Annotated in this window: 51 protein-coding genes and 1 other RNA gene (2 of these 52 running past the window's edge); 35 read left to right on the plus strand and 17 right to left on the minus strand. The window is 38.6% G+C overall.

Features of this window, described 5'->3' with window-relative positions:
• Positions 1-408, minus strand: the start of a protein-coding gene (locus V5N67_RS00435) for a microcin C ABC transporter permease YejB (protein WP_332059760.1). Its footprint begins 711 nt before the window's first position; 408 of the gene's 1,119 nt are visible here — the first part of the coding sequence; the start codon lies at positions 406-408; its stop codon lies beyond the left edge, outside the window.
• Between the two features lie 144 nt (positions 409-552).
• The gene (locus V5N67_RS00440) at positions 553-1,113 is read right to left on the minus strand and encodes a c-type cytochrome (protein WP_332059761.1); all 561 of its coding nucleotides are present in this window, start codon (positions 1,111-1,113) and stop codon (positions 553-555) included.
• A 115-nt stretch (positions 1,114-1,228) separates the two neighbouring features.
• On the opposite strand from V5N67_RS00440, the gene V5N67_RS00445 reads away from it, so the two are divergent.
• The 23 genes from V5N67_RS00445 to truB all read left to right on the plus strand — a co-directional run bounded on the left by V5N67_RS00445 (position 1,229) and on the right by truB (position 25,220).
• Positions 1,229-1,960, plus strand: a complete 732-nt coding sequence (locus tag V5N67_RS00445; protein WP_332059762.1) for a 3-deoxy-manno-octulosonate cytidylyltransferase — start codon at positions 1,229-1,231, stop codon at positions 1,958-1,960.
• On the plus strand, positions 1,957-2,835 hold the full coding sequence (locus tag V5N67_RS00450) for a prephenate dehydratase (protein ID WP_332059763.1): 879 nt from the start codon (positions 1,957-1,959) through the stop codon (positions 2,833-2,835). Before V5N67_RS00445 ends, V5N67_RS00450 begins: the two co-directional genes overlap by 4 nt.
• A 156-nt stretch (positions 2,836-2,991) precedes the next feature.
• Positions 2,992-3,089, plus strand: an RNA gene (gene ffs / locus V5N67_RS00455) — signal recognition particle sRNA small type.
• A 234-nt stretch (positions 3,090-3,323) separates the two neighbouring features.
• The gene (locus tag V5N67_RS00460) at positions 3,324-5,216 is read left to right on the plus strand and encodes a DNA polymerase III subunit gamma/tau (protein ID WP_442879215.1); all 1,893 of its coding nucleotides are present in this window, start codon (positions 3,324-3,326) and stop codon (positions 5,214-5,216) included.
• Positions 5,217-5,237: 21 nt separating this feature from the next.
• Positions 5,238-5,561, plus strand: a complete 324-nt coding sequence (locus V5N67_RS00465; protein ID WP_332059766.1) for a YbaB/EbfC family nucleoid-associated protein — start codon at positions 5,238-5,240, stop codon at positions 5,559-5,561.
• Positions 5,562-5,601: 40 nt separating this feature from the next.
• A complete protein-coding gene (gene recR / locus V5N67_RS00470; protein WP_332059767.1) occupies positions 5,602-6,207 on the plus strand; it encodes a recombination mediator RecR in 606 nt (201 codons plus the stop codon).
• Positions 6,208-6,277: 70 nt separating this feature from the next.
• On the plus strand, positions 6,278-7,303 hold the full coding sequence (locus V5N67_RS00475; protein ID WP_332060283.1) for a YeiH family protein: 1,026 nt from the start codon (positions 6,278-6,280) through the stop codon (positions 7,301-7,303).
• A 1,129-nt stretch (positions 7,304-8,432) separates the two neighbouring features.
• Positions 8,433-9,116 carry a tRNA (adenosine(37)-N6)-threonylcarbamoyltransferase complex dimerization subunit type 1 TsaB gene (gene tsaB / locus V5N67_RS00480; RefSeq protein WP_332059769.1) on the plus strand — a complete coding sequence of 228 codons (684 nt, stop codon included), beginning with the start codon at positions 8,433-8,435 and terminating at the stop codon, positions 9,114-9,116.
• Positions 9,116-9,607 (plus strand): ribosomal protein S18-alanine N-acetyltransferase, encoded by a 492-nt coding sequence (gene rimI / locus V5N67_RS00485; RefSeq protein ID WP_332059771.1) that lies wholly within the window; start codon positions 9,116-9,118, stop codon positions 9,605-9,607. The genes tsaB and rimI overlap by 1 nt, the downstream gene beginning before the upstream one ends.
• Before the next feature lie 30 nt (positions 9,608-9,637).
• On the plus strand, positions 9,638-11,014 hold the full coding sequence (miaB, locus tag V5N67_RS00490) for a tRNA (N6-isopentenyl adenosine(37)-C2)-methylthiotransferase MiaB (protein ID WP_332059772.1): 1,377 nt from the start codon (positions 9,638-9,640) through the stop codon (positions 11,012-11,014).
• A 134-nt stretch (positions 11,015-11,148) separates the two neighbouring features.
• Complete coding sequence (locus V5N67_RS00495) at positions 11,149-12,273, plus strand: PhoH family protein (RefSeq protein WP_332059773.1); 1,125 nt, start codon at positions 11,149-11,151, stop codon at positions 12,271-12,273.
• The gene (gene ybeY / locus V5N67_RS00500) at positions 12,270-12,746 is read left to right on the plus strand and encodes an rRNA maturation RNase YbeY (protein WP_332059774.1); all 477 of its coding nucleotides are present in this window, start codon (positions 12,270-12,272) and stop codon (positions 12,744-12,746) included. The genes V5N67_RS00495 and ybeY overlap by 4 nt, the downstream gene beginning before the upstream one ends.
• 98 nt (positions 12,747-12,844) lie before the next feature.
• On the plus strand, positions 12,845-13,864 hold the full coding sequence (locus V5N67_RS00505) for a hemolysin family protein (protein WP_332059776.1): 1,020 nt from the start codon (positions 12,845-12,847) through the stop codon (positions 13,862-13,864).
• Entirely contained in the window at positions 13,827-15,464 is a 1,638-nt protein-coding gene (gene lnt / locus V5N67_RS00510) for an apolipoprotein N-acyltransferase (RefSeq protein ID WP_332059777.1), read from the plus strand. Before V5N67_RS00505 ends, lnt begins: the two co-directional genes overlap by 38 nt.
• Before the next feature lie 148 nt (positions 15,465-15,612).
• Positions 15,613-16,026, plus strand: a complete 414-nt coding sequence (locus tag V5N67_RS00515) for a helix-turn-helix domain-containing protein (protein ID WP_332059779.1) — start codon at positions 15,613-15,615, stop codon at positions 16,024-16,026.
• Positions 16,027-16,155: 129 nt separating this feature from the next.
• The gene (gene metK, locus V5N67_RS00520) at positions 16,156-17,424 is read left to right on the plus strand and encodes a methionine adenosyltransferase (protein WP_332059781.1); all 1,269 of its coding nucleotides are present in this window, start codon (positions 16,156-16,158) and stop codon (positions 17,422-17,424) included.
• On the plus strand, positions 17,421-18,122 hold the full coding sequence (locus V5N67_RS00525; protein WP_332059782.1) for a tRNA (guanine(46)-N(7))-methyltransferase TrmB: 702 nt from the start codon (positions 17,421-17,423) through the stop codon (positions 18,120-18,122). Before metK ends, V5N67_RS00525 begins: the two co-directional genes overlap by 4 nt.
• 152 nt (positions 18,123-18,274) lie before the next feature.
• The gene (gene rimP, locus V5N67_RS00530) at positions 18,275-18,880 is read left to right on the plus strand and encodes a ribosome maturation factor RimP (protein WP_332059783.1); all 606 of its coding nucleotides are present in this window, start codon (positions 18,275-18,277) and stop codon (positions 18,878-18,880) included.
• 70 nt (positions 18,881-18,950) lie between these two features.
• Positions 18,951-20,564, plus strand: coding sequence for a transcription termination factor NusA (gene nusA, locus V5N67_RS00535; protein ID WP_332059784.1), 1,614 nt, complete (start codon positions 18,951-18,953; stop codon positions 20,562-20,564).
• The gene (locus tag V5N67_RS00540; protein ID WP_332059785.1) at positions 20,565-21,200 is read left to right on the plus strand and encodes an RNA-binding protein; all 636 of its coding nucleotides are present in this window, start codon (positions 20,565-20,567) and stop codon (positions 21,198-21,200) included.
• Complete coding sequence (infB, locus tag V5N67_RS00545) at positions 21,197-23,719, plus strand: translation initiation factor IF-2 (RefSeq protein ID WP_332059787.1); 2,523 nt, start codon at positions 21,197-21,199, stop codon at positions 23,717-23,719. Before V5N67_RS00540 ends, infB begins: the two co-directional genes overlap by 4 nt.
• Before the next feature lie 125 nt (positions 23,720-23,844).
• Complete coding sequence (gene rbfA, locus V5N67_RS00550) at positions 23,845-24,252, plus strand: 30S ribosome-binding factor RbfA (protein ID WP_332059788.1); 408 nt, start codon at positions 23,845-23,847, stop codon at positions 24,250-24,252.
• A gap of 5 nt (positions 24,253-24,257) precedes the next feature.
• Positions 24,258-25,220, plus strand: a complete 963-nt coding sequence (gene truB / locus V5N67_RS00555) for a tRNA pseudouridine(55) synthase TruB (protein ID WP_332059790.1) — start codon at positions 24,258-24,260, stop codon at positions 25,218-25,220.
• A 97-nt stretch (positions 25,221-25,317) separates the two neighbouring features.
• Here truB and V5N67_RS00560 read toward each other — a convergent pair whose 3' ends face one another.
• The gene (locus tag V5N67_RS00560; RefSeq protein WP_332059792.1) at positions 25,318-26,946 is read right to left on the minus strand and encodes an MFS transporter; all 1,629 of its coding nucleotides are present in this window, start codon (positions 26,944-26,946) and stop codon (positions 25,318-25,320) included.
• Positions 26,947-27,266: 320 nt separating this feature from the next.
• Between V5N67_RS00560 and rpsO the strand changes: the two genes are divergently transcribed.
• The 3 genes from rpsO to V5N67_RS00575 all read left to right on the plus strand — a co-directional run bounded on the left by rpsO (position 27,267) and on the right by V5N67_RS00575 (position 31,071).
• Positions 27,267-27,536, plus strand: coding sequence for a 30S ribosomal protein S15 (gene rpsO / locus V5N67_RS00565; RefSeq protein ID WP_332059793.1), 270 nt, complete (start codon positions 27,267-27,269; stop codon positions 27,534-27,536).
• A gap of 263 nt (positions 27,537-27,799) precedes the next feature.
• Complete coding sequence (gene pnp, locus V5N67_RS00570) at positions 27,800-30,001, plus strand: polyribonucleotide nucleotidyltransferase (protein ID WP_332059794.1); 2,202 nt, start codon at positions 27,800-27,802, stop codon at positions 29,999-30,001.
• Positions 30,002-30,072: 71 nt separating this feature from the next.
• A complete protein-coding gene (locus tag V5N67_RS00575; protein ID WP_332059796.1) occupies positions 30,073-31,071 on the plus strand; it encodes a class I SAM-dependent methyltransferase in 999 nt (332 codons plus the stop codon).
• 20 nt (positions 31,072-31,091) lie between these two features.
• Here the strand turns inward: V5N67_RS00575 and hslU are convergent, their stop codons facing one another.
• Together hslU and hslV are read right to left on the minus strand one after the other, a co-directional pair.
• The gene (gene hslU, locus V5N67_RS00580; RefSeq protein ID WP_332059798.1) at positions 31,092-32,399 is read right to left on the minus strand and encodes an ATP-dependent protease ATPase subunit HslU; all 1,308 of its coding nucleotides are present in this window, start codon (positions 32,397-32,399) and stop codon (positions 31,092-31,094) included.
• The gene (hslV, locus tag V5N67_RS00585; protein ID WP_332059799.1) at positions 32,400-32,981 is read right to left on the minus strand and encodes an ATP-dependent protease subunit HslV; all 582 of its coding nucleotides are present in this window, start codon (positions 32,979-32,981) and stop codon (positions 32,400-32,402) included.
• A 186-nt stretch (positions 32,982-33,167) separates the two neighbouring features.
• Between hslV and V5N67_RS00590 the strand changes: the two genes are divergently transcribed.
• The 5 genes from V5N67_RS00590 to V5N67_RS00610 all read left to right on the plus strand — a co-directional run bounded on the left by V5N67_RS00590 (position 33,168) and on the right by V5N67_RS00610 (position 38,926).
• Positions 33,168-34,157: an asparaginase gene (locus V5N67_RS00590; RefSeq protein ID WP_332059801.1), complete on the plus strand. Its 990-nt coding sequence runs from the start codon at positions 33,168-33,170 to the stop codon at positions 34,155-34,157.
• Positions 34,158-34,327: 170 nt separating this feature from the next.
• Positions 34,328-35,272: a type I pantothenate kinase gene (gene coaA, locus V5N67_RS00595; RefSeq protein WP_332060284.1), complete on the plus strand. Its 945-nt coding sequence runs from the start codon at positions 34,328-34,330 to the stop codon at positions 35,270-35,272.
• Between the two features lie 13 nt (positions 35,273-35,285).
• Positions 35,286-36,659, plus strand: a complete 1,374-nt coding sequence (locus V5N67_RS00600; protein ID WP_332059803.1) for a leucyl aminopeptidase family protein — start codon at positions 35,286-35,288, stop codon at positions 36,657-36,659.
• 172 nt (positions 36,660-36,831) lie between these two features.
• The gene (locus V5N67_RS00605) at positions 36,832-37,686 is read left to right on the plus strand and encodes a C40 family peptidase (protein ID WP_332059804.1); all 855 of its coding nucleotides are present in this window, start codon (positions 36,832-36,834) and stop codon (positions 37,684-37,686) included.
• 679 nt (positions 37,687-38,365) lie between these two features.
• A complete protein-coding gene (locus tag V5N67_RS00610) occupies positions 38,366-38,926 on the plus strand; it encodes an SH3 domain-containing protein (protein WP_332059806.1) in 561 nt (186 codons plus the stop codon).
• Between the two features lie 63 nt (positions 38,927-38,989).
• Here V5N67_RS00610 and irrA read toward each other — a convergent pair whose 3' ends face one another.
• Positions 38,990-39,490, minus strand: coding sequence for an iron response transcriptional regulator IrrA (irrA, locus tag V5N67_RS00615; protein ID WP_332059807.1), 501 nt, complete (start codon positions 39,488-39,490; stop codon positions 38,990-38,992).
• A gap of 237 nt (positions 39,491-39,727) precedes the next feature.
• Here irrA and fabA point away from each other — a divergent pair, with 237 nt between their 5' ends.
• Genes fabA through fabI form a run of 3 tightly spaced genes read left to right on the plus strand, consistent with a single transcriptional unit; the run spans position 39,728 to position 42,382 of the window.
• Entirely contained in the window at positions 39,728-40,237 is a 510-nt protein-coding gene (fabA, locus tag V5N67_RS00620; protein WP_332059808.1) for a 3-hydroxyacyl-[acyl-carrier-protein] dehydratase FabA, read from the plus strand.
• A 57-nt stretch (positions 40,238-40,294) separates the two neighbouring features.
• Entirely contained in the window at positions 40,295-41,515 is a 1,221-nt protein-coding gene (fabB, locus tag V5N67_RS00625) for a beta-ketoacyl-ACP synthase I (RefSeq protein WP_332059809.1), read from the plus strand.
• A 48-nt stretch (positions 41,516-41,563) separates the two neighbouring features.
• Positions 41,564-42,382, plus strand: coding sequence for an enoyl-ACP reductase FabI (gene fabI / locus V5N67_RS00630; protein ID WP_332059811.1), 819 nt, complete (start codon positions 41,564-41,566; stop codon positions 42,380-42,382).
• A gap of 266 nt (positions 42,383-42,648) precedes the next feature.
• On the opposite strand, the gene gpsA is transcribed toward fabI, so the two are convergent.
• From gpsA to acnA, 11 genes are all read right to left on the minus strand, one after another.
• Positions 42,649-43,671 carry an NAD(P)H-dependent glycerol-3-phosphate dehydrogenase gene (gene gpsA, locus V5N67_RS00635; RefSeq protein WP_332059812.1) on the minus strand — a complete coding sequence of 341 codons (1,023 nt, stop codon included), beginning with the start codon at positions 43,669-43,671 and terminating at the stop codon, positions 42,649-42,651.
• A 934-nt stretch (positions 43,672-44,605) separates the two neighbouring features.
• A complete protein-coding gene (gene cyoD / locus V5N67_RS00640) occupies positions 44,606-45,007 on the minus strand; it encodes a cytochrome o ubiquinol oxidase subunit IV (protein WP_332059814.1) in 402 nt (133 codons plus the stop codon).
• Complete coding sequence (locus tag V5N67_RS00645; protein ID WP_332060285.1) at positions 45,007-45,672, minus strand: cytochrome (ubi)quinol oxidase subunit III; 666 nt, start codon at positions 45,670-45,672, stop codon at positions 45,007-45,009. The genes cyoD and V5N67_RS00645 overlap by 1 nt, the downstream gene beginning before the upstream one ends.
• Positions 45,673-45,674: 2 nt before the next feature.
• On the minus strand, positions 45,675-47,693 hold the full coding sequence (gene cyoB, locus V5N67_RS00650; protein WP_332059816.1) for a cytochrome o ubiquinol oxidase subunit I: 2,019 nt from the start codon (positions 47,691-47,693) through the stop codon (positions 45,675-45,677).
• A gap of 75 nt (positions 47,694-47,768) precedes the next feature.
• A complete protein-coding gene (gene cyoA / locus V5N67_RS00655; RefSeq protein ID WP_332059818.1) occupies positions 47,769-48,740 on the minus strand; it encodes a ubiquinol oxidase subunit II in 972 nt (323 codons plus the stop codon).
• Positions 48,741-48,857: 117 nt separating this feature from the next.
• Positions 48,858-49,322: a type II 3-dehydroquinate dehydratase gene (gene aroQ / locus V5N67_RS00660; RefSeq protein ID WP_332059819.1), complete on the minus strand. Its 465-nt coding sequence runs from the start codon at positions 49,320-49,322 to the stop codon at positions 48,858-48,860.
• 51 nt (positions 49,323-49,373) lie between these two features.
• A complete protein-coding gene (gene recF / locus V5N67_RS00665) occupies positions 49,374-50,507 on the minus strand; it encodes a DNA replication/repair protein RecF (RefSeq protein ID WP_332059821.1) in 1,134 nt (377 codons plus the stop codon).
• 19 nt (positions 50,508-50,526) lie between these two features.
• Positions 50,527-51,648, minus strand: a complete 1,122-nt coding sequence (gene dnaN, locus V5N67_RS00670; RefSeq protein WP_332059822.1) for a DNA polymerase III subunit beta — start codon at positions 51,646-51,648, stop codon at positions 50,527-50,529.
• A gap of 194 nt (positions 51,649-51,842) precedes the next feature.
• The gene (gene dnaA / locus V5N67_RS00675; protein WP_332059823.1) at positions 51,843-53,417 is read right to left on the minus strand and encodes a chromosomal replication initiator protein DnaA; all 1,575 of its coding nucleotides are present in this window, start codon (positions 53,415-53,417) and stop codon (positions 51,843-51,845) included.
• Between the two features lie 693 nt (positions 53,418-54,110).
• Positions 54,111-54,377, minus strand: coding sequence for a 30S ribosomal protein S20 (gene rpsT / locus V5N67_RS00680; RefSeq protein WP_332059824.1), 267 nt, complete (start codon positions 54,375-54,377; stop codon positions 54,111-54,113).
• 230 nt (positions 54,378-54,607) lie between these two features.
• Positions 54,608-57,295, minus strand: coding sequence for an aconitate hydratase AcnA (gene acnA, locus V5N67_RS00685; protein ID WP_332059825.1), 2,688 nt, complete (start codon positions 57,293-57,295; stop codon positions 54,608-54,610).
• Positions 57,296-57,594: 299 nt separating this feature from the next.
• On the opposite strand from acnA, the gene ccmA reads away from it, so the two are divergent.
• Positions 57,595-57,671 carry the 5' end (the start) of a heme ABC exporter ATP-binding protein CcmA gene (gene ccmA / locus V5N67_RS00690; RefSeq protein ID WP_332059827.1) on the plus strand. It continues 544 nt past the right edge of the window, so the window shows 77 of its 621 coding nt (coding positions 1-77); its start codon is at positions 57,595-57,597; the stop codon falls past the right edge of the window.

Genomic DNA, 57,671 nt, shown 5'->3' on the forward strand with positions numbered 1-57,671 from the left:
TTTAATAAGCTCAATAACCGAACGCCCTTGTATATAAGAATCTCCAAAATCAAAACGCAAATAACGACCAAGCATTATCAAATAACGCTCCAAAGGCGGCTTATCAAACCCAAATTGCTTTTCCAGTTTGGCAATAAATTCTGGATCTAACCCTTGTGCACCACGATATTTAAAAGCCCCAGGAGAAGACTCAACTTGAGCACCATCCAAAACAACGTCAGAAGAAAGACCAAGATCACTTCCACCACCTAATCGTCCTACAGCGTCACCACCTATTCCTTGTAATTGAGCAATAATATTTTCAATAGGCCCACCTGGCGTAAACTGAATAATGATAAAGGTTACCGTTAAGATACCGATCAGCGTCGGTATAATGAGTAAAAGACGCCGAAGAATATAGGCTGTCATTTTTTATTTTCACCTTCTGACATAGTCGTCCGAATCAACTTTAAATAACGTATCAATAACAATTTTTTTGATAAATTCATGACAACAAGATTAAAAATAAAAACCAATCACATCCCTTCTCCAAAAGAGCATTTTTGATACAACTCAGTTTGGTTCACCTTCTTTGTTATCTACTGGCAAGGGAACAGGATGATCGGATAAACTCCGTAAATAAAGCAAAAGATCAGCACGCTCTTGGTCATTTTTGATTCCACGAAAAGACATTATTGTCCCTGGAAATGCTTCACGCGGCGATTGCAGATAACGATCCAAGGTCACAAAATCCCATCTTTGATCAGAGTTTTCACGCAAAACCCGTGAATAAGCAAAATTTGTTGTTGCTGCTAAAGGGCGATTGACAACTTCCCAAAGTGCTGGACCAACACGACCAGATTCATTACGCCCAGAGGTATGACATATAGCGCATCGACGAAAAATTTTACGTCCATTTTCAAGATCGCCTTGTTGAAGACGATCATTCAATGACAAAGAGAGAACCGACATTTTTTGCTCGTCCTTGAGCACATCCTTTTCTGTAATTTCATAAGAATTTTGAACCGGTGCAGAAGTATCACGGAACCAATCACTCATCATAAAGATTCCTGCAAAAATAATCAGCAACAATAGACAAGCACAAAAAAAATAAGCAGCTTTCAAACGACTCATAAAAATTCACACACCCACGTTTTTTCATTACCGTTTTCAGTTTAAGCTTTTTCTTTATAATACACAATATTACAAACGCATCACACACATAATATTTGATATTTGGAAATTTACGATGACTATTGAACCAATTATTCTCATCCCCGCCCGTATAGGCTCAACCCGTCTTCCTCAAAAAGCTCTCGCTGAAATCGCTGGAAAGCCCATGATTGTTCATGTCATTGAACAGTCAAAAAAAGCTGCATTAGGGCGTACTATCGTTGCAACAGATCATAATGATATTGCAAAAGCTGTTACATCTTACGGACATGAATGTATCATAACATGTGGTAATCACAAATCTGGATCTGATCGTATTTATGAAGCTTTAACCAATATTGACCCTGAAAGACGCTATAATGCCATTTTGAATGTACAAGGTGATCTCCCAACAATAACACCCAATGAAATCATAAGTGCTTTACGACCCTTAGAAAATAGCCTCACTGATATTGCAACCTTGGGTGCAAAAATTGTTGAGGAAAATGAAAAAACAGATCCGAATATAGTAAAAATTATTGGCACACCGCTTTCTCAAAATCGTCTTCGTGCGCTTTATTTTACCCGCGCAACAGCGCCTTATGGAAATGGTACTCTCTACCATCATATCGGAATATATGCCTACCGACGTAAAGCGCTTGAACAATTTGTAGCGCTCAAACCTTCTACACTCGAGCAACGTGAAAAACTTGAACAATTACGTGCATTAGAGCATAATATGCGTATCGATGTAGAAATAATTGATACAATTCCCTTAGGAGTAGACACGCAACGTGATCTTGATAAAGTACGTAAGATTTTAGCATGAAGATAACTGAAAAAACTAATAAAATCTCTTTTCAAGGAGAATACGGCGCCAATTCTCATATTGCTTGTTCCGACATGTTTCCCGATATGAATGCCGTACCCTCTACCACTTTTGAGGATGCACTCAATTTAGTAGAAAGTGGACAAGCTGATCTTGCTATGATTCCTATTGAAAATACTCTTGCTGGACGTGTTGCAGATATTCATCATCTTTTACCGCACTCATCCCTCTATATTGTTGGTGAATATTTTCTGCCCATCCATTTTCAATTATTAGTTTTACCTAGTGTTACACATGAAGAAATTGAAACGATTCACAGCCATACTCATGCCCTTGCACAATGCCGTAAAATCATACGTAATAATGGTTGGAAACCTGTCATTTCAGCCGATACCGCTGGAGCCGCAAAGTTTATAAAAAAAACCGCTAAACGTTCACAAGCAGCCTTAGCACCTCTTATGGCAGCAGAGCTTTATGGACTTGATATTCTTGAAAAAAATGTTGAAGATAGTCCCCATAATATTACCCGTTTTGTTATCCTTTCACGTTCTCAATGGAATGTACCCAAACCTCAAAACGGCGAAAAAATCATAACAAGCCTTCTTTTTCGAGTTCGTAATGTTCCAGCTGCCCTCTATAAAGCTATGGGAGGATTTGCTACAAACGGTATTAATGTGACAAAATTAGAAAGTTATCAAATTGGCGGAAATTTTAATGCAACACAGTTCTTTATTGATATTGAAGGACATCCTGAAGATCCTATGATGCAACTCGCTTTAGAAGAATTAGCTTTCTTTTCTGCAGAATTTCGCATCATCGGCATTTATCCAGCTAAAAATGATCGAGCACCGCACACACATATGAAGGACAATTAAATTGCACAATTCTTCTTCATTGAATACTAAAAAGGAGTTCGTATCCCTATACTTCATGGCATAAAATTAAGCTTAAAGGAAAAATTTTCGATCGTTCTTTCCATCTTTTTCATTTATTAACTTGATTTTTCATTTTAAATTGACAATATGCACTCGGGAGGTTGGTGGTGGACGAACTGCTCGCCAACTGGGTCAGGTCTGGAAAGAAGCAGCCCCAACGAGTTTTAGTGCGGGTCATTGTACCAACCTCCTATTTCATTGAATAAATCGTGTTTTTGTCGTTTTTCAGTAAAGCTTTTCAAGCTGCATAGAAGCATTCTATATTTGGCAAATAAAGAGGTTCTGATCATTTTTAGACAAATGATCCCGCTTCTTCAAAAAAATAAATTGATTGAGGAACAGTCCTTTTATATCTAAAGTACAATAATTAGTTTGTACTCTTGTGTTATGAAAATGCACTCAAAAGAACTTCAAAATTGGAATCATTGATGGAAAACGTGCCGGTAGAAACAGCCTATCGCGTTCTTGCTCGCAAATATAGACCTCAGAATTTCTCTGACCTCATTGGTCAAGAAGCAATGGTGCGCACCCTTACTAATGCCTTTGCAACAGGACGCATTGCACAAGCATGGATGCTTACTGGAATTCGCGGAGTAGGTAAAACTACAACAGCACGTATTTTAGCACGCGCGCTTAACTACAAAACACAAGATATCGACCAACCAACTACTGCATTGGATACACTAGGTGAACATTGTACACAAATCATCGAGGGACGCCATCTCGATGTTATAGAAATGGACGCAGCTTCACATACGGGAATTGATGATATTCGTGAAATTATTGAACAGATACGTTACTGTCCTGTTTCTGCACGCTATAAAGTTTATATTATTGATGAAGTGCATATGCTCTCAACACAAGCATTTAACGGCTTATTGAAAACACTTGAAGAACCACCAGCACATGTAAAATTTATTTTTGCTACGACAGAAATTCGCAAAGTTCCTATTACCATCCTTTCACGTTGCCAGCGCTTTGATTTACGGCGCATTGAATCGGCAGTTTTGGTCACTCATTTGCGCCAAATTGCTAAACATGAAAACGTGAAAGTGGAAGATCAAGCACTCTCCATGATTGCACGTGCCGCAGAAGGATCTGCACGTGATGCGCTATCCATTTTGGATCAAGCGATTGCGCATAGCAATGGCAATGTCAGTGCAATTACGGTACGCACAATGTTAGGGCTGGCGGATCAAGCACGTATTATTGATCTTTTTGAATTCATCATGAAAGGTGATATTGTAAGCGCATTGAATGAATTTCGCAGTCAATACGATTCAGGTGCTAATCCTCTCACTATATTAACGGAATTGGCTGATTTCAATCATCTAGTTACACGTTTGCGTTTTACACCAGAAATAGCGGAAGATTTTTCACTTACTGAAGGTGAGCGTTTAAAAAGCTTAAATTTTTCACAAAAACTTTCCATCCCCATTTTGTCTCGGAACTGGCAAATGCTACTCAAAGGCTTACAGGAAGTTAGTCAAACTGCTCGTCCACTTCAAGCTGCCGAAATGTTATTGATTCGTCTTGCTCACACTGCTGACCTGCCGACTCTTGATGAAGCTTTAAAAAAGATTTCGCAAGACAAAACACCCCTCACAATCGTTCCACAATCTTTTCACCAAGAATCCACGAGCGCAAATAATACGACAAAAGAAGCAGTTGCATCTGTTCATTCTTCATCACGCACTTTAAACACATCACCAAACCAACCCGATTTAAACACACCTTTGAGCAATCAATTAGATCACTCTTCACCAATGGAAAACTCATTGAAGATGCAAATTCCTGAAGATACAAATTCTTTTAAAATAAAAGAAATTTCTGAAACTTCTCAGTTTGCTAATCTTTCTGAAAATATTGCAGATTTACCGCATCCTACTCTGAAAACAGAAAAAGAAGTTGTTGGACAAAAGAACGTCATTATCGATTCTTTGCATGATATTGTTAAGTTAGCTGAACAATATCATGAAATTCCTTTTAAAGCGCTTATTACAGATTTTGTTCATCCTGTTTCTTTTGAGCCAGAACATATTACTTTAAGACTTTCTGAAAATGCTCCCAGTGCACTTGCAGATGACATAAAAAAAATGCTGTCTCAATGGATTGGAAAACATTACACTATATCCTTCATCAATGAAGGAGGAGGACCAACTTTAAAAGAGGAAAGTATGACTTTTGTACAGAAAGATCCTGATATCGCAACAATCCTCAATCATTTTCCAGGAGCAGAAATTGTCGATAATCGTCCGAATACACAAGCAAATGATCTTGATTTATCTCCCGATACCTTTAAAAATAAAAGTAATCAATAATAAATAAGGACACCTATTCTTATGCGCGATATGATGAGTATGATGAAAAAAGCTAAAGAAATGCAAGAAAAAATGCAGCAAATTCAGAAAGAAATGGTTAACTTGCAAGAAATTGGCACTGCTGGCGGTGGGCTTGTCAGTATTACTTTAAATGGCCAAAATACTATAACGGCGATCACAATTGATCCTTCACTAATAAAACCCGAAGAAACTGAAATTCTTGAAGATCTTATTATGGCAGCCTATAATGAAGCTAAAGCAAAAATTGAAACAGCTATAGCAGAAAAAACCCAAAGCATAACAGCAGGATTACCATTCCCATCAGGTTTCAAACTTCCGTTCTAATGAACAACATTTTATCTACCCCTCTTGGACAATAAATAGTATGGCTAAACACATTGCAGGATCTGAAATTGAGCATCTCATTCAGCTTTTAGCACGGATACCAGGTCTTGGTCCACGTTCAGCGCGCCGTGCTGCCCTCCACCTTATAAAAAAAAAGGAAATATTATTAGAGCCCTTAGGAGCAGCAATACAAGCTGCTGCAGATAAAGTCTGCATTTGTTCTGTTTGTGGCAATGTAGATACAGCTGACCCCTGTTCAATTTGTACAGATCCCCGCCGTGATGATACTACAATTATTGTTGTTGAAGATATTGCTGATCTCTGGGCTCTTGAACGCGCTAAAACTCTAGCTGCACGTTATCACGTATTGGGCGGACGACTTTCTCCATTAGATGGAATAGGTCCAGATGAACTCAATATCGCTCCCTTAGTACAACGTGTTGTAAACAGTCCAATTACTGAAGTTATTTTAGCCGTTAATGCTACCGTTGAAGGACAAACAACAGCGCACTATATCACTGATCAACTCTCAAATTTTTCTGTTAAAATTACTCGGCTTGCTCATGGAGTGCCAGTAGGAGGTGAGCTGGATTACCTTGATGATGGAACCTTAGCCGCAGCTCTACAAGCAAGAACCAATCTTTAAAATTATCTTCGCTTAAATTATAACCCTTTTTATTTGTCATTGTCTCTTAATGTATAGAAAAATATTCAAAATACTTAAGAAAAGGCTTTCCCTTCTGCGCGATTTTTGTCCTGGAATTTTAGTATGCTTGTTCATCTCCGTCTTAGCTTATGGTTTAGAAATAATTGAAAAACAGCTATTCGCAGAAAAATGGCTCGAAAGCCTTGTTTTGGCAATCTTATTAGGATCTATTACCCGTAGTTGTTTTACTTTGCCAATATATTTTCAAAAAGGTATAACTTTTTGTGCAAAAACACTTCTCGAAATTGTTATTGTTCTTTTAGGAGCCAGCATTAGCATCTACACAATTTTTTTAGTCAATTGGAGTTTACTTGTTAGTATTATATTTTTTACATTTATAACCCTTCTCATCAGTTTTGCCATCAGCCGATTTTTTGGGCTTTCTATGAATTTAGCAATACTAATTGCTTGTGGTAATGCTATTTGTGGCAATTCAGCTATTGTAGCAACTGCACCTGTCATCAACGCGAAACGGGAAGATGTAGCTGCATCAATTGCCTTTAGTGCTATTTTAGGGGTTTTTATTATCTTACTTCTACCCTTTTTACATCCACTGCTGAATTTGTCATTTAGTCAATACGGTGTACTTGTAGGCATGACTGTTTACGCTGTACCACAAGTTATAGCAGCAACAGCATCTGTATCTTTTATAAGCGTCCAAATTGCAACAATTGTCAAATTGGTGCGAGTGCTCATGCTAGCCCCTGTGATTTTTATTTTATCAATTATTTATCGTCGATCAACACAAACACATTTGCGTCTACACAATCTTGTTCCATGGTTTATTATTGGTTTTATTATCATGATGCTTATCCGTTCAAGCGGGTTTATTCCTGCAACTGTCATCAATCCCATCAGATTTATTGCACAGTTTTTTACTATCATCTCAATGGCAGCACTAGGATTAGAAGTTGATATCCGCTCATTAAAAAAGTCAGGATTGCGCGTTATTTTTGCTTCAATCTGCTCCATACTCATCCTCAGTATTTGTAGCCTTATTATGATAAAATCGATTAATCTACACCATATAGCTTGAGTACTCTGAAATATTTTTTCAATGTAAGCTCACAAACACTCTACAGATTTGCTCATATTACAACCTTTTCAGCAAACGAGATCCACCATAAAAACTTCTTTATCATTCCATACAAAAAAACCGAATGCGTCTTACTTTAATTAGCAGCAACTCCTAACTAAGTTGCATGTTGAATCGGTTTCTCAATACAATAATTATTCACAGCTAAATAGCACATGATATTGAGTCTATAACTCATTAAAAAACATGCTATTTTTTCATTTTCCATAATCAAAATCAATTTTCACAAAAAACTAATAGATATGCTATTGCTGGAAAAAACGAGGTTGCTTTTGGCTCTCAAACTTTTTTAAAGTGTTATAAATATATCAACGAAGTAAAATTACAGCTGGTTATATGCTTTACTTTTCCATTATTGTGGCAATTTCAATATTAGTAATTATATCTTTTTCTCTCTTTCCCCCACATCTGCAAGTGTCATACTAAATTTATTCTGAAAAAATCAAATATCTAAATGAACTTACAAAAAATGTTGCTACCAAAGCCATACTAAAATGAGTCTGGACAATGTGGCATAATTTTTACCATAAATTTGCTGCAGAAGAACATTTAAATGGATCAAGCTAAACGATAATTTTACCAAAATCGCTAATATGCAATTAAAAACAATCAATAGATTTGTTGTTAACTCCATACTAAATCGTGTTAAACTACAACATATTTTTTCTGATGCTACTTAACTATCCTGAACGAAAGCAGATCTTGATCATAAAGATTTTGGTCTTCAAAGAAGGAATATCAGCATACATATGTGCCTTACCTATATATAATTTGTGCTAACACTTAGCTGTCTGATTAAAAACAGAATAAAAGGTCATTTACGCGATACTATGATAAATATCAGAACATATGCACTAATAGAAAATAAAATAATACGCGAAAATATTTAAAAGTTGCGAAATAATCACAATATATCAGAAAAATAACAATTCCCCCCTCCTTTTTTCTCACCATATGATCATAATACAGTTTCGCGCAACAATTCTATGAAGGATATTATTTTAAATAAAAAAGACTAAAAAACACAGTAGGTCTTTTGTTTATCGTATTATTCAACTAAAATATTTTTATGCTTATTCTTGCCATAGACACTGCTTCAATTTATTGTACCGTTGCGCTTATTCGCCATCAATCCGTCATTGCCCATATCAGCGAACGCATGAACAGGGGGCATGCCGAAAGACTCATAGGACACATTGCACAAATAACCGACCAAGCCAATGTCACTCTCAATCAAGTTGACCGTATTGCTGTTAATATTGGACCTGGATCGTTCACTGGTGTGCGTGTGGGTGTTTCAACAGCAAGAGCTTTGGCATTAGCATTAGAAATACCAGCCGTTGGGGTAAGTGCACTTGAAGCATCAGCAGCACAGATAACCAATAAAAATAACGAATCAATAATTACTGTTGTCATTCAAGCTGGTAAAGACATGTTCTACTATCAAAATTTTAATGAAGATCTCACACCTTTAGGATTACCTAGCTTAAAAACAATCGGAGATATCATAAAAGATTTGCCTCCGCAAACGAGGATAACGGGGTCAGCAGCTGATATCATTGCGCTACACATTAAAAACCATAAAATAGATAAAAAAATCATATTAGATCAAACTTTATGCGAAGCAGCCGATATTGTAAACTATGCCCACCTTGCTGCTCAAAAACAGCCCCAAGGCTCACCTCGTCCACTTTATCTACGTAATGCTGATGCAAAACAACAAACTGATTTTGCCTTACCACGAAAAAAATAATGGCTAAATTTTCATTTACAAACAGGCATTTTTGGGTTGCCCCTCTACAAACTGATGACAGCGCTCTCCTTCATCAAATTCATCAGCGTTGTTTTGTCCCAGCTTGGGGAAAACAAACATTTGATAATTTTTTAAAAGATTGCTCTATCTTCGGATACAAAGTCTCTATTATTGGCCAACCCAATAAAATTTTAGGCTTTTGCCTATGCCGTCTTATTCTTGATGAAGCAGAAATCATCACAATTGCGGTTCACCCTCATTGCCGTCGACAAGGGATTGGCTATTTGCTTATCGATAGCACACTTCGGCACCTTCATCACGAACGCGCTATAAAACTATTCTTAGAGGTAGAAGAAAATAATCTTTCTGCTTTAAGCCTTTATCAGCGTTTCGAATTCCAAAAAATTGCTAAACGTCTTGCTTACTATCCATCAAAGGATAACCGCACAGATGCAATTATTATGCAAAAAACTTTTACGCAAACAGATTGAGTTTCACACAAAAAAAGTTTAGAATGCGTTATGAAACAAGCAAATCCTAAAAATTCACTCCCTGTTACTCCGAAAAAGGTTTTTATTAAAACTTATGGATGTCAAATGAATGTTTATGACAGCCAACGGATGAATGATAGTCTTAGTTCACAGGGTTATGTTACCACACAAACACCAAATGATGCCGACCTTATTCTTGTGAATACCTGTCATATTCGGGAAAAAGCAGCAGAAAAGCTCTATTCTGATCTTGGTCGCTTGCGAATGATACGTCAAAAACGCACACCTGACAAACCTTTAATGGTCGGAGTAACTGGTTGTGTTGCACAAGCTGAGGGAAGTGAAATTTTGCGCCGCGCGCCAACAGTGGATCTTGTTATTGGTCCGCAAATGTATCATCGTTTGCCAGACTTGTTAAAACAAGCCCAACAAGGAAAAAAAATCGTTGAAACAGACTATGCTGTTGAGGATAAATTTGCTCATTTACCGCCTCATAATAAAAGTGCCGTAAAAAAACGAGGTGTTAGTGCGTTTTTAACTGTGCAAGAAGGTTGCGATAAATTTTGCACTTTTTGTGTTGTACCTTACACACGGGGTGCTGAAATATCGCGATCAGTTGAACAAATTACTGAAGAAGCTCGCCAACTCATTGAAGCTGGTGTCAAAGAAATTACACTTCTTGGACAAAATGTAAATGGTTGGCACGGACAAAGTGCTGACGGAAAGACTTGGCGGCTTGGCGATCTTCTCTATCATCTTGCAAAACTGGATGGTTTAAAGCGTCTACGTTACACAACTAGCCATCCTCGTGATATGGATGATAGCCTTATTGCTGCTCATCGAGATCTTGATATATTAATGCCCTATCTGCATCTTCCCGTCCAATCGGGCTCAGATCGCATTCTAAAAGCAATGAATCGTCAACACAAAAGTATTCATTATCTTAAGCTTATCGAAAAAATTCGTACAGCTCGACCCGATATTGCTTTTTCAGGTGATTTTATTGTAGGATTTCCAGGAGAAACAGATGAAGACTTTGAGGAAACCATCAAGCTTATAAAACAAGTGCAATATAGTTCAGCCTATTCTTTCAAGTATTCGCCTCGACCTGGAACAATTGGTGCAGCAATGAAAAATCATATTGATGAAACTGTAAAAGATACTCGGCTCCAACATTTACAAGTGTTGCTTCTTGAGCAGCAACATGCGTTTTTGCACTCTAAAGTTGGTCAAACAACCAATGTTCTCATCGAAAAAGCTGGTCGTCACTCTGGGCAAATGATAGGTCGCTCACCTTGGCTTTTACCTGTTGTAGTAAATACAAAATCCTCTACAGGCACGGTGATGAAAATTCAGATTAAAAATGCAGGATCAAACAGTTTTGTAGGTGAAGCAGTAAATGTATAAGTGCATCTTTAACGTTTTTAAAAACATAAATTATAGAAAATTATTTTATTTTTGAATTAAAGTGATCGCATCTAAAGTTTATAAAATTTATTTAAAAAAGTGTGTGACACTTGTGGTAGATATGGGAGAATAGGTTGAAAATCTCAACCGAAAACGTGAAGCGTATTAAAGAAAAAATAAGGCCTTGTCCTGAAAATACCGGTAACTCAGAAAAAGCACGTGCATCAGGTGTTAACCATATTGTTTTAATTTTTGAAAACAATAAATATGCAAAAGCAGTATTTGGTCAATTCGACGAAAACCTTACTTATATTGAACAAAAGTTTGATATTAGTATTTATCCACGCGGCAATGAAGTTTCAATCCATGGGAAGGTGGCTGCTACGAGGCGTGCACAATATGTATTACAGCAGCTTTATGAACGCGCCAAAACACATCAAGAGCTCACTTTATCAGATATAGAAGGAGCGATTGCTATGGCAAATTTTTCTCAAGAGCCTCAAGAATTGCTAACAATAACCCAACCTGCGACAAAGCATATACCAGCACGGTTGAGTACCCATAAAAAAATAATCCATGCCCGAACCCCGACACAAGATACTTATATACGCGCAATGGAACATACTGAACTTGTTTTTGGTATAGGTCCAGCAGGGACAGGCAAAACATATCTCGCTGTTGCACATGCTGCAGCGCTCCTAGAACGCGGTGTCATTGAACGAATCATCCTTTCACGTCCTGCCGTTGAAGCTGGGGAACATCTAGGCTTTCTTCCTGGTGATCTTAAAGAAAAAGTTGATCCGTATTTGCGACCACTTTATGATGCCCTCTATGACATGATGCCAGTCGAAAAAGTAGAACGCATTCTAGCTTCTGGTGTCATAGAAATTGCTCCTCTTGCCTTCATGCGTGGACGAACACTTGCTCATGCAGCTGTTATTCTTGATGAAGCACAGAATACCACCCCCATGCAAATGAAAATGTTCCTCACGCGTCTTGGAGAAGGAACGCGAATGATTATTACTGGTGATGTCAGCCAAATTGATTTACCCGCAGGACAAAAATCAGGTTTAATTGAAGCAATCCGCATTCTTTCACACGTAGACAATATTGCAATCATTCGTTTTAATGAAAAAGATGTTGTGCGTCATCCTCTTGTTGCTGCTATTGTCCGTGCTTATGATAACGACGTTGGTGCACAAAATAAAAAATACCACTCTCATCCTCTTCATCAAAAAAATAAATTCGAATCATCATGATTACTATTGATATAACTATTGAGAACCCTGGGTGGAATGATAAGCAAATGCTTTATAATATCACTGAAAAAGCGTTAAAAACTACAATGCGTCATGTTTCATTGGAGAATGTTGTAAGTGAAGTTAGTCTGCTTTTTACGGATGACAAACACATGGCGCAAATCAATGCACAATGGCGCAATAAAAACAAACCTACTAATGTGTTGTCCTTTCCTGCTTTTCCTCTTAAAGCTGGACAACCTCCTAGACTTATGCTTGGTGATATTGTCATTGCACGAGAAACTGTTGCGCTTGAAGCCAAGAAGGAAGGAAAATCATTCGAGGATCACTTAACGCATATGATTGTTCATGGTGTTCTTCATCTTCTTGGCTATAATCATGAAATAGCCGATGAAGCTCAGCAAATGGAAAAGCTTGAAAGAGAAATTCTTCAAAAGCTTTCCATAAAAGATCCCTATATTGAATTGCCTTAAAAGGATAGGATTAACTTTTTAAATCAATACGACAACCATACAATTTAAATCACCTTATGCATCTGGTATAAAAAGAAAATTTAGAATATTTGAGAACTATGGCAGACAAAGTTAATGCACAAAATAACAGTCACACATCTTCTAATATTGAAGGGCATCCCTCTCAACGAACAAATCATACAGAAAAAAACTCCCTGATGAATCATTTATTTTCGTTCTTACGTGGCCGCAATTATACATCATTGCGCGATGATCTTACCACTGCACTGGCTACTGACAATGAAAAAGACGCGTCTCTCTTCTCACCTGAAGAGCGTATTATGCTTCACAATATCTTACGCTTACGCGAAGCACGCGTTGATGATGTTATGATTCCACGTTCTGAAATTGAAGCGTTAGAAATAAACACCTCTCTTGGAGAAACTCTTAAATGTTTTGCAAAAATTGGTCATTCTCGCATACCTGTTTATGCTGAAACCTTAGATGATCCAAGAGGAATGATTCATATTCGTGATATCCTTAATTATATAACGCACTTTATTACCAAGTCATCCCAGATCGAAAAGACATCTGATTTGTTTCAGTTAAACCATACAGATTTGCATATTCCAATTGGCGAACTAGATCTGATTCGAACAGTTCTCTTCGTTCCTAGCTCCATGCTAGCAAGCAAATTACTAACGCGTATGCAAGCTACACGAACACAAATGGCCTTGGTTATTGATGAACATGGTGGCACAGACGGCTTAGTTTCTATGGAAGATATTGTCGAGCTAGTCGTTGGCGATATCGAAGATGAGCATGACAATGTTGATAATGCTATTGTGCGCGAACCTAATAATAAATGGCTTGTTGATGCGAAAACGGAGTTAGAAGACGTAAAAAAAGCTCTTGGCCCTGACTTTATCGTAGGAGAACATGGTGATGAAGTCGATACCATTGGTGGTTTGATCGTTTCTATTCTTGATCGTATTCCTACAAAAGGTGAAGTCATTAAAGCCGTGCCAGGCTATCAATTCCGTATTTTAGAAGCCGATAAACGTCGAATTAAGCGATTGCGCATTTTTCGTATCTCGGAAAATGAAAATTTTAAGCAAAATGTTATTTCTAAAGAATAGCCGAGTATCTTTTAATAGCTTCATGCTTTTCTTGTTTGCTGTTACTGGCTGGAGACGGCAAGCAATAGTGTTTTTGTGTGGTGCATTTACATCTTTTGCACTTCCACCCTTTTGTTTCACGCCACTCTGCTTTTTAACTTTTCCCGTCTTTATTGTCTTTCTTGACAAAATAAGTGCCATTCAAAACAATAAAAAACGCCTTCTGACTTATGCTTTAAGTTGTGGAATCTTTGGCTTCAGTTATTTTATTTGCAGCCTTTGGTGGCTGGGAAATGCTTTATTGATAGATCCAGCTACTTTTGGCTGGGCAGTACCATTTGCTATTCTTTTCCCTCCTCTCTATCTTTCTCTTTATTGGTTTTGTGCTGGTTTTATTGTTGGTTTGTTATGGACAAAGGGAATAGCACGCTTCTTTACCTTAGCTTTTGCACTAGGCTTAGCAGAGTGGTTGCGTGCTATTCTGTTTACAGGATTTCCATGGAGTGCTCTTGGTTATACAGCTATGCCAACCCCGATACTCATGCAATCAGATGCCATAGTAGGGCTTTACGGAATGAATATTCTTGCTGTTTTAGCTTACAGTTTACCAACTGTTTTCTTAACGAATGAAAAAAAGAAATTTGCACTTTTTCTCTGCCTATCCCTTATATTAACCCACAGTGGTTTTGGACTTTATCGCCTCAACACAGCACCTAACACAGCTGATTACAAAAAAAGCAATTTTTGGGTACGTATCGTCCAGCCTTCTATCACGCAAAACGCAAAATTGAATAACACTGTACCAAAAGCTATATTAGCAACTCATATGAATCTAAGCTCTACGCCAACAGCCAATCACAAACACGAACCCGACTTTATCATATGGCCTGAAGCATCTGTTCCCTATATTCTTAATGATTCGCCCGCTCTTGCAGTGCATATTGCTTCTCTTCTCAAACCTGAACAATGGGCTATTATTGGAGCTGTACGCACCGATAATAATTCTCTTAATGCTCGAAAAATACAGCATTTTAATACGATTGCAGTGGTTAATGCAAAGGGTGATATTCTTCATACTTCCGATAAACTTCATCTAGTTCCTTTTGGTGAATATCTTCCTTATCAGAATTTGTTGAATAAAATTGGATTGCATGCCCTTGCTGATAATATAGGTGGATACAGTGCTGCTAGTGTACGCAAAACTGTCACAATGCCAAACGGGTTTTCTTATCTTCCGTTGATTTGTTACGAAGCGATATTTCCTAATGAAATGACTTTTAAAGGCTCTCCTCCTCAAGCAATTATTAATATTACAAATGATGCATGGTTTGGCGTTACACCTGGCCCATACCAACATTTTCAACAAGCACGGTTGCGCGCAGTTGAACTAGGGATTCCCCTCATACGCGCAGCCAATAATGGGATATCAGCTGTTATTGATTCTTATGGGCGAATCGTTGTAGCTCTTAAGCAAAATGCTATTGGCATCATCGATTCACCAATTCCATCACCTATTTCTCCTACATGGAGCAACAAATACAGAATATTCTCCACTTTCATCTTATTCATTCTTATGCTATTGTGTTGCGCTGTTTTTGGTTTTACAAAACAGTCTAAATAATCAATTGCCCATGTATATGATATTGCACCTTGCATATCAGTGACGTTGGGAAAAAATATTACATATTCTCTTAATTGTGTGATAGACTGACCTCACATAAATCTGATGTTGGTTTGGAAGTAAAGCGCTGAAAATGAAGAGTTGCATTATGACCGATACTAAAAAAAAGCCCGATCCTATAGATATTTATGTCGGAACCCGTATTCGTTTACGTCGTAATATTTTAGGACTTACCCAAGAAAAATTGGGGGAAAAATTAGGCATCACTTTCCAACAAATCCAAAAGTATGAAAAAGGTACAAACCGTATTGGTGCAAGTCGTCTTCAAGCGATTGCAGAAATTATGGATGTGCCTGTTTCTTATTTTTTTGATAAAGGCATTGCTACCCAACATATAGAAGGTTTTGCTGAAAGCGATAGCAATTTTATGGATTTTTGCTCCAGTAATGAGGGAATCCAACTTATGCGAGCTTTCACTAATATCTCTGATGCCAAAGTACGTCGAAAAATTATTGATTTGGCTAAAGCACTGTCTGAAGAAGATTTGACAAACAAACTATAAAATAAAAAAATTATATCCTTTTCCTTTATCACTTCATAAATCAACATTGACGATTTGCCATGGGATTGGCAAATAGACAGTCTTAATAAACATTAATAGAATATAATTTTCTTTTTTGAAGGAGCTTCTATGCCGCATCAAGATTATCTTTTTACTAGTGAATCGGTATCGGAAGGACACCCTGATAAAATTTGTGATCGTATTTCCGATGAAATTGTTGATATGGTCTATAAAGAAGCTCAAAAAACTGGTACTGACCCATGGCTGGTACGAATCGCTTGCGAAACTTTAGTAAGTGTAAATCGTGTTGTTATTGCTGGTGAAGTACGCGTTCCTGATACACTCTTAAAAAGAGGTAAAAATAAGGAATTTATTTATGATGAAACTGGTTTTCCACTCATTAACCCTGCTCGTTTTCGAGCAGTAGCGCGCCGTGCTATTCGTGCAATCGGCTATGAACAATTAGGCTTTCACTGGAAAACTGTTAAAATTGATGTTTTTTTGCGCCCTCAATCAACAGATATTGCTCAGGGTGTTGATAATGCAGTAGATCGACATGGTGAAGAAGGAGCAGGTGATCAGGGTATCATGTTCGGATATGCTTGTCGAGAAACACCAGATCTCATGCCCGCGCCAATTTATTACGCGCATAAGATTTTAGAGCTTCTTGCTGCAGCTCGCCATAAACAGGAAGGAGAAACTGGAAAATTAGGACCAGATGCCAAAAGCCAAATAACAATACGGTATAAAAATGGGCAGCCTATAGAAGTAACATCCATCGTTCTTTCGACACAGCATTTAGATGAAAATTGGGATTCCAATAAAGTTCGCACAGTGGTTGAGCCTTATATTCGTCAAGCTTTGCATGATATTCCCATTTCTGCTCAATGCAGTTGGTACATTAACCCAACAGGAAAATTTGTTATCGGTGGTCCCAGAAGCGATGCGGGATTAACGGGACGCAAAATTATCGTTGACACTTATGGAGGTGCAGCACCTCATGGTGGAGGAGCCTTTTCAGGAAAAGATACAACGAAAGTTGATCGTTCTGCAGCTTATGCTGCGCGTTATCTAGCTAAAAATATTGTTGCAGCTGATTTAGCAGAGCGATGCACTATTCAACTATCCTATGCAATTGGCGTTGCACAACCCTTATCCATTTATCTTAATCTTCATGGCACAGGCAAAGTTGATGAAAGTGTTCTGGAAGCTGCAATCCGCAAAATAATGGATCTTTCCCCGACAGGTATCCGCAAGCATCTTAATCTTAACAAACCCATTTATACAAAAACAGCCGCTTACGGTCATTTTGGACGCAAGCCAAAACCTGATGGCTCATTTTCATGGGAAAAAACTGATCTCATTAAAAAGCTTCAAAAAATGGTTAAAGTACCATGATTGTATATAACGCGCGTATAAGTGAAGCTTTTTTTGGTCGTCGACAAGGAAAACGGCTACGAAATAGTCAGCTTGCACGTATAAAAACACTTCTTCCAACTCTTAACATTGATTTAAGTCATCCTACACCCCAAGATTTAACGTCCTTATTTGCCAGCAAAGTAAAAGAAGTTCGACTTGAAATTGGCTTTGGTGGTGGTGAACATTTATTGCATGCAATGGAATATTTTCCACAAACTGGTTTTATCGGTGTAGAACCCTTCATCAATGGCATAGCAAAAATATTGATGTCTATTGAACAGCATGAACAGCACCAAAATCATCTTCGCCTTTATAATGATGATGCCACGCATCTCCTTGATTGGCTACCAAATGCATCACTTGATGGCATAGATCTGTTCTATCCTGATCCATGGCCTAAAAAAAAGCATTGGAAACGGCGCTTCATTAATGTAAAGAATCTTAATCGTTTTGCTCGCGTTCTTAAAGCAGGTAAAAAATTCCGCTTTGCCAGCGATATAGATAGTTATGTAAACTGGACCCTATACCATTGTACACGCCATCACAGCTTTGAATGGAATGCAGAAAGCCCTCAAGATTGGAAAACTCCTTATCCTTTATGGCTAAGCACTCGCTATGAAAAAAAAGCTTTACGCGAAGGGCGAACACCTACCTATCTTACTTTTATCAAAAAATAGATGATGAAACGCTTTACTATAAACAACTTGAAAAATTTTGAATTTAAGAGTATCAATGGACAAATTCTTGGTCTTATGATGAGGAGTGGGCTATATAGACCCGCTCCTTTTTAATATCATGAAGCTCATGAAACCGACTTGGATAAAATAGTATGAACGACACTGAAAGAATAAGCAACATTGATGAGCCGCGTCTCTTTGAAGAAAATGGCATTGAAGCACAGGTTGCTGCTCTTATTATACCGCTGCTTAAGCCTTTAGGTTTTCGTCTAGTTCGCGTAAAACTTCTTGGCTTAAACGGTTTAACACTTCAGATTATGGTTGAACACGCTGATGGCTCCATGACGATAGAAGATTGTGAAACTGTTAGTCGAACTATTTCTCCTATTCTTGATGTACAAAACATTATTGAACGCAAATATCATTTAGAAATTTCATCTCCTGGGATTGATCGTCCATTGGTAAGAAAATCTGATTTCTTTTATTGGGAGGGACATATTGCAAAAATTGAAACAAAAATAACAATTGATGGACGCAAAAAATTTCGTGGAACGCTCACAAATATTACACAAGAAGGCTTTACTTTAAACATCGATAAAGCCGCTTATGGAGAAGCCATGTATACCTCTATTCCTTTTGATAGCATCATCGATGCGCGTTTGGTGCTTACCGATGAACTTATTCGTGATACATTGAAAAAAAATAAAGATTTAAGTCAACAATTAACTTTCAAAGATAATCCTAACATCTCAAAATAAGCACTACATTATGAAAATTAATATCACTGGGATCAATACCCATCGTGTGACATAAAGAAGGAGAAAATCGATGGCTACAAGCGCTAACAGGCTTGAAATTCTGCAAATTGCAGATGCTGTTGCACGCGAAAAATCGATTGACCGTGAGATTGTCATTTCTGCGATGGCCGATGCTATTCAGAAAGCAGCGCGTTCTCGTTATGGTCAAGAAACCAATATCCGTGCTGAAATTAATTCCAAAACAGGTGAAATTAAATTACAACGCTTGCTTAAAATTGTTGATGTCGTTGAAGATTATACAACTGAAATCACTTTATCTGATGCACTAAAACATAAAGTGGACGCAAAAATTGGTGATTTTTTTTCCGACCTTTTGCCTCCCATGGATTTTGGGCGTATTGCAGCACAGTCTGCTAAACAGGTTATTGTACAAAAGGTACGTGATGCAGAACGTGATCAACAATATGAAGAATTCAAAAATAAAGTCGGTAAAATTGTTTCTGGTACGGTAAAACGTGTAGAATACGGCAATGTGATCGTTGATCTGGGACGTGGTGAAGCTATTGTGCGGCGTGATGAATTAATTCCACGTGAAGCCTTCCGTTATGGAGATCGTATTCGTGCTTTTGTCAATGATGTGCACCGCGAACAGCGAGGTCCACAAATTTTCCTTTCACGCACACATCCCCAGTTTATGGTGAAACTTTTTACCATGGAAGTGCCTGAGATCTATGATGGTATTATAGAAATTAAATCTGTTGCCCGTGATCCAGGCTCACGTGCTAAAATTGCCGTTGTTTCACGCGATGGCTCGATCGATCCCGTTGGAGCGTGTGTTGGAATGCGAGGGAGCCGTGTTCAAGCTGTTGTTTCAGAACTACAAGGCGAAAAAATCGATATTATTCCTTGGTCTCCTGATGCTGCGACATTTATCGTTAATGCGCTGCAGCCTGCTGAAGTTTCCAAAGTTGTCCTTGATGAAGATGCAGAGCGTATTGAAGTCGTTGTACCTGATGATCAGCTTAGTTTGGCTATTGGTCGTCGTGGACAGAATGTTCGTTTAGCTTCACAATTAACAGGATGGAATATTGATATCCTAACGGAACAAGAAGAATCTGAAAATCGTCAAAAAGAGTTCACAGAGCGCAGCAAGCTGTTTATGGAATCCTTAGACGTTGATGAAATGATCGGACAAGTTATGGCATCAGAGGGTTTTTCCTCCATTGAGGAAATTGCCTATATTGACCTTGAAGAAATCGCCTCTATTGATGGTTTTGATCATGAAACTGCAGCAGAAATCCAAAGCCGTGCGCGTGACTATCTAGAACACAAAGAAAAAGAGCTCGATGAAAAGCGTAAAAAACTCGGTGTTTCTGATGAATTGCGCACACTTCCTGGAATGACAAGTGCTATGTTAGTTGCTGTTGGTGAAGATGGTGTAAAAACAATGGAAGATTTTGCAGGCTATGCAGTTGACGACTTGGCTGGCTGGAGAGAACGTAAAGAAGGGCAAACACAAAATTTTTCTGGTATATTGAGCTCATTTGACATTACACGCGCTGATGCAGAAGCTATGATTTTAGCTGCACGTGTGCAAGCAGGCTGGATAGACCAAGCAGATCTTGTTACAGAAACTTCTGTAGAAAACGAAACAATAGATGATTTGAATGTGGGTACACTTTAAATGAATGGACGAACCTGTATTGTGACAAGAAAAAATGCTTCAGCAAAAACGCTGATTCGTTTTGTTATTGGTCCCAATAATCAAATTGTTCCTGATCTTAAAGCCAATTTACCTGGACGTGGCGTATGGGTCTCTGCCAACCACTCTGTCGTTGAGGAAGCAATCAAACAAAAAGCTTTTAACAAAAGCTTTAAAACAGATGTTGAGGTTGCATCAGATCTTGCGCATATTGTAGATACACTTTTGCTAAAAGCCGCTCTTGGGAGTCTTTCCATGATGCGAAAAGCAGGTGCTATTGTCATGGGAGCAACCAAAGTTGATGCAGCTATCCGCTCTGGTCAAGTCATTCTCGTACTTCATGCTAAAGGAGCTACAGAAGATGGGAAACGAAAAATTTCACAAGCCATTCATACAATACGACAACAAACAAACCAGAACATAAAAACCGTATCTTTATTTACAAGTGATGAAATGAGAATGGCTTTTGGGACTAATCCTGTAATGCACACAGCTTTATTGAATACGAAAGCTGCGGAAGGATTTCTCAAAACATTATACAAGTTGATCGCCTATCGTGATGACAAGCATAGTAAGCCTAGTGAGATGACGGCACAAGTCGTGAAGGAAATACAATGAGTGAAAATAATAACGACAAAACAACAGTCAAGAGGACATTGACCCTAAAACGGTCCGTCCTAGAAACTAGCACGGTCAAACAAAATTTTAGTCATGGCCGTACGAAGGCTGTGGTTGTCGAAACTAAACGGCGTAAAATTACGCGACCTGATGAAAAAGCTGAAACACTACAGCAAATTACGAAACCACATGTGGCTCCTCAACGCTCTAAACCACGGTTTGAAGAAGCAATGCCGAGTGAGCCTTTAGCTAAAAGTGACCTCTCATCAGCTGAAATGGAAGCTAGATTTCGTGCATTAGAAGAAGCGCATATCCAAGAAAAAATAATGCGTCAAAAAGCCAAAGAAGAAGAAAGACGCGCGAAAGAACGTGAACAAAACTTGCAGCAAGAAGCACAAGAAGCAAAAAAACATCAAGAAAGTGAAAGCTCTACGATAGAGGCTCCATCTCTTTCCTCTTCTGTTCCCTTAACAGAACCGATAGACATTCCCGTCACACCTAAAAACACAACTACGATTGAAAAACGTAAAGTAGATGACAATAAAGATGATGACAGACATGGTCGGCGTACAAATTCTGCTAAATCAGAAGTGCGTGCACCTAAGATTGTAAAAGGTGCCGATGAACGACGTCGTGGAAAAATTACCCTCAATAGTGCGCTAGACGAAGAAGGAAGTGCACGTGGGCGCTCAATGGCTGCAATGCGCCGCAGACAAGAAAAGTTTAAACGTGCACAAAACCAAGAGCCAAGAGAAAAAATTTCTCGCGAAGTTATTCTTCCTGAAACTATTACTATTCAAGAACTTGCACAGCGTATGACTGAACGCTCCGTTGATGTAATTAAATTTTTGATGAAACAAGGACAAATGATGAAGCCTGGCGATATTATTGATGCAGACGTTGCCGAGCTCATCGCCGTTGAATTTGGTCACACTGTTAAACGTGTTCTAGAATCTGACGTAGAAGAAGGCATCTTTAATATAGCTGATAATCCTCAAAAAATGCAGCAACGCCCACCAGTTGTAACAATTATGGGTCATGTCGACCACGGAAAAACTTCTCTTCTCGATGCTATCCGAAAAGCAAATGTTGTTTCTGGTGAAGCTGGCGGCATTACACAGCATATTGGTGCTTATCAAGTAGAAAAAAACGGTCAAAAAATTACCTTCATTGATACTCCTGGGCATGCTGCCTTTACAGCTATGCGTGCTCGTGGAGCTCGTGTTACGGATATCGCCGTTCTGGTTGTCGCCGCTGATGATAGTGTCATGCCGCAAACAATTGAATCAATCAATCATGCAAAAGCTGCTGGTGTGCCCATTATTGTTGCTATCAATAAAATTGATAAGCCAACTGCTGATGCGCAAAAAGTGCGTACAGAGCTTCTGCAACACGAAGTATTTGTTGAAACTATGGGGGGAGAAACTTTGGAAGTCGAGGTTTCTGCTAAAACTGGTCAAAATCTTGATAAGCTTCTCGAAGCTATTCTTCTTCAAGCTGAAATGCTTGATTTGAAAGCAGATCCAAAACGAACTGCAGAAGGTGTTGTCATTGAAGCCAAATTGGATCGTGGTCGTGGATCTGTCGCAACAGTTCTTGTCCAAAAAGGCACATTACATCCTTCTGATATTATTGTCGCTGGGAATGAATGGGGTCGTGTACGCGCATTAATTGACGATCATGGTCGCCATGTAAAAGAAGCACTCCCCTCTACACCCATCGAAATTTTAGGTATGCAAGGTACACCACAAGCTGGTGACCGTTTTGCTGTTGTCACTCATGAAGCAAAAGCACGGGAAATTGCTGAATATCGTCAGCGATTAGCGCGTGATAAAGCTGTAGCTCGACAAACTGGTTCGCGCGGTTCTCTTGAGCAAATGATGACAAAATTACAAACCACTGGTGTTAAAGAATTTCCTCTTATTATTAAAGGAGATGTGCAGGGATCTATTGAGGCAATTGCTTCAGCATTAGAAAAACTTGGGAATGAGGAAGTGCGTGCACGCATTGTACATTCTGGTGCTGGTGGTATCACTGAGAGTGATATTTCTCTCGCTGAAGCCTCCAACTCTGCCGTAATTGGCTTTAATGTTCGAGCCAATAAACAAGTTCGTGATTCAGCCAAGGTACAAGGAATTGAAATTCGTTATTATAATATCATTTATGACCTTGTTGACGATATAAAAGCCGCTATGTCAGGATTGCTCTCACCAGAACAGCGTGAAACTTTCCTTGGTAATGCTGAAGTTTTAGAAGTCTTTAACATTACAAAAATCGGGAAAGTTGCTGGATGTCGCGTTACAGAAGGTAAAATAGAACGTGGGGCTGGTGTTCGCCTTATCCGCGATAATATTGTCATTCATGAAGGAAAACTTAAAACACTCAAACGCTTCAAGGATGAAGTTAATGAAGTGCAAAGTGGTCAAGAATGTGGAATGGCATTTGAAAATTATGAAGATATCCGTACTGGAGACATCATTGAGACTTTCCGCGTCGAGCATATTCACCGCACATTATAAAAATCCAATGACTTTACTCTTTGTAAAATGAGAAAAGTTATTGGATTTTATACGCAATGCCTCTGTTTTTTTCTTACCTTTTCAAGCAATCAAGCAAGAAGAATTGTAACCAAGGTACAACTTCAATGAAAAATGCAAATCCATCACAACGACAACTAAGAGTGGGAGAACAGGTGCGTCACGCGGTAGCTCATATACTGCAGCGAGGTATTTTATTTGACGATGCTTTGAAAAATGTTGTGATTTCTATTTCTGAAGTGCGCATGTCGCCAGATTTAAAAATTGCCACCTGCTTTGTTTCTTTCCTCAGCACTCTTAATAATACGTCCCATGCCGATGTTATTAATATACTCAATAAACATAATCGTTTTATCCGTGGAGAAATAAGTTATTCACTACGACAAATGAAATACATGCCTGAACTGCGTTTTCGACTTGATAATAGCTTCGATAATTTTGCAAAAATTGATGCTCTGCTTCGCTCACCTAAGGTGGCACGCGATCTGCACGATAATAATGAGCACGAGGATTAAAAAATATGATAAGAAAACGCAAAAAAAAAGGTCGTTCTGTTTCTGGCTGGGTAATATTTGATAAACCAAAAGGAATGAGGTCAACAGAAGCTGTTGCAAAAATTAAATGGCTCTTCAATGCACAAAAAGCAGGACACGCAGGCACACTTGATCCCCTTGCTTCTGGTCTCCTGCCAATTGCATTGGGTGAAGCAACCAAAACTGTTCCCTATGTTATGAAAGGCTCAAAGACCTATCGTTTCCACATCGCTTGGGGGGAAGAGCGTTTAACAGATGATCTAGAGGGAGAGGTCACTAAGACGTCTTCTAAACGTCCGACACAAGAAGAGATACGCGCCCTTCTCCCTAAATATACAGGTGTTATTCTGCAAATACCTCCACAATTTTCAGCAATCAAAATTGCTGGTAACCGCGCCTATGATTTAGCGCGTGAAGGTGAAATTGTTGAAATTCCGCCACGTCAAGTAGAAATAGAAACTTTCAAATTAATTGAATCTATTTCAGAAGAACACACTGTCTTTGAAATAACGTGTGGGAAAGGAACCTATGTGCGCTCCTTAGCACGCGATATGGGACGTGACCTTGGTTGTTATGGGTATATTGCCGACTTAAGACGTATCGCAGTTGTGCCTTTTTGTGAGGATGATCTCATTACATGGGACGCACTAAAAGTTGCAGGACCAGATAAAAATATAACAAACCAACATGGTGATTCTCCTAAAAGGGATTTCACAAAACTTGATGAATTATTAATTGAAACAGACGCTGCACTAAATTGTCTTTCACACTATATCCTTAGCGAAACCCAAGCACAGCGTATAATGATGGGCAATCCAGTACTTCTCGACGATCATAACACACCCATTGATGAAGAAGAAGTTTGTGTAATCTACAAAAATCAACTTCTTGCTATAGGAGTCCTTGACAAAAGCCAATTTACACCAAAGCGAATTTTTACAATTCAATAAGCTTGTTGCCCATGACAATTTTTTGCAAGCAAAATATTTTTTCTCCTTGTAAACAAAATAAAACCATTCTCATTTCTTTGCTTACCTCCTTATATTGTCAAGGCAAGTGATCAGCAGATGGTTTTAAATGCATTTCATTGATCTGTGGTATTGTCTGCCGCTCAATCATGCGGTGTACTTTTATACCATTAGGCGCATAATTTAGGCGACGGAGATGCTTATTCACTTCTGCATCTGCTTTTGTACGACGATGATTATGGCGCAAATAATCTACCCATGTTGGCATATGATAGGCTTCTGTCCAACATTCAGGCTTTTCAAGATCACGTAAAAGAACCCATTGACGAGCACCATCACGTAAACGAATATGGCGACGACGTGTCATCACTTTAAGAAATTCTTCGAGATCATTTTCGTGAATTTGATAGTTGATCATAATCATAATAGGACCACTTCGTGCTTTCAGATCAAGTAAAAGCTCTGGTTCTCTGAAGTGATCAAGAGGATCAAGATCTATCTGAGGAATTTCTTGAATTCTAAATTTTACCCCTGCAAAAGCTCCAAAAATTAAAAATAAAGCACAAGCATACAAAGCAACTTTTAGAGAATAGCCATCAGCAAATGCTCCCCAAATCGCACTTCCAATGGCCATACCACCATAAGATGCCGTTTGATAAAGTGCTAAAGTACGCGCAACAACCCAGCGTGGTGTAGAAAGCTGCACAGATGTATTAAACAGCGATAGCGCCAAAACCCAACATAAACCTGCAGGAAATAAAACAAAATGGCTTACAATCAATGAATGACTCATTGCTAACGAAAAGCAAGAAAAGGCAAAACCAATAAATGCACTTGCAATAATCGTTTCTGAACTAAAATAACGCCGTACAGAGGCATTAATCATACCCGCTACAATCGCTCCTAGACCAAAACAGCCCAGCAATGTACCATAAAGAATTGCACTTCCTCCAAGTATTTCACGTGCAACGACCGGCAATAGTGCCAAAATCGAAATCGCACCGATACCAAAAAGGAACGCTCTAACCATAATATTTAGAAGATTAGGTGACATCGCAACGTAACGCAAACCATCTGCAACTGCCCCTAAAAATCTTTCCCGTGGCAATGGATTGTTTTTATAGTTCGGTTTCCACAAAAACAAAGCGCCAATTAAAGGAATGTAACTTATAACATTGAATAAAAAAGCCGCTGTTGCACCCAAAGTAGCAATGATTACACCACCAATAGCAGGACCTACACTACGCATCAAATTAAAGCCAACACTATTCAAACTGACAGCTGCAGGAATATTTTCTCTGCTCACAATATCCCCCATGGTTGCTTGCCAAGAAGGATTATAAAAAGCATTTCCACATCCGATAAAAAATGTAAAACATAGCAAAAGCCAAGGCGTCAGAAGCTCCATATAGGATAAAATAACCAAATTAATTGATACAATCATTATTATAATCTGCGCGCACAACATAATTTTACGCCGATTAAAATTATCGGCTAACGCTCCTGCAATCAAAGAAAATACAACAAGCGGCAATACTGTAGCACTTTGAACAAGCCCAACCATAGAATGCGAAGAACTAATCAACGCCATCAACCAACCCGCTCCTACATTCTGTATAAGTCCTCCTAAATTAGAAACGAGTGTAGCTGACCATAAATTACGAAATATTGAATTATGAAAAAGTTTTAACGTTGAAATGTTCTGCATCTTTTGCCTCCAAATCGGCATTTTATCGCTCTTGTTACTGTAAACATATTCTGTAAAGCAAAAATATTTGTATCAAAATGATGCATAATTCTTTAAAAATTTCCCATACAATATTTTAAAAATTAACATTGCAAAATAAAACCATTTATTAATAAGATATTCAAGATACTTTCAAGGACTAGCATTTTGACCTTCTTTCCTATATAAACGCCAAGGCAAGTAAGAGTCTTTGGCTCCTCTTGTTTTTTCGCGGACCCTTGCTGAACGACATCTCGGCTGTGGGTGACTTTTGTTTCTTTGTTTATTGAAAGGATAATACGATGTCGATTACAGCTGAACGTAAGCAAGCTCTTGTTGCGGAATATGCAAATAAAGCCGGTGATACAGGATCACCAGAAGTGCAGGTTGCTGTGCTTTCTGAACGTATTTCTAATTTGACTAATCACTTTAAATCTCACAAAAAAGATAATCATTCTCGTCGTGGTCTTTTAAAGATGGTATCCCAACGCCGTCGTCTTCTTGATTACCTTAAAGAAATTGACCAAGATCGTTATCAAACACTTATCGGAAAGTTAGGTTTGCGTCGCTAAAAGTAAAGACGGGTGGGTGATATTTTTACAAAAATCCACCTCTGTGTTCCAGCTTGCTGCTTTTAGTTACAATTTTAAAAAACTGATAAGCAGTCGTCATGGGGCAGGATTATTAGTTGCTTCACATTTTGATTGTTATTGATTCCCCTCCTCTGGTGAAAAATAGAAGTACCTTGTTATCCTGCCCATGGCTTTAAAATATGCTACACAACACTGGAATGTGAGCACTTAGAATGTAAACATTGGCCATTTAAGGATAAAAGATGTTCAAAACGCACAAGATAGAAATTGAATGGGCTGGTCGACCACTCACCCTCGAAACAGGGAAAATAGCGCGTCAAGCTGATGGTGCAGTGATTGCTACCTATGGTGAAACAGTTGTCTTAGCAACCGTTGTGTCAGCAAAAAGCCCAAAACCAGACCAAGACTTTTTTCCACTCACCGTTAATTATCAAGAAAAATCCTATGCAGTTGGTAAAATACCTGGCGGTTATTTTAAACGCGAAAGCCGACCAAGTGAAAGTGAAACATTAATCTCACGTTTGATTGATCGTCCAATTCGCCCTCTCTTTGTTGACGGTTATAAAAATGATACGCAAATCATTGTTTCCGTTATACAGCATGACCTTGAAAATAATCCTGATATCCTTGCGATGATTGCATCTTCTGCCGCATTGACCCTATCAGGTGTTCCTTTTATGGGGCCTATTGCCGGTGCCCGTGTTGGCTACTGTAATGGACAATACGTGCTTAATCCTCATATCGACGAAATGCCTGAATCTAAACTTGATCTTATTGTTGCTGGAACAGAAAGCGCAGTATTGATGGTTGAATCAGAAGCACAAGAATTGCCTGAAGATGTCATGTTAGGTGCAGTTATGTTTGGGCAAAAAGGCTTCCAACCTGTGATTGATGCCATTATCAAACTTGCTGAAGTCGCTGCAAAAGATCCACGCGACTTCGTTCCTGAAGATCTATCTGATCTCGAAAAAGCTATATTGGAAATAGCTGAAGAGGACATACAAAAAGCTTATACACTTACTGATAAACAAGAACGTCATATTGCAATTGATACACTTAAAACAGAAATTATAAACAAATTTATGTCCGAAGCTGAAGGAGAATGTAAATTTAACGCAGATCAAATTGCAACCGTTTTCAAGCAGTTGCAAGCAAAAATTGTTCGCTGGAACATTCTAAATACAGGGAAGCGCATTGATGGGCGCGATCTTTCAACAGTACGTCCCATTCAATCAGAAGTGGGTATTTTGCCCCGAACACATGGATCAGCCCTCTTTACCCGTGGAGAAACCCAAGCAATGGTTGTTGCAACGCTGGGAACTGGTGAAGATGAACAATATATTGATTCCTTAACAGGTATGTATAAGGAGACATTCTTACTCCACTACAATTTTCCTCCATTTTCAGTGGGAGAAATAGGACGTATTGGTTCTCCTGGTCGCCGTGAAATTGGGCACGGAAAATTGGCGTGGCGTGCCATTCATCCCATGTTACCCAGTAAAGAATCTTTCCCCTATACCATTCGTGCGGTCTCAGAAATTACTGAGTCAAATGGATCCTCTTCAATGGCAACTGTTTGTGGAACGGCACTTGCATTGATGGATGCTGGTGTACCTTTGGTACGTCCCATTGCAGGTATTGCCATGGGTTTGATTAAAGAAGGTGAGCGCTTTGCCATTTTATCTGATATTTTAGGAGATGAAGATCATCTCGGTGACATGGATTTTAAAGTAGCAGGTACAAAAAATGGTATCACTGCTTTACAAATGGATATCAAAATTGATGGTATTACTGAAGAAATTATGAAAATTGCACTTGAGCAAGCCAAAGATGGTCGAATTCATATTCTCAACGAAATGGGCAAAGCTTTAACCAGCGCACGTGATGAACTTAGTGAATTTTCTCCACGCATCGAAGTTATGAACATCTCTGTTGATAAAATCCGCGATGTCATCGGTTCTGGTGGAAAAGTAATCCGAGAAATTGTGGAACAAACTGGAGCCAAAATCAATATTGAAGATGATGGGACAATTAAAATTGCCTCTGCAGATGCTAAAACTATCGAAGCAGCAAAACGTTGGATTCATTCGATTGTTGATGAACCTGAAGTTGGTGCTATTTATCAAGGAACAGTCGTAAAAACTGCGGAATTTGGTGCGTTTGTAAACTTTTTTGGTTCACGCGATGGACTCGTTCATATCTCTCAGCTTGCATCAGAGCGTGTTGCCAAAACAACTGATGTTGTTAAAGAAAGCGATAAAGTGTGGGTTAAATTAATGGGTTTTGATGAACGTGGTAAAATTCGATTATCAATGAAAAATATCGATCAACAGACTGGTAAAGAAATTACTGATGATGATTCGATGAAAATTGACAAAGAAAATAGCGCGGATGAAAAAAGTAGCCCTGAAAACAAGCGCCGTCGTAAGAAAAAAGAAAATTGATATTTTTCTTTTATCACGAAATAAAATGCCATCTCAAGAATGGAATGGCATTTTCTTTAAAAGAGCCATATGTGTTACTATTTCTACCTTTTGAAAACCATGATCTTCCGCTTCCTCATTCAAGTCAAAATTGGCTAAGTTTTGGTTTAACTGAAGTCCCTGCCCCAGAATGGGCACAAAATTTAAAAATCATAACGCCTTGGCGACCAGATTTTTTAAAATTTTCCAATGCTCAATTTCGCTGCTCTCCCCAAATAGACCAAATTTTTACCTACGATGGTGCATTTTTGCAACTGAGCAAATATCGTGGTTTTAATCAAAATTGTTTTCTTGATTTATTAGAATGTGTTAAACCCAACGGATGGATTGTCGTTGCTGGAAATAAAACTGCTGGCGCTGCTTCAATGCTGAAATGGGTCAAAACAATTGTCCCCATCACCAATAAATTGTCCAAAAATCATGGACTGGTATTCTGGCTTCAAGTTCCACAACAAATAAATAGACAAAATATTGCACAATTGCGCTCACCACCACTCTTTTTTGAAAATAAGTTTCAGACAAGTTCTGGAATGTTCTCACACGGACGGATTGATCCTGGATCTGCTGCGCTTGCTCTATATATGCACGAAGTTATTTCTGGAAAAATTGCCGATTTCGGTGCCGGCTGGGGCTTCCTTTCTCATGCTGCACTTGAGAAAAGTGAAAAATTAACAGCTCTTGACCTCTATGAAGCCGACTACAACGCTTTGGAGGCAGCAAAACAGCACCTAAAGCACAAAAATGCTGCTCTCCCTATCAATTTTTATTGGCATGATCTTGTACATGAGCCCGTCACAAACCTGTATGATACAATCATTTCCAACCCACCATTTCACACGCAACAAACTACCGATATTTCACTAGGTCAGCGTTTCATTATGAATGCTGCTAAATATTTAAAGCCCAGTGGCAATTTGCTTCTCGTTGCTAATCGCCACCTGCCTTATGAAACATTGTTAAAAAACATCTTCCAAACAGTCTTGATACATGAAACTACCCCTAGCTTCAAAGTTATCCAAGCATGTCGATAGTAAGCAATAAATAATAAACTCTAAAGAATGAAACGTGAAAGATCCACATCAGAAGCAAGTTCACCTATAGATTGTCTGACATAAGCAGCATCAACTTTAAATGAAGTTCCAGCTTTATCAGGCGCAGTAAAAGAAATTTCATCTAAAACACGCTCCATCACCGTTTGTAAACGACGCGCCCCTATATTTTCAATCCTTGCATTTAAATCTACAGCAATATCAGCTAAAGCATCAATTGCATCATCAGTAATTTCTAAATGAACCTCTTCCGTTGCCATCAAAGCAATATATTGCTTAATCAAACTGGCTTCAGGTTCGGTCAGAATACGTCGTAAATCTTCTCGCGTTAAAGCATTTAGCTCCACGCGAATAGGCAAGCGTCCCTGCAGTTCTGGTAATAAATCAGATGGCTTGGAGACATGAAACGCACCTGAAGCAATAAAAAGAATGTGATCTGTTTTGATCTGCCCATATTTTGTAGAAATTGTTGTTCCTTCAACAAGAGGTAAAAGATCTCGTTGGACTCCCTCACGCGAAACGGTAGCACCTGCTCCACCATCTCGGGTCGCGATTTTATCAATCTCATCAATAAAAACAATTCCATCATTTTCAGCAACGCGTAGTGCTTCTTGAATAACTTGATCCTGATCAAGCAGTTTCTCAGATTCATCGTCAATGAGAGGCTTAAAAGCGTCCTTTACTGTAGTTTTTCGAACCTTTGTACGACCACCCATTTTGCAAAAAATATCTGATAAATTCATAATTCCCATTTGCGCACCAGGCATACCAGGAATGTCAAAAGTTGAAGCGCTGTTACTATTATCAGCCACTTCAATTTCAATTTCTTTATCATCCAATTCACCTTCACGCAATTTTTTGCGAAAATTATCACGGGTAGCAGGACTTGCAGTTTTCCCAACAAGAGCATCCAAAACGCGCTCTTCAGCATTAATATGAGCTTTTGCTTTCACTTCATCCCGTTTCTTTTCACGCACGAGAGAAATTGCAATTTCAACAAGGTCACGAATAATTTGCTCAACATCGCGCCCTACATAGCCAACTTCAGTAAATTTAGTAGCTTCTACTTTAACGAAGGGTGCTCCAGCAAGTTTTGCTAATCGACGCGCTATACCCGTTTTACCAACACCTGTTGGTCCTATCATCAAAATATTTTTAGGCATAACCTCTTCACGCATCGGGCCATCAAGCTGCTGTCTACGCCACCGATTGCGCAGTGCGATAGCAACAGAACGCTTAGCATCATTTTGGCCAATGATAAAACGATCGAGTTCAGAAACAGTCTCGCGAGGGGAAAATACAACACACATTCAAATAGCTTTCTCTAAAGAAGATAATTCTGCATCCAATGTTTCAATCGTGAAATGATCATTGGTGTAAACACAAATTTTAGCGGCAATATCCATCGCTTTACGGGCAATGGTTTCTGCATCCAAGTCCATATCCATGAGTGCCCGTGCCGCCGAAAGGGCAAAATTGCCTCCAGAACCAATGGCCATAACACCATCTTCTGGTTCTAATACATCACCAAGCCCTGTTAAAGCTAAAGTTACTTTTTTATCTGCCACAAGCATCATTGCTTCAAGACGACGCAAATAGCGATCTGTCCGCCAATCTTTTGCAAGCTCTACACATGCACGCATGAGCTGATCAGGATATTGCTCAAGTTTCGTTTCTAATCTTTCCAACAGTGTAAAAGCATCTGCTGTAGCACCTGCAAAACCAGCAATAACCACTCCACCTTTCCCAAGACGACGCACTTTTCGTGCATTACCTTTCATAATCGTCTGCCCAAGTGAAACCTGACCATCACCAGCCATTACGACCTTGCCGCCTTTTCGTACAGTAATAATAGTCGTACCGTACATTATGTCAGGCTTATGTTCTGCCATAAAGAAACTCCTTAATATTGATTTTTCCTCATCAAATATAAAACCTAATGACTACTCTTTATTTAAGAACATATACAGCAAAGCACAACTTAATTTATTGAAATAAAAAAAATGATCTCATTGTTGTCAATGCGAATTGTTGCTAAATAACTTTTGTAAACAGTTTGCCTCTTTAAAGGAAAAATTATGAAAAGGATAGCCATCGGAACATTGGGAGGAACAATTGCAATGGTTGCTGATAGTTTTGGTCAAATGCAACCGACTTTAACTTCAGACATACTCATAAAAAGTGTTCCCAGCTTAAATAACGTTGCTGATATTCATGCGCAAACATTAACTCAATTACCAAGTGGATCTTTATCTTTTAAAATTCTTTTTGAAGTAATAGAGTGGGCAACACAACAAATAAGGGCTGGCGCAGAAGGTATTGTTTTAACCCAAGGCACTGATACATTGGAAGAAACAGCTTTTTTTCTTTCTCTTTACTGGAATAAAGCTGAACCGCTCGTTGTAACTGGTGCTATGCGCACACCCAATGAATTAAGTGCTGATGGACCAGCTAATATTTTGGCAGCAACCCGTGTTGCTGCTCATCCACAAAGTCGGAATAAAGGCGTTTTAGTTGTAATAAATGATACAATTCACTCACCTTATTGGATCCAAAAAAGCCATACCGTAAAAATTGAAACATTTCAGTCAGATCCAGCGGGTACTTTAGGAACTATTTTGGAAGGACAACTGATTTATTTTAATGATCAAAAATTTTTTCCTACGACTTTCGAAATTCCCAAAAACGATAATCACCAAGTTGCTCTTTTATATTCCTCCTTATCTTCTGATACACAATTAATGAAATTTTGCCTTGAAAGTGGGTATTATGCAGGCATAGTTATCGCTGGCTTTGGCGCAGGACACTGTAGTTTTCAAGTAGCAGACATCGTGCGACAATATGCACAAAAAATACCAATCATTATTGCTAGCCGTTGTTATAATGGCTCAACAACCCGTATAACCTATGGCTATAAAGGCTCAGAAACCGATATGATCACTTCTGGTGCTCTCATGTCTGGTTATTTATCAGCAGCAAAGGCACGTTTACTTTTATGGGCATTTTTGGCACAAGGGCTATCATTAGCACAAATTAGTACACGTTGGAATGACTGGACTATAAGCTAACTATTATCTATTATCTTAAAGAAGAGAACATGCAAAATAAAATTGGGGCTGGATACAAAACGATCTGCCTTTCCGTCCCTTATCATCGTCACAGAAAAAACTTTTGCCCCGTACAAATGACTGATACGACTATATCAAAAATTGCTCAAAAAGATAATCTGGTCAAGTCTATTTCTGACCGGTATTCGCCCTATAACGTCTTTACTGCACAAGAATGGTCTCAGTTTCGTGCAGACACACCACTTACTTTGACTTTTGATGAAATTAAACGCTTACGCTCAATTGATGATCCAATTGATCTTGAAGAAGTACAGCGCATTTATCTCTCCTTATCGCGTCTGTTATCATGCCATGTTGAAGCAGTGCAGGAACTTTTTCAAAAACGTCAGCAATTTTTACATAAAGAAGGAACCAGAAAAACTCCATTTATTATTGGAATTGCTGGATCTGTTGCAGTAGGAAAGTCAACAACCGCTCGCATTCTTCAAGAACTTTTGAAACGTTGGACGTCTAGTCTTAAAGTGGATCTGGTTACAACTGATGGTTTTCTCTATCCTAACGCTATTTTACAACAAAAAAATCGTATGAATCGTAAAGGGTTTCCCGATTCTTACGATATTAAAAAATTGTTATGCTTTCTTTCTGCTATAAAAGCTGGTATCGGTAATGTTAGTGCCCCGCTTTATTCGCATATGGCATATGACGTTCTGGAAAATCAAACAATTACTATTGATTGTCCCGATATCTTAATTGTTGAAGGTATTAATGTGTTACAAGTCAATGATCTTCCCAAGGATGGCAAAATCATTCCTTTTGTTTCAGATTTTTTTGATTTTTCAATCTATGTAGATGCTGAAACAGAAGTAATCCGTCACTGGTACTTGAAGCGCTTTAAACATTTGCGCAAAACAGCTTTTCAAAACCCTGAATCCTATTTTCATCGTTATGCACTGCTCAATGAAAAAGAAGCTTCAAAAATCGCTGAAAACCTTTGGCAAACAATTAATTTGAAAAATTTACAAGAAAATATACTACCAACACGACCACGATCTAATCTCATTTTACGTAAGGGAAAAAATCATTTGGTCGAATATGTCGCACTGCGGCGATTATAAGGATTCTTTGAACATGTCTCTACATTACATTAATTTCACCCCAACACGTGTTGATAATAGTTGTCCTGTTTTTTTGGTAAGCCCAACAAGCCTTGCTGATTTATCACTTGATGCGTCAACAACAACATGGATGAAAGCTAATGATTTCACTGGAAAAGCGGGACAAATATTATTTATTCCTCACGAAGCAGGACATTTAAAAAAGGTTTTATTTGGACTAGGCAATGGTGACGAACCTTTTATCACAGGACTCCTCGCTAAAAATCTTCCCGCTGGCCATTGGCATTTAGAAGGCGCAGCCTCCCATGAAATAAATACCTATCTTGGGCTGGCATTAGGAAGTTATCAATTTAACCGCTATCGTCAAAATTCTTCCTTCAAATCATTATCAATCCATGTAAACGACACAGTTGACCTTGATGAATTGCAAAGAATTTATGAAACTGTCTTTTTGGTTCGTGATCTTATTAATACTCCAGCCAATGATATGAGTCCTGAAATTGTTGAAAAAACAGCGCGCCAACTCGCTGAAACCTACAGCGCTCACATCGAAAGCATTTGTGGAGATGAACTGTTAACACATAATTTTCCAATGATTCATGCCGTAGGACGTGCCAGCAGTACAGCACCGCGGCTGATTGATCTGCGCTGGGGGGAAGAAAGCCATCCTAAAATAACATTAGTTGGCAAAGGTGTAAGTTTCGATACTGGAGGATTAGATATTAAATCTGCCAATAATATGTTATTAATGAAAAAAGACATGGGGGGTGGTGCACATGTCTTGGGATTGGCTAAACTTATCATGGACGCCAAATTACCCTTCCGTCTACGTGTTTTGATTCCAGCCGTTGAAAATGCAATTTCTGCCAATGCTTACCGACCAGGCGATATTCTTAAAAGCCGTAAAGGTTTAAATATTGAAATTGGCAATACAGATGCTGAAGGTCGACTTATTTTAGCTGATGCACTCACTTACGGTGACGAAGAAAGCCCACAATTTATGCTTTGTATGGCTACTTTAACAGGAGCAGCTAGCATAGCATTAGGACCAGACCTCCCCGCATTTTATTGTAATGACCCAATATGGGCACAACAAATTTCTCAATCTTCCCATTCTGTTTCTGATCCTCTTTGGCAAATGCCACTTTGGAAACCTTATAAGGAAGCGTTATCATCACCAATCGCTGATCTTAACAATATAACTGGAAACAGCTACGCTGGCTCCATAGTTGCAGCTTTATTTCTTAACTCTTTTGTTGAAAAAGCTGAACGTTTTGCTCATTTTGATATTTATGGATGGGTTTCAAAAGAAAAACCAGGCTATCCCGTCGGCGGATCTGCACAGGTTATTCGTGCCCTTTATAACCTTTTTAAAAATCACATCTAATAAAACTTAACAAAAAATGTCCTTAAAAATGGACATTTTTTCTGTTTATGGATGATTGCTTCGCATCTTAAACTGGCAGCTTTGTTCTGTATTCAAGGATAAAAAAAATCCCATGAATATAGTTTTTATGAGCTTATTTGAAGATAAAAAGCAAAAAATGAAAGGTAAACAGATGGCTGATAAAGATTCAAGACTGTACGCATTCAGAGATGATCTAGCAGACCAACGTCTTAAAACAGAAATTGTAGCTCAGCGCTTTGTTCAAGGTGAAAAGAAACGCGTTAATACACCTGTTGCTGGGCTATTTAAAGAAAGTAATACACAAAGCGAAAGACAAACAGAATGCTTATTAGGAGAAGAGCTTTTAATCTTTGAACAAGGGGAAACTATGTCATGGGGCCAATCACTCAAAGATGGCTATGTAGGTTATATTGATACAACAGTTCTTTGTACATCAAACATAAAACAAACACATGTAGTTTCAGTCCCACGCACTTTTCAATATTTCCAAGCAGATTTACGTGGACCAATGGAGTACCCCTTGTCTATGGGAAGTAAAGTAAGTGTTGTTGATGAAACTGAAGTCCGTGGTACAATGTATTCTATCCTTAAAAGTGGAAAAGCGATCATTTCCTGCCATCTTAGTCCCATTGGACGTGTGTATGAAGATTACGTTACAGTTGCAGAAACTTTTATCCGCACACCTTACCTTTGGGGTGGTGTCAGCGGTTTTGGGATTGATTGCTCTGGATTGGTTCAGCTTTCCATGATGATGACTGATCAAATGGTTTTACGCGATGCCGACATGCAAGAAAAAACTATAGGCAGACAGCTCACAGACAATGACAAACTTCAACGAGGCGATTTGATTTTTTGGAAAGGCCATGTCGCCATTATGGTTGATCACGAAAATATCATCCATGCAAATGGCTTTTCTATGGACGTTATGATCGAACCACTGGAAACAGCAATTACCCGTATTGCTAAAAAACATCAATATCCTGTAGCAAAACGTCGACCAATTTAAGAAGAGGAATACGTGTGTGGATAAGATGTGTCTTTAATAGATCGAAAAATCAGATTTCCTTTTATTTTGTAAAATAATTTTCCGATGATATATCAATTAAAATGAATTTTTTTAAAGTACAAACTTATTATCTTTAAATCTGAATGTTGTTTCATAAAAAACTATGAGTTTTTCTCATTTATTTCGTAAACATCTTCCATCTTCAGGGACATATTCTCAGAGAGAATTTCTCACACACTAGGAAAGTAAAACAATCTTTACTTTATACTCAACTTAATAATACAAACCATAGCTGTTGCTTATATGCAACAAATAGGTATCTACACTCTTACAAATATTTATATATGGAATTAACGGTTTGATAAACCTTATATTTAGTACTCATTCAAAAATCTTTTATCAATCCTTTTTCATTTTGAAAATATTGTAAAAACTTATTGATTGATCTAGTATGTATCCTTCAAAAAAATATTACATATCACAAGCGCGCTATATTAATTAAACGGGTATCAAGAAATTCAAATTTTACCTTGTTATCTTATTATTTTCGTAATAATTTTCTTGTTGTTTAAATCTCTTTAATTAGCGACATACTATAGATTTGATCATTCTCGAGCCTATTTTTTAGATCTTAGGTTTCCAATTATATATATAAAATGAAGAAACAAAGGGGTTAAACGTGCAATATTCTAGATGGTTTCAACTTTTAGTACCTTCATCATGTACCTTAGTGGCAAGCATATTATCATTCAGTTTCCTTAATTTTTCTTATGCACAAACACCCAATCAAAACTTAGGACCAAGCGGTTTACCGCTCCCACGGTTTGCTTCGATTAAACCCACTCGTGTTAATGTGCGCGTCGGACCAGGAAGTAATTATGCTATTATTTTTACTTACCACAAAAAAGGCTTACCTATTGAAATTATTCAAGAATACGATCAGTGGCGTAAAATTCGTGATGCTGAAGGCGATGAAGGATGGGTATATCAATCGCTTTTATCAGGAAAGCGAACTGCCATAACTATTCCGTGGCAAAAAGATAAAACAAAAAGGCTTATGCTACGTAAAAGCCCTGCAGACAATGCAACAGTCGTGGCAGAAGTAGAGCCTAATGTTATTGGTAATATTCGCCAATGCGATGGACACTGGTGCGAATTAAACATCCATAATATCCGTGGATGGCTCCATCAACCCCAGTTATGGGGAATCTATCCTGATGAAAAACTCAAAAATTGGTAAATTTTCAAACGGGGCATGTTCAATTTTTATTTTTTATTAAATTGGACTTTCTGATTCTTAAAATCAAGATGGATTCTTTGGTTTTAATCGTACGATCAAGTCAACATGCGAAATTTCCATACCTTCTGGTGGTTGAGGCAAATTCCCAACAATAGGAGACTCACCTAAATCGCAAGGAATATCAAGAATACGATTTTCACCCTCAATATAAAAATGATAGTGATCAGAGGTATTTGTATCAAACCAAGTTTTAGAACCTTCTACAGCAATAATACGTAGCAACCCTGCTTCCGTAAATTGATGAAGCGTATTATAAACAGTTGCCAAAGATACTGGCACGCCTGCACTCAATGCTTCTTCATACAGCTCTTCGGCAGCAATGTGGCGATTGCCTTGAGCAAAAATCATATTGGCAAGCTCTAATCGCTGACGCGTTGGTCGCAAACCATTTTGACGTAAACGCTCTTCTAACACAGATATGGAATGATAATTCACAACCTTTCCACAGTCTTGCACGAACCGTTCCTCTTCACTCAACCCTAAATCACCTGAGCTTACTATCATGTTACAAATTGTATAATATTTGTACTCAAGCAAAACTAAAATTCTGTAAAACAGAAATGATATACAGTATAATCTTTTTATTCTCTGTTTTAAATACTTACCTTTATAGGATACATAAAAAAGGGAGTTTGTCACCAAAAATAATATAAAATCATTTCCCTCTCTTTAAAATTTGCTCTAAAAGTAAGTTGGGGAAAAGCGCAGAAGTAAAAACATATACAAATAAATGGAGTAACAATGGCTGAACAAAAGTCCTGCTACACTTATGAAGAGCTTCTAAGCTGCGCTCGCGGCGAAATGTTTGGTGAAGGTAATGCACAATTACCTGCACCACCGATGTTGATGGTTCATCGAATCACCCAGATTAGTGAAACTGGTGGTGAATATAATAAAGGTATGGTTCGTGCCGAATTTGACATTACCCCAGACTTATGGTTCTTTGATTGTCACTTTATGGGTGATCCTGTTATGCCAGGATGTCTCGGTCTGGATGGTATGTGGCAATTAACAGGTTTTTTTCTCGGTTGGTTAGGTGAATCAGGAAAAGGAAGAGCTATATCAACAGGTGAAGTAAAATTATCAGGTATGGTAACTCCGCAAACCAAACTTCTTGAATATGGGATAGATTTTAAACGTATCCGACGTGGAAATTTGGTATTGGGAATAGCCGATGGATGGGTGAAAGCAGATGGAGAATCCATCTATAAAGCGAATGATTTACGCGTTGCTTTATTTAAAGAAGATTGAATATTATTCCTATCAGAAGAGGCTTTTTGTTATTCTATACAAAACAAGGAGGTATGAATGCGTCGAGTTGTTGTAACTGGAATGGGAATTGTCTCTGCAATTGGAAATAACCTACAAGCTGTTTTAACCAGTTTACGTGAAGCAAAGTCTGGAATTTCTTATGCACCCCAGTACGCCGAATTAGGCTTCCGTAGTAGAGTTTATGGCAAACCTGATATCAATATAGAAGAATTGGTTGATAGACGTGCTTTGCGTTTTCACGGACGCGGAACAGCTTGGAATCATATTGCTATGGATCAAGCAATCACTGATGCAGGTTTAGAGCCTCATGAAGTGTCAAATGAATGCACAGGCATCATCATGGGATCTGGAGGAGCTTCAACGCAATCGATTGTTGAAGCTGCTGACATTACACGCCAAAAAGCTCCAAAGCGTGTTGGTCCTTTTGTTGTACCTAAAGCGATGAGTTCTACAGCATCTGCAACACTTGCGACTTTCTTTAAAATTAAAGGGGTGAACTATTCGATTTCTTCGGCATGTGCTACATCTAATCATTGTATCGGCAATGCTTATGAAATGATAAAGTACGGTAGACAGAATCGTGTCTTTGCTGGTGGCTGCGAAGATCTGGACTGGACGTTATCTGTTTTATTTGATGCCATGGGTGCTATGTCTAGCAAATATAATGACGTACCAGAAAAAGCTTCGCGTGCTTATGACATCAATCGTGATGGATTTGTTATTGCTGGTGGAGCTGGTGTTTTGGTCCTTGAAGAACTAGAGCTAGCTAAAGCACGTGGTGCAAAAATCTACGGAGAAATTGTTGGCTATGGTGCTACATCTGATGGTCATGATATGGTTGCTCCATCTGGTGAGGGAGCAGAGCGGTGCATGCGCATGGCGCTTACAACTGTGAACAATAAAATTGATTATATCAACCCTCACGCAACAGCAACGCCTGTTGGTGATCCCCCTGAAATTGATGCGATTCGCCGTATCTTTGGAGCTGGCGAGCAATGCCCACCAATTTCTGCCACAAAATCTTTGACTGGCCATTCTTTAGGTGCAGCAGGTGTTCAAGAAGCAATCTATACATTATTAATGATGAATCATAATTTTATTTGCGAAAGCGCTCATATTGAAGAGCTTGATCCAATTTTTTCTGACATGCCAATTGTTCGTGAACGCCGTGATAATCAACAACTTAATACTGTATTGTCAAATACATTTGGCTTTGGCGGTACTAATGCAACACTCGTTTTCCAACGCTATGCATAAACAAAAGTTTTTAGCTAGATTTAAAAGCAAGGTCTTACGGAGAATAATATGAAAGGTTTGATGGAGGGCAAACGTGGCCTTATTATGGGGGTTGCAAATGACCATTCAATTGCTTGGGGCATTGCATGTCAATTAGCAAAAGCAGGAGCTGAGTTAGCATTTACCTACCAAGGAGATGCTTTCGGAAAACGTGTTCAACCACTAGCAGAAAAGCTCGGTTGCAAATTGTTGCTTGAATGCGATGTTGAAAAAATTGAAAATATTGATCACGTCTTTGAATATCTTGAAAAAGAATGGAAAGCGATTGATTTCGTTGTTCATGCCATTGGTTTTTCAGACAAAAGTCAACTCAAAGGGCGTTATGTTGATGTGACAACACGCGAAAATTTTAATCGTACAATGGTTATTTCAGCTTATTCCTTTACTGAAATTGCCCAGCGCGCTGGTAAACTTATGCCCAATGGAGGTACACTCCTAACACTCACTTATGGAGCCTCACAACAAGTGGTACCAAATTACAATATCATGGGTGTTGCTAAAGCTGCTTTAGAAGCTATGGTACGCTATCTAGCTGCAGATTTTGGTCCACAAAATATACGTGTCAACGCAATTTCAGCTGGCCCTGTTAGAACTTTAGCTGGCAATGGCATTGCAGCTGCACGAGCAATTTTTTCGTATCAGCGCCGTAATGCACCACTACGCCGTACTGTAAATATTAACGAAATTGGAAAAGCTGCTCTTTACTTGCTCTCTGATTTATCATCAGGTGTTACAGGTGAAATTCATTATGTTGATTCAGGCTATAACATCATGTCTATGCCAATACTTGAAGAATTAAAAAAAAGTGAAGATGCTCAAGAAGAATAAAATATAAAAAATGGCTATTTTTTACCATTTCAGAAATATATTGAGTACTTTTTTCTCACATAAATGATGTATATATAGTTGTAAAAAATAATTTATTTGTGAAGATATTGTTTAAAAAATGCTCAAAATTTTTAAGTTATGTTATAAAATTGACTATATAAACCTTCTCTTCACTGAAATTTTATCATCCATTTTATAAATTCAATGTTACTTTAAAGATTCTTATCGTAACAATATCACACCTTTCATATGCTTGAATAATGAATTTAAAGACACAGTGTATCGTATATTTCATCTTTAAGTGTACGGCTCAATAATGTATTAGCTGCTTCAGAGACATTTTTATTGCAATATAAGACTTGATAAATTTGCTCTGTAATTGGCATTTCTACCCCAATACGTTGCGCTAACGTATGCACTTCCTTAGTGTTTAAATAGCCTTCAACAACTTGACCAATCTGTTTTTCTGCTTCTTCTCTATCTATTCCTTGGCCAATCAGCATTCCAAAACGGCGGTTGCGTGACTGGTTATCAGTGCATGTCAAAACTAGATCACCTAAACCTGTCATTCCCATAAATGTAGAAAACTCAGCGCCCATAGCGATGCCTAAGCGACTAATTTCAGCTAATCCTCGTGTAATGAGAGCTGTCCGCGCATTTGCTCCAAATCCCATACCATCTGATATTCCTGCACCAATAGCAATAACATTTTTGACTGCTCCACCTAGCTGAACACCAATCATATCTGAACTTTTATAAACTCTAAAATTTTTGTCAGAAGGGAAAAGTTGTTGTAATTCTTCACTAAACTTAGCATCAGAAGCTGCTACTGTAATTGCTGTAGGCAAGCCGGTAGCAAGCTCTTTAGCAAAAGTTGGTCCAGAAAATACAGCTAGAGGGATTTTATCGCCTAGAATCTCACGAACAACTTCTTGTAAGAGGCGTCCTGTACCATGCTCCAAGCCTTTCGTTGCCCAAATAATACGTGAATGTTGATCCAAATAAGGTTGGATATTATACAACACTTGACGAAATACATGACTTGGAACAGCGAGTAATATATTGCGGCTTGCCGTTATTGCAGTTTCAAGGGAAGTTTCAGGTGATACATTGTCAGGAAATTGAACATCAGGCAAAAATGCCTGATTGCAACGATATTCTTTTAATTCTTTTACATGTTGAGGATTATATCCCCAAAGTAAAACACGATGACCGTTACGCGCAAGCGCAATAGCTAATGCAGTTCCGTAAGATCCCGCACCAATAACCGTTATCGAAACAGCACTCATTAAATTCCCTGATAACCCTTTGAATTTTTAGTTTTAATATATGCTATCGTTGCGCATACCTTCAAGTGAAATACCTTTAATATAAATTCACTAAAACTGAAATAACCTCTTCGTGACTTTAACGCATGAATAACCTTTTGGAAATCCTCTTATCTTGTACTGAATTATATAAAAACATTGCCTATATATTTTATAAATGGTTATTTTCCTCAAATCAAAATTGTTTTACTAAACTCTTCATAAACTCCCTTTTTTTAAATAAAAGCACATGCAAAATCATACTGTTCAATAATTCTCATAGATTTGAATGTTTCCTTTCCATTTGCTAAGATAATAATCATAGGCTTTTTACGCCTTTCCTATTTTTTTATGTTATTGTAATTGTTTTTTATTTCTGATTGCATAAAATCCATTAAATGAAAAATGGTTATTTATAAAAATTACTAAAGGAACATCAATCAATAACAATCTTTTCTTCCTTATCAACTTAGTTATACCGCTTATTCTTATGTAGTATTTTGGTTGTGAAAATTAAATTTTTAAAAGCTAAATCATTGACAACGATTGGTAAAAATAACACTAAGTTTAGCACATTACCAATGTGTGGTTACGCATCACATTGGGAAGTGAGCTTCTCTTGGGGACAATCAAGTATACCCCAATCCACACATTCTCTCTGACTCTGTTTTAATTGCAACACAAAAGGAAAATTTAAGCAGCAAATAAATTTTTGATAACGTTATTCTTTAGCACAGAACCCTTAATATTAAATATATATGATTCTCTCTTTGACATAGCAAAGCCTTTTTTCCAAGTCGGAATCATAATCTTTTTCACAGCGTGAAACTGATCGCTCTTATTTTAAATAGAATAGCATATATCTCGCTTTGATGCCCAATATTTTGCCACTACAAAAAGGTGGTAAATTTTCTGGTCATTGCTTTTCCAATATCGTTTCTTCTGGTACCGCCATACTCGTTTCTGGCTCAATAACGATAACGCGCCCTGAACCACCCATCATATTATAATTCAAATGAGAAATAGCCCACCATGTTCCTCCGATAATAATGAAAACGCACATTATCGTAAACCATAAAGTTGCCAAATTCCACTTAGCATCTGGACCAGAATTTAAGTGTAAAAAGAAAACAATCTGTACGGCAATCTGGATAAGCGCCATTCCAATAAGATAAATAACTTTCGTGCTTACTGCTAAGCCATACAGCATTCCATACATCACAGGAATAAAGGAAGCCAAAGTGAAAATAACAGCCAGAATAAAGCCGACAAGATAAGAACCAATAGTTGGACCGTGTGTTTCGTTATGCGAACTCATTATAATGCTCCTAATAGGTAAACCATAGTAAAAACACCAACCCACACAATATCAAGCAAATGCCAAAAAATTGAAAGACATTCTAAGCGTGTCTTATTATCTTGATCTAAACCATGACGACGTAAATGAAAAAACATCACTATCATCCAAAGTAAACCAGCACTCACATGGAGACCATGAGTACCAACCAAAGCAAAAAATGCTGACCAATAAGCAGAAAGCACTTCTCGTCCAAAAAGCTTGACACCTGTCACAGGATCAATACCAGCATAAGCGCTAGGGTCGTAATAAAATACTTCGCTCAAAAGCTCGTGGAATTCATATATTTCCATTCCAATAAAACAACCCCCAAGCGCAAAAGTAAAAGCCATCCATAAATATACACCAGTGAGGTTCTTTTTATGGACTTGTATCATTGTGATCCCATATGTAATCGATGATAACAATAAAATGGCAGTCTCAACCAAAACAAAGTTTAAATTTATAAACTCGTTGCCCGCTTTTCCCCCACCATAAGCAGCAGAAAAAACTGCAAAACTTGAAAAAAGCGTTGAGAACAGAATTAAATCTGAAAGAATATAAACCCAAAAACCAAATATCATTATCGAACTATTGTCGTGATGATGCTCATCCATATCAGTGTTATTTGTCGTCACCGCACTCATACTCATGCTTTCACTCCTTGTTCTTTAAGAACAGCCGTGAAGATATCTTCCGTCCTCTGCACCTCTTCAGATGAAATATAATAACCATGGTGATCGCCCATTAATGAATGGCAAATAATCGTCATAATGAATCCAATTAACCCAACCACAGTAAGCCACCAAATATGCCAAACAAGAGCAAAGCCAACAATTAATGAGAAAAAACCTGCAATAATTCCAGCTGATGTATTTGATGGCATATGGATTTTTGTAAATCCACTTGTCGGACGCTGATACCCACTCTTCTTCATATCCCAATAAGCATCCTCAGTCCGCACTTCTGGAAGTGTTGCAAAATTATAAGAAGGAGGAGGTGAAGAAACAGACCACTCAAGCGTACGTGCATCACCCCAAGGATCATTCAACGTTACTGGCAAGCACCCTTTATGCTTAATACCATACCAAATAGCTAAAACAATTTGCAGCACAAAACAAATAATCCCAAAGAGGATAATAACAGCACCCATTGCCGCAATAATAAACATTGGCTGCCAACTAGGTTCAGTATAATGTTGAAGTCGGCGCGTAGCTCCCATAAGACCAAGCGCATAAACTGGGAAGAAAGCAAGATAAAAACCAATAAACCAGCACCAACAAGATGCAATACCTAATATACGGTTTGGTTTAAAGCCAAAAACTTTTGGAAACCAAAAAGCTAATCCACCCAAATAAGCAAAGACAACCCCTCCAATAATTGTATGATGAAAATGAGCTATTAAAAACAGAGAATTATGAAATTGCCAATCAGCAGGAACAATCGCCATCAAAACGCCTGTTAGTCCTCCACCAACGAACGTAAATATCATCCCCATACACCAAAGCATTGGAGGCTCAAAACGAATCCGACCTTTATACATAGTCAGCAACCAATTAAAGACCTTAACACCTGTTGGAACCGCAATGATCATCGTCGCAACACCAAAAAAAGTATTCACAGCCTCACCCCCACCCATTGTAAAGAAATGATGCCCCCAAACAACAAGCGAAAGAACCAAAATAACCACTATTGCCCATACCATTGAAGTATAACCAAAGAGGCGTTTTGAAGAAAAAGTTGACACAATTTCAGAAACAATCCCAAAAGCAGGAACAACTAAAACATAAACTTCAGGATGACCAAAAATCCAAACGTAATTAATCCATACCATTGGATTGCCGCCAGCAACATTGGTAAAAAAATTCATATTCAAATAACGATCACATGCCAATAATGCAAATGCTACAGCCAAGACAGGATAAATAACTAAAATCAAAATATTACTGACAAAAGCGCTCCAACAAAAGACAGGCATTTTCATCATCGTCATCCCAGGAGCACGCATTTTAATAATAGTCGCAACAAAATTGATTGCTCCCATTGTCGTTGCAATACCAGAAAGCTGAAGCGACCACAAATAATAATCTACCCCTGTATCTGGACTATTTTGCAACTCTGAAAAAGGTGGATACATCAACCAACCACCACGACCAAAATTACCAACACCCAATGATACATTAATCAATATCGCTGCAGCAGCTGTAATCCAAAACCCAAGATTATTCGCAAATGGAAATGCAACATCGCGAGCACCAATTTGAAGCGGTACAAGATAATTGAAAAGACCAAATAAAATCGGCGTCGCCATAAAGAAAATCATAATGACACCATGAGCTGAAAAAATCTGATCAAAATGCTCAGGCGGCAAATAACCTGCCGTTTCACTCCCAAGAGCAAAAGCTTGGTGTGTTCGCATCATAATTGCATCAGCAAAACCACGAACAAGCATGATAATGCCTAGAATAATATACATAATGCCGATGCGTTTATGATCAACTGTTGTAATCCAATCTCGCCATAAAACTCCCCACCATCCGAGTACTGTCAAAGCAATAACAGCAACTAAGCCACCAAAAACAATCGCAATACATGTGTATAAAACGATTGGTTCATGTGTAAGTGCATGAAAAGCACCAGCCGTAGGATCTATAAGTCTTCCAAACATTTCTCAACCCATATCAAATGAATTTCAGTTTTAAAGAAACCTTATTTTTAAAAGGATTCTTTCTCGATTGATGCTCTAAATAATACCAGGATCAAAAACAGAACAAAGCGCGCCCCAAAGCGTTTGAGCCGCAGCACGCTTCATTAAATCTTCATTACACACTGTATTTTCATCAACACACCGATTGACAATCCGGTAATAAAGCCGCTTTTCAACGGGTGCAAAATAACGAACCCTCGCATCCTTTTCCTTTGCAGCAACTTCCCCCATGCGCGGCGCAATGGAAAGTTGACGATAAGATGCGCGATCCAGTCTTTGACCATTAGCCCGAGCTTTAGCAATCCAATTATCAAATTCTTGCGAAGATACAGAATGCCATAAAAACCGCATACCTGCAAAACCATCACCGCTGTAATTTGCCGAGCTTCCTTTGAATACTCCCTGCTCATCAGCCACCAAATGCAATTTAGAATTCATTTGCGGCATAACATAAAGAACCGTACCTAATTTTGGCACCCAAAAAGCATTCACAGAACTCTCTGATGTTAACTGCAATAAAACCTGACGACCTTTAGGCGCATAAATTTCATTGATTGATGCAACATTGTACTCAGGATAAATGAATAACCACTTCCAATCGAGAGCCACAACATCTACTTGTAGTGGCTTTTCTTCACCAACAACTTCCACTGGAAGTGACTTCGCAGGCTCAAGCTTATAAGTATAATAAGCTGTTAACGCACCTAAAATTGTTACAATGATAATTGGAATACCCCACATGAATGCTTCAAGTTTATTTGAATGCCCCCAATCAGGTAAATATTCTTCTGCCGTATTAGATGCGCGATATTTTATGGCTAAAACAATCACTGCAATCATCACTGGGATCACAACACACAGCATAACGACAACGCACGTAATAATCAAAATAAGCTGTTGACGCGCAACATACCCTGACGGCTGAAGAACATCAATTTTACAACCAGATAACAGCAACGCAACTCCTAAAATCACGAGCATATTCATCCGTTTAAAAAAATCTCTCATTCTACTGCCCCATCATAATATATTGGAAATTATCATCAAAAACCAACAACACCATATACATTATGCTTACTTATTTAAAAAGAATTATCAAGTAAATTAAAATTCCCTTCACCGATATTATATATTTTTTGCCTCCCTCATGCCAAATTTAAGCCGCTTAATGATATATTCAAGCGCAAACCGATATCCTTCACTACCACACCCAGCAATAACCGCATCCGCACCTACAGAAGTATAAGACTGATGACGAAAATCTTCACGCTGATAAATATTGGATAAATGAACTTCTACTATGGGACCTGTAAATATTTTTAATGCATCAAGAATTGCAACAGATGTATGGCTATAAGCAGCTGGATTGATGATTAATCCAGCACTTACCCCAATTGCTTCTTGTATCCACTCTACCAATTGTCCCTCATAATTGCTTTGATAAAAGCGCAGTGTGATATCAAGCTTTGCTGCACATTCCCTGCAGAACTGCTCAATTGCCTCCAAAGTTTCAGTGCCATAAATTTCTGGTTCGCGTTTACCAAGAAAATTTAAATTAGGGCCATTTAAAACTGTTATAATAGTAGACATAATGAGCCTCTTTTCTTAGTCATAATCTTATAAAAAACTTTTATCATGCTTTTACTGCGATAAAGATCCAGCTTTAATTTCAAAAAATTCTGCTCTTCCTTTTAAGGCATCAAATAAAATGCGATCTGTTCCTGTCATAAATGTTTGTCCACCTAAATCATCAAGGATATCAAACAAAGCAGCACGCCTATGAGAATCAAGGTGGGCAGCCATCTCATCAAGAAGAAGAATAGGTGCTTTATCCGACATCATGCCTGTTAAACGCGCATGACATAAAACCAAACCTATCAATAGAGCTTTCTGTTCACCTGTTGAGCAAGATGTTGCAGCCATATTTTTATCAGCATAAAAAACCTGTAAATCTGCGCGATGCGGTCCTTCTAATGTCCGCCCAGCAGCACGATCTATTGCACGATTACGTCGCAATCTATCACAAAATTGCTCTTCAACTTCAACTGCTGATACATTACTAAGAGCTGTCTCTACAAAACCATCAATTTGCAAAAAAGCTCGTGGAAAAGGCGTATAAACTGATGTTTGTGCAAACATATCATTCAAAAGTCGAATAACATCAACACGTGCAGCAGCAATAGCTGTTGCAAGTTCTGCCATTTGCATTTCTAGAGCATCAAACCAAGCACGATCTTCACTCCCATCCAAGAACAAACGATTACGCGCGCGCATAACCTTATCATAATTTGCGATGCGGCGGCCATGTAAAGGATCAATAGCCAAAACCATACGATCCAAAAAACGACGACGCTCAAGCACAGAACCTGTAAAAAGTCCATCCATAGAGGGAGTCAATACACTAATATGACAGTAATCTGTTAAACAATCGCCTGTCTCATTTACACCATTAATATGGATTTTTCGACTATTATCGCCTATTTCCAAAGCTGTACCAATATTCACTTCACCATAAAGAGCGCATTCAAGACGAGCAAACACAACAAACCCTGCACCTCCACTCTCTGAAAAACTAATATCAGAATAAGCTGCGCGCCGCAAACCACGACCAGGAGAAAGAAAAGACAGTGCTTCTAAAAGATTAGTTTTACCAGCACCGTTATGGCCAGTAAAAACCACATGCTGACCTGAAAAATGAATATTAAAGGAATCATAATTACGATAATGCGCTAACTTTAACTGCCTCACTGCTACTTTGTGCACATAACCAACCATGCATTGCAAAACAACCGCCCTAAACGCGAATAGGCATCAGCACATAAAGTGCATCTGCATCGCCATTATCGCGAATCAAAGCGGGAGCCCCTGCTTCAGCTAGCATAAAAACCATCTCATCACTCGAAAGTTGCCCAGCAATATCTAAGAGATACCGTGAATTAAACCCTATCTCAAGCGGATCAGATGTATAAGTCACAGCTAATTGGTCTTCTGCACTCCCAGAATCAGGATTATTAACAACAAGCCTTAATTGTCCTCGTTCAATCATCAATTTTACCGCACGCCCACGATCACTCGAAATCGTTGAAACACGATCAACTGCAGAAGAAAAATCTTGCCTATTGACAACCAATTCCTTATCATTTCCAAGAGGAATAACACGTTGATATTCTGGAAATGTTCCATCAATCAACTTTGATGTAAAAACCAAAGACCCTACAGAAAAACAAATTTTTGTTTCTGAGAGCTCTATACATACATCACCATCGATTTCCTCAGAAAGAAGTTTCTGCAACTCTCCTACAGCTTTACGAGGAATAATGACACCTGGCATACCATTAACCCCTGCAGGAGCTTTCATATCAACTTGTGCCAAACGATGACCATCAGTAGCAACTAAACGCAGCTTCAAAACATCATCATCAATTACATGAAAATAAATACCATTAAGATAATAACGCGTTTCTTCAGTAGAAATAGCAAATTGCGTACAATCAAGCAAATGCTTCAAACTTGATGCTAATAAAGAAAAACGATAATCGAATTGACCTGGAAGCGACTCTGGAAAATCTTCTTTAGGAAGACATTGGAGCTGAAAATTAGCACAACCAGAAACAACGGACATTGTACCAGCTTGTTGTACATCAACTGATAATATAATCTCACTACCATCGGGAAATTTTCGAACTATATCATACAACAAATGCGCACGAACAGTTGTTGCTCCTGCTTGCTCAACATTGGCAACAAAAGATTCCGTAACCTCTAAATCAAGATCTGTCGCTTTTAATTGCACACTGCCATTTTCTGCATCAATCAGAACATTCGACAAAATAGGAACAGTATTACGACGCTCAACCACACGCTGAACACGACCAAGAGACTTGAGAAATTGATTGCGATCAACTGCAATACGCATAAAAATCCCCATCATAATTTACTAAGCACTATAAAGATTCTTTAAATTAAAAAACAATAAACTACCCGAAAGAATCACCTATCGAACTTTATTCAACCTCTCTTCAAATGGCAAGTAGCTACTGCATACAGAAAATAGCCACCCCATTAATCTCACTGCAATACTGTCAACAAACAAAAAAGAAACTATCAACTTTATACAGCCTGTTCTCCGATCAACCTCTTCAGCAGCTCAAGCTCTTTTGCTAATGTCTGGTCATCACAAACTAAATCTTCAATCTTACGTACAGCATGCAAAACTGTCGTATGGTCACGACCTCCAAAACGACGCCCAATCTCTGGCAATGAGCGAGGTGTCAACATTTTTGCCAAATACATAGCCACTTGTCGCGGCTTCACAACTGTACGCGTCCGACGATTAGACAACAAATCTTGCTTAGAGACATTATAATGACGCGCAACCGTACGCTGAATTTCTTCGATTCTAATACGCTTAGGCTCGCCTGAACGTGTCAAGTGACCCAATAACTCATCAATTCGCTCTAAAGACAAATCAGACTCGAAAGACTGACGGAATAATAACTGATTAAATGCCCCTTCAATATCACGCCCTGATCCCAAAACTGTCTTAGCAATATATTCCAAAACATCATCAGAAATTGCAACCATATTATCATCTTGCTGCGCTACTTTTAACCGTTGACGTAACATTTGCAAACGCATTTCATAATCTGGCGCTTCAATTTCAAGAGACACCCCACCTTGAAGACGAGAACGAACCCGAAGATCAAGCGATTCTAATTCTGCTGGCGGACGATCTGCAGCTACAACAACTTGCTTTGCACTATCAAGCAACATATTAAGCAAATGACAAAACTCATGCTGTATCGACTTTCCCTGCAAAAATTGCATATCATCAATAATTAAAAGATCAATATCGCGGAGCTGTTCTTTAAAAGAAAGAGCATCATTATCACGAATAGCCGCTGCGAAACGCCACATAAAATATTCAGCAGTCAAATAAATAACCCGCGCAGGCATTAAACGACTCAGTGCAGCTGCTGCGGTAGCTTGAAGCAAATGTGTTTTTCCTAAACCAACAGATGCGTGAATAAAAAGAGGATTAAATCGCAAAGCACTTTTATGCCCTTCTGCAATCGAACGCGCTGCAGCTAAAGCAACACGATTAGAAGAACCCTCAACAAAGCTTTCAAAAGTATAGCGAGAATCAAGTGGCGAACCAAAAACACCCGACTGAACACTCTTTCCCGAGTACTCTGCATAATTTTCAACACAAGATGAGGTTGCCTGTTCCTCAGGAACAACAACAGGGTCTGCACTTGTTGTGCACGCAACGCCTTTCGAAACACGCTTCATACCGCGAACAATAACTTCAACACGAAGAATTGCTGAATTTTCTTGTTTCCATAAACTGGTCAAAAGAGAACCATAGTGATTATTAATCCACGAACGCAAAAACGCCGTAGGAACAGAAAGCTTTACAAGATTACGATTATATTCAGCAAGTTTTAAACGACCAAACCAACTCGTATAAGCCTCGATACCAACCTGCGCTTTTAATTGCGCCATTACACGTGCGAAAGCCGCCGCACCTTCTTCCTCTGAGACAATCGGATGTTCTGCAAAAGCATTTGCACCAACAGCCCCACCTATATCCGTCATCTTACTATTTATTATTCTCTCTGCCGACAGGATATTCACCGAAACCCTTTTAAAGGAACTAGCTTTAGAGTTCAATTTATCCACCATCTTTCATCCCGATAAAAACCAAAACCTTGTCCTACCAAACAGCTAAAATCAATTTAGCGAAGGTAAGGACGCCCTACCCCAAATAAGATATCCCCCCCTAGGATAGCCTCATTACAATCCAACTAATAAAGATGACCAATAAGATTTACTTGTACTAATGGCGTAATACGTTCTTCAAAACAGAAAACATATCAATCAAGAAAATTAAAAAACACATCAAAGAACCTTTTCAACATAAAGCTTCATATAAGCCATAAAAAGCATTTTACATTCCAACACAGAATAATGAGCCGACACGAACCTTGTATATTTTTAATCTCCATAAGAACCATACAAAACAGCAGAGGGAAAATGCAAGAGGTCAAAATAAAATCAAAAACCTCTAAAAACTTGCAAATATAAACAAAAGGCGAGAAAAATAATTGATTCAATTCACTTTTTTTTCTCTAAATTTACCAATAATAAAGAATTTATGCGGATCAAAAAAAAAAATAAAAAAAGCTTGACAAAAAAGACTCTGCAAAAATCCACAGAGCTTGTGGATAACCATAAAAATTCTGCAAATTTGCTCTGCTTTTTAACGGAGAGAATCTCCCACACACCCCTAAAAGATATAGGGTTTTTAGAAAGAAAAAAGTTAGCACCTAATATAGATGCTAACCTGATTTTTATTAACAATTAAATGAAAAAAGCTTACGCGCTAAGAGCCTTCAAACGTTTTGCTAGACGCGATACCTTTCGCGCCGCAGCATTTTTATGAAAAACTCCTTTAGAAACCGCACGCATAATTTCAGGCTCAAAATCCCTAAATGCTGCTTCCGCAGATGCCCTATCACCACCAGCTAAAGCATCATCAAACTTACGCATAAAGGTACGAACACGTGAACGGCGGGCTCTATTGACTTGCGTACGCGCAATAACTTTACGCACCGCTTTTTGAGCCGAAGGTGTATTCGCCATAAATATCTCTTTCTTTCAACTCATTGATAAAAACATCCTCAGCGATGTCTCCACCAACACAAAAAACCTAAACCCAACTATCGAGCTGTTGATAACAAAAGGGACTTATAACGCAACCTTAAAACCAACGTCAATCGAATTCTCAAAGATGAGCATAAAAAAATCTGCAGTCCAACTCTTTTATACCCAACTGAATAATTTACTCCCCCCCCCCAACAGACAAATGCAATTTAAACGGCTAGATTACGCAAAACATATTGCAAAATACCACCATGATGCAAATAATCCAACTCGTCTTCAGTATCGACACGGCACAATAATGGAACTGTTTGTACTCTTCCATCAGAAAAAGTGATTATAGCTACAGTCTTTTGACGAGGCTTTAAATCATGAATTCCTTCAATTGTTACCTTTTCATCTCCTCTTAAGCCAAAAGATTGCCAACTTGCGCCAGCCTCAAATACAAAAGGTACAATTCCCATACCGACAAGATTAGAGCGATGAATCCGCTCAAAAGACTGAGCAATCACTGCCTTTACACCAAGAAGATTGGTACCCTTAGCCGCCCAATCACGGGAAGATCCATTACCATACTCAATACCAGCAAAAACAACGAGTGGAACGCCTTCCTGCTTGTACATCATCGCTGCATCATAAATTGCTTGTTCCTTTCCAGATGGATAATGAATTGTATAGCCCCCTTCACGACCATTTTTTCCTAACATGAAGTTACGGATGCGAATATTAGCAAAGGTTCCACGCATCATAACTTCATGATTCCCACGACGGGTACCGTATTGGTTAAAATCAGCTGCTTGAACACCATGATCAGTTAAATATTTCCCAGCAGGAGAATCAATTTTAATGGAACCAGCAGGGGAAATATGATCTGTCGTAATTTTATCACCAAACAAACCCAAAATCCGCGCATCCTTAATATCTGATAAAACATTAGGAATCTTCTGCATGCCATCGAAATAAGGCGGATTACGCACATAGGTTGATTGCTCATCCCAGGAATAGGTCACACCTGTAGGAACTTGAACTTTTTGCCAATTTTCATCGCCCTTAAATACATCTGCATATTTTTCAACAAAAATCTTACGTGTAACGTTCTTTTCAATAAATTCCTGTATTTCTTTAGAAGTTGGCCAAATATCTCTCAAATACACTGGTTGACCATCTGAACCTTCACCAAGAGGCTCCTTGGTTAAATCTTTACGCACTGTTCCAGCTAAAGCGTGCGCAACAACTAACGGCGGCGAAGCTAAATAATTCGCTTGCACATCAGGCGATACACGCCCTTCAAAGTTACGATTTCCTGAAAGAACTGCGGCAGCAATTAAACCATTATCATTAATTGTTTTAGAAATAATTGGTAGCAAAGGGCCAGAATTCCCAATACACGTCGTGCACCCAAAACCTACCACGTTAAACCCTAGCGTATCCAAATATTTTTGAAGACCTGAATTGAAAAGATAGGCTTCAACAACTTGCGAACCAGGCGCAAGAGAAGTCTTAACCCATGGTTTGCTCCTAAGGCCTTTTGCCACAGCATTCCGCGCTAAAAGACCTGCAGCAATAAGGACACTCGGGTTTGATGTATTCGTACAAGAAGTAATCGCAGCAATCACCACATCACCGTGACCAAGATCGTATTCCTCATTCTCAGCGTGATAACGATCATCTTGCCCAACAGTCTTCTTATAGTCATTAACCAATGACTCTTCAAACCCCTGTCCAACATTTTCCAATGCAATACGTCCTTCAGGGCGCTTAGGACCCGCCATAGAGGGCACAACACTTCCCATATCCAATTCAATTACATCACTAAAAATGGGATCAGCGACCATTTCATCATGCCACATCCCTTGCGCTTTAGAATAAGCTTCCACTAAAGCAATCTGACTTTCATCGCGCCCTGTCATATTGAGATAACGCACAGTTTCTTTATCAATTGGGAAAAAACCACATGTTGCCCCATATTCAGGCGCCATATTCGCAATTGTTGCCCGATCAGCAAGCGTCATATGTTCTAAACCAGAGCCAAAAAACTCAACAAATTTACCGACGACGCCTTTCTTGCGTAACATTTGCGTTACCATCAACACTAAATCAGTAGCAGTCACACCCTCTTTAAGCCTACCTGTTAAACGAAAGCCAATAACTTCAGGTAACAACATAGAAACGGGCTGCCCTAACATTGCCGCTTCTGCTTCAATACCACCAACACCCCATCCCAAAACACCCAAGCCGTTCACCATAGTCGTGTGCGAATCAGTTCCCACACAAGTATCAGGATAAATCGTCCGACGCCCTCCTTCATCCTTCATCCACACACATTGCGCTAAATATTCTAGGTTAACCTGATGGCAAATTCCTGTCCCTGGGGGAACAACGCGAAAATTTTGAAAAGCTTGCTGCCCCCACTTCAAGAAACGATAGCGTTCACTATTGCGTTCATATTCATGCTCAACATTTTCCTTAAAAGCCATAGGATTGCCAAAATTATCAACAATGATTGAGTGGTCGATGACTAGATCGACGGGGATGAGAGGATTGATTTTTTCAGCATCACCCCCAAGTTTAACCATAGCATCTCGCATTGCGGAAAGGTCAACAACTGCAGGAACACCTGTGAAATCTTGCATAAGGACGCGTGCAGGGCGATAAGCAATTTCTGCACCAGTACTGCCTTTATTCTTTAGCCATTTAGCGACATTTAAAATATCTTCTCTCTTAACTGTGCGACCATCTTCAAATCGTAATAAATTTTCGAGGATAACTTTCATTGAAAACGGTAAACGAGAAACACCGTGGAGCCCATTTTTCTCCGCTTCAATCAAACTATAATAAGTGTATTCTTTGCCATCAATATCTAAAGTTTTGCAACAATTAAAGCTATCAATTTGAGACATGACTGCCCACCCTCATACTAAAAATTTACCCGACTTCCCAGAATGAACAACCTGCGAATCAAGATCGCAGCTTTAGCGCAAACGTAGCCACCCCCCTACTTTCCATTTTCTCTTTCCACCCTCTCTCGTAGGCAAATTCGAAAATCGGCGCCAAAAACCATTCTCCATTCGTTGTTGGTGCAACACGGCTTATAGAACTATTTCTAGAACTATTCTAGGCACAATTACATAAAAAACGTGTTTTTTGTCTTATAATGCAATAAAGATTACACAAACAATGGCAAAACTAGGCAATCCATATGATATTACTGGGTAAAAACTTAGCAGCAAAAAGAGGTGAAGAAACCTTATTTCAAGGTCTTTCTTTTTGTTTATT

The sequence above is a fragment of the Bartonella rhinolophi genome (genome assembly GCF_036576165.1).
GTDB lineage: Bacteria > Pseudomonadota > Alphaproteobacteria > Rhizobiales > Rhizobiaceae > Bartonella.

Coding starts and splice junctions, on each gene's coding strand:
- V5N67_RS00440 (WP_332059761.1), bottom strand. CDS start 1,113: ATGAGTCGTTTGAAAGCTGCTTATTTTTTTTGTGCTTGTCTATTGTTG.
- V5N67_RS00445 (WP_332059762.1), top strand. CDS start 1,229: ATGACTATTGAACCAATTATTCTCATCCCCGCCCGTATAGGCTCAACC.
- V5N67_RS00450 (WP_332059763.1), top strand. CDS start 1,957: ATGAAGATAACTGAAAAAACTAATAAAATCTCTTTTCAAGGAGAATAC.
- V5N67_RS00460 (WP_442879215.1), top strand. CDS start 3,324: ATGGAAAACGTGCCGGTAGAAACAGCCTATCGCGTTCTTGCTCGCAAA.
- V5N67_RS00465 (WP_332059766.1), top strand. CDS start 5,238: ATGCGCGATATGATGAGTATGATGAAAAAAGCTAAAGAAATGCAAGAA.
- recR (WP_332059767.1), top strand. CDS start 5,602: ATGGCTAAACACATTGCAGGATCTGAAATTGAGCATCTCATTCAGCTT.
- tsaB (WP_332059769.1), top strand. CDS start 8,433: ATGCTTATTCTTGCCATAGACACTGCTTCAATTTATTGTACCGTTGCG.
- rimI (WP_332059771.1), top strand. CDS start 9,116: ATGGCTAAATTTTCATTTACAAACAGGCATTTTTGGGTTGCCCCTCTA.
- miaB (WP_332059772.1), top strand. CDS start 9,638: ATGAAACAAGCAAATCCTAAAAATTCACTCCCTGTTACTCCGAAAAAG.
- ybeY (WP_332059774.1), top strand. CDS start 12,270: ATGATTACTATTGATATAACTATTGAGAACCCTGGGTGGAATGATAAG.
- V5N67_RS00505 (WP_332059776.1), top strand. CDS start 12,845: ATGGCAGACAAAGTTAATGCACAAAATAACAGTCACACATCTTCTAAT.
- lnt (WP_332059777.1), top strand. CDS start 13,827: ATGAAAATTTTAAGCAAAATGTTATTTCTAAAGAATAGCCGAGTATCT.
- V5N67_RS00515 (WP_332059779.1), top strand. CDS start 15,613: ATGACCGATACTAAAAAAAAGCCCGATCCTATAGATATTTATGTCGGA.
- metK (WP_332059781.1), top strand. CDS start 16,156: ATGCCGCATCAAGATTATCTTTTTACTAGTGAATCGGTATCGGAAGGA.
- V5N67_RS00525 (WP_332059782.1), top strand. CDS start 17,421: ATGATTGTATATAACGCGCGTATAAGTGAAGCTTTTTTTGGTCGTCGA.
- rimP (WP_332059783.1), top strand. CDS start 18,275: ATGAACGACACTGAAAGAATAAGCAACATTGATGAGCCGCGTCTCTTT.
- nusA (WP_332059784.1), top strand. CDS start 18,951: ATGGCTACAAGCGCTAACAGGCTTGAAATTCTGCAAATTGCAGATGCT.
- V5N67_RS00540 (WP_332059785.1), top strand. CDS start 20,565: ATGAATGGACGAACCTGTATTGTGACAAGAAAAAATGCTTCAGCAAAA.
- infB (WP_332059787.1), top strand. CDS start 21,197: ATGAGTGAAAATAATAACGACAAAACAACAGTCAAGAGGACATTGACC.
- rbfA (WP_332059788.1), top strand. CDS start 23,845: ATGAAAAATGCAAATCCATCACAACGACAACTAAGAGTGGGAGAACAG.
- truB (WP_332059790.1), top strand. CDS start 24,258: ATGATAAGAAAACGCAAAAAAAAAGGTCGTTCTGTTTCTGGCTGGGTA.
- V5N67_RS00560 (WP_332059792.1), bottom strand. CDS start 26,946: ATGCAGAACATTTCAACGTTAAAACTTTTTCATAATTCAATATTTCGT.
- rpsO (WP_332059793.1), top strand. CDS start 27,267: ATGTCGATTACAGCTGAACGTAAGCAAGCTCTTGTTGCGGAATATGCA.
- pnp (WP_332059794.1), top strand. CDS start 27,800: ATGTTCAAAACGCACAAGATAGAAATTGAATGGGCTGGTCGACCACTC.
- hslU (WP_332059798.1), bottom strand. CDS start 32,399: ATGTGTGTTGTATTTTCCCCTCGCGAGACTGTTTCTGAACTCGATCGT.
- hslV (WP_332059799.1), bottom strand. CDS start 32,981: ATGGCAGAACATAAGCCTGACATAATGTACGGTACGACTATTATTACT.
- V5N67_RS00590 (WP_332059801.1), top strand. CDS start 33,168: ATGAAAAGGATAGCCATCGGAACATTGGGAGGAACAATTGCAATGGTT.
- V5N67_RS00600 (WP_332059803.1), top strand. CDS start 35,286: ATGTCTCTACATTACATTAATTTCACCCCAACACGTGTTGATAATAGT.
- V5N67_RS00605 (WP_332059804.1), top strand. CDS start 36,832: ATGGCTGATAAAGATTCAAGACTGTACGCATTCAGAGATGATCTAGCA.
- irrA (WP_332059807.1), bottom strand. CDS start 39,490: ATGATAGTAAGCTCAGGTGATTTAGGGTTGAGTGAAGAGGAACGGTTC.
- fabA (WP_332059808.1), top strand. CDS start 39,728: ATGGCTGAACAAAAGTCCTGCTACACTTATGAAGAGCTTCTAAGCTGC.
- fabB (WP_332059809.1), top strand. CDS start 40,295: ATGCGTCGAGTTGTTGTAACTGGAATGGGAATTGTCTCTGCAATTGGA.
- fabI (WP_332059811.1), top strand. CDS start 41,564: ATGAAAGGTTTGATGGAGGGCAAACGTGGCCTTATTATGGGGGTTGCA.
- gpsA (WP_332059812.1), bottom strand. CDS start 43,671: ATGAGTGCTGTTTCGATAACGGTTATTGGTGCGGGATCTTACGGAACT.
- cyoD (WP_332059814.1), bottom strand. CDS start 45,007: ATGAGTTCGCATAACGAAACACACGGTCCAACTATTGGTTCTTATCTT.
- V5N67_RS00645 (WP_332060285.1), bottom strand. CDS start 45,672: ATGAGTGCGGTGACGACAAATAACACTGATATGGATGAGCATCATCAC.
- cyoB (WP_332059816.1), bottom strand. CDS start 47,693: ATGTTTGGAAGACTTATAGATCCTACGGCTGGTGCTTTTCATGCACTT.
- cyoA (WP_332059818.1), bottom strand. CDS start 48,740: ATGAGAGATTTTTTTAAACGGATGAATATGCTCGTGATTTTAGGAGTT.
- aroQ (WP_332059819.1), bottom strand. CDS start 49,322: ATGTCTACTATTATAACAGTTTTAAATGGCCCTAATTTAAATTTTCTT.
- recF (WP_332059821.1), bottom strand. CDS start 50,507: ATGGTTGGTTATGTGCACAAAGTAGCAGTGAGGCAGTTAAAGTTAGCG.
- dnaN (WP_332059822.1), bottom strand. CDS start 51,648: ATGCGTATTGCAGTTGATCGCAATCAATTTCTCAAGTCTCTTGGTCGT.
- dnaA (WP_332059823.1), bottom strand. CDS start 53,417: ATGGTGGATAAATTGAACTCTAAAGCTAGTTCCTTTAAAAGGGTTTCG.
- rpsT (WP_332059824.1), bottom strand. CDS start 54,377: ATGGCGAATACACCTTCGGCTCAAAAAGCGGTGCGTAAAGTTATTGCG.
- acnA (WP_332059825.1), bottom strand. CDS start 57,295: ATGTCTCAAATTGATAGCTTTAATTGTTGCAAAACTTTAGATATTGAT.